We start from the raw sequence: 55767 nt of genomic DNA on the forward strand, positions 1-55767 counted from the left end.
ACTGAAGAAATTTTACCTTCCCACCTTCAGACTCAGACATAGTAATCGAGTCAGAGTGAAGTGTCAGTGCGAGGCTTTTTGGATATGGCTCTATATATAGAACTTTATCGATGCCGCTAGCAACTATATGCCTCGCGCAGCTGTGGCAAGGAAACGTAGTAGTGTATAATGAAGATCCAACTATTCCACCATTCCCTTGGCGAGCAACGGAGATAATAGCTTCCATTTCTGCATGTACGGCACGGGAAAATTCAATCAATGATTGAACTCCGCTTCTTTTTATATTTTCCTTTACATTTTCAGTATTTACTGACGAACCTAACCCTTTTGATATTTGCTCTATTATACCTATCTTATGCTTGTCGTTCCAGCATATTTTGTTTTTCCATTTGAAGCATCGGTGATCGCCCGAGCTATCATCAGAGTTATACGTTCCCCCACCAAACCTAGGGACGTCATTCGCCCCTCTGCCGATGACTTCCCCCGTAGCAGATATGATGACGGCCCCGACTTGACGTGACAAGCACGCGGACCCTAGCGCGGCACCTGCCGCCCCATGCATCGCAACTTCATCCTTGCTTGGCGTCTCAACAGATATACCGAAAATCAACCGCAGAAATCTATCTATTGAAGTAGATAGCTTTTCTTCATTCGGCTGATCATTTCGGATGAATACATCCGCACCGGACATTGTCTTTCGAACGGACTGGCCATGCTCCAATCCCTCATCAAAGTCCGCGCTCTTAATTTTCTCTACATAGGAACTACTTCCTAATGAGCTCTCAACTCTTTCGATACGAATCTTTTCAGGAGCAAACACACCCATAAGCCAAAAAGAGTCGCCATAAACCTCCCTTAAAAGTTCGACCTCCTCTGGGTGCTTCAAGGAGTCAACAATGGTACAGAGTCTACGATCGCGAGGAGTGTCATCACCCTCGCGACTCTTGTAAATTCTATCTACAGCGATGGATGAAAGGACGTGATTTCCGAATTTCTCTCGGAGTTGATTCCCTATTGCCTGCAGCTTTTCCACCCGACCGGGATCACCAGCATCGACAGTAGCAGTCCCAGAATAGGTTTGCATAATTTTACTAAGTTTTATATAATCGACTTCATAGCCATAATCTTCATTCAGTTTTTTACTAAGAATACTTGCAGTAGTCGTTGCACCCGACCCAACAGGTGCGACCATTCCAATTACTAGTTCTGCTGTTTTCCTCTCTGCCAGATTGAAAAATCGTTCTTCGCCCGCGTCCGAACTAGGAGCAGAACTAGGACGACGGCTGTAGAATTTTAGCTTCTCCGTAGCCGACGCCATTCCGCACTCCTTAGCTGTATGTCGCGAGCTTCCTTCAATTTGAAGACGTACGCAAGTCCTCGCCACCACGTATCACAGTCGGTTCAGGATGTGATATGAATGGGCTTAGGACCACGAGGTGGCAGCCTTCGCATTCACTCAATAATAAACGTTGTGCGACGGTAGAATCTCTTCTGCTCTTACCGATCCTATCACGCACTTTTTCGCTAAGGACCCAGGCTCTCGCGGTGGAAGGTGGAGGCGGTCGAGATATTTTACCGACATGACAGCGCTCAAGGAGACGCAATTTGATTATACCGGGCTTTCGAACTTCATAAAGCTTTGAATTTTTAATTGTTTGTATTTTTCAAGCGCTTAAGTAAGGAAATAACAGACTAAAATTCTTTATTTCTATGAATAATAAAGTATTTTATACTTAAACATCGTTGAAATATTATGACGCAGAGCCTATAGAATTTTTCCTACACGCCTTTCCTTGCCTGTGAATAGCTCTGCGTTCAAATGTAAACTAGCACTACCAGTTATACCCATCCCATTCCCCCCGCCGCTCTCGCCGATCCATCCGTCGATGATCTCGCTGGCGCTCCAGACGGCGCGCTTCACGCGGCGACAGGTGGCGGCGGTCGCGGTCGCGGCGGATGTCGCGGCGTTGGAGGTCGCGTGAGTTGGTGATGCCGCGGGCGGCGTTGGCGCGGGTCTGCATCTCGATCCGGTCGTTCAGCCGCTGCTCGGCGGCGTTGCGCGGCGCGGAGGGCAGCACCAGCGTCTGCGCGGCGGCCGGGAGCGAGGTGAGGGCCAGGAGGCCCGCCAGGGCGGGGATCAGGAAGCGCTTCATCGAATGGGGTCTCCGTTCACGGGGAAGGAAGGGAAGCCGGACGGCGGTGGGGCACCGAGCGGCTGGAGCCGGGCCGCGCGGCGCGTCTGGCGGGCGCGGGTGGTTTGCCCAGCCGCTCCGGGCGTGGGCCGTGGCAGTCCCCGGCGTCTCATGGGCCGGCCGGGGCGGGGAAACGGCGAAGGCGCGGACGCCATCGCCCGCGCCTTCGGTTCGCTCGAGGTGCCCGGCGGCTCGCGCCGGGCGCTCGGTCCTAGCGGTAGGTGCCGTAGCGCTCGCCGCGATGCTCGATCCGGCGCTCCATGCGGCGGTGGTCGCGCATGCGCTCAAGGCGGCGAGCCTCGCGCGGCGTCAGGTGGCGGCGGCCGTCGCGGCGATACTGGCGGCGCTCGCGCTCGATGCGGCGGGCCTCACGCGGCGAGATGTGGCGACGACCGTCGTCCCGGCTGATGCGCACGTCGCCGTCGCGGGTGATGCGCACGCTCTGCGCGGCGGCCGGCAGCGCGGTGGCGAGGAGCACGCCGGCAACGGCGAGGATCAGGGACTTCTTCATGCGGGGTTCCTCCTGGAATGCAGGACCGCAGTAAGCTCTTCGTGACCTGAATGGTTCCTGAACCACACCGTTCGCGTCACTTATGGTTTCGAAGGCCCGTCGTCGGTTTCCATGAGGCGTCGGCGCCATGCCGGGCGGCGGCGCGGGAGGTCGGCATGCGCCGGCGGTCTCGGGTGGTCCCCTCGCCGCTCGCGAGCCCGTCCGGTGAACGGGTGTTGGGTCGGCGGGTCCGCTTCCCGCTCTGAAACCACGGCTGCCGCGTCGCCCGCCTCTGCCGTTGCGGCGCCGGCGATCGACGATCGCACCCGGCCGGCTCGACCCGGCCCAGCCCCGTCCGGCGGCTTGCAGCCGACGCGGTGCGCTGAGGGATAGGCCTGCGGGACGCGCCCGTCGAGAGGCCGGTGGCGCGGTGGCCAGGCTCAGCGCGGCGGGGTGTTGAGGTCCGAGGTCGCGCGCTCGCGCCAGGTGTCGCCGGGCGTGATCGGCTTGTTGATCTCCGCGCAGCCGGCAAGCGTCAGGAGGGTGAGGACGAGGGCGATCGGCTTCATGCGGGGCGGCATCCGGGAGAGGAGGAATCGGACCGCCCGGCTGCGCCCGCTCGGCGGCGATTTGGTGGCGCCGCGCCGGCTTTCTCGCCCGCCGCCCTGCCCGCTCGACCGACCGCGCGCCCGACGCCGGCAAGGCTTCAGCCCTCGACGAGCACCTCGAACCCGCCGAAGACCATGCGCTTGCCGTCGAACACCATGTCCTCGCCGGGCTGCATGCGCGGGTCGGCCATGATCTTCGCCATGCCGGCGTCGCGCACCGCCTTCGAGGGCCATTCGATCCACGAGAACACCACGGTCTCGCCGGGCTGGAGCTTCACCGCCATCGGGAAGTCCGTCAGCTTGCCGTCGGGCACGTCGTCGCCCCAGCCCTCCACCATGCGCGTGGCGCCATGCTCGCGAAACAGCGGCGCCATCCGCTCGGCGAGAGCGCGGTAGTCCGCCTTTCGATCGGTGGGCACCGGCACCAGAAATCCGTCGACATAAGCCATGATCGTCTCTCCCTTCGCCGGTTCTCAGCTCTTCGCCCAGGCCGCCTGCGCGGCCTCGACATCCATCCACATCACCTCGAACACGTGGCCGTCGAGATCCTCGAAGGAGCGGCCATACATGAAGCCGTGGTCCTGCACCGGCGAGGGATCGGGCGCGCCGCCCGCCGCGACGGCGACCTGCGTGATCGCGTCCACCGCCTCGCGGCTCTCGCGCGACAGGCAGATCAGCATGCCCGTGGCGGCCCTGGCGTCGGCGATCGGCTTCGTCGTGAACTGGCGGAACTTCGCGTGCGTCAGCAGCATCACGAAGATCGTCTCGGAGAACACCATGCAGGCGGCGGTGTCGTCGGTGAACTGCGGGTTCACGGTCGCGCCGATCGCCTCGTAGAAGCGGATGGCGCGCGGCAGATCCGTCACCGGCAGGTTGATGAAGACGAGCTGTGGCATAGGGTCCTCCCGATCGTTCCCGTTGGACGAGGATGCCGCGTTGAGTTATCTTTTGCAACCATGAGGTCAGAAAAAATAACCAAAGAGCGGCGATCCTACGACGATGCCTGCGCCGCCGCCCATGCGCTGGATCTCGTGGGCGACCGCTGGGCGCTGCTGGTGATCCGCGAGCTGATGCTCGGCCCCCGCCGCTTCGCGGACCTGCGCGCCGGCCTGCCGGGCATCAGCGCCAACGTGCTGACGCAGCGGCTGGAGGAGCTGGAGCGGCACGCCATCCTGCGCCGCCACCGCCTGCCCCCGCCCGCGGCCGCGCAGGTCTACGCCCTCACCGAATGGGGGCTGGAGGCCGAACCGATCTTCCAGGCGCTCGGCCGCTGGGCCGCGCGCTCGCCGACCCACGACCCGACGCTCGCCTTCTCCGCCGCCTCGCTCGTCCTTTCGCTGCGCACCATGCTCGATCCCGCGAGAGCCGGCGGGCTTGACGCCTGGATCGGCCTCGACCTCGGCTCGGAGGCGATGCGCGGCCATCTGGCGGGCGGCATGCTGCAGTTCGAGCGCGGCGATCCCCGCCGGGCGGACGCGACCTTCATCGGCGCGCCGCCCGCCGTCGCCGCCGCGATCTACGGCGGCCAGCCGCTCGCGGCGCTGGAGGCCGCCGGCGCGCTGCGCCTCGCCGGCGACCGCGCGCTGGCGGCGCGCTTCGTCACCCTCTTCCCGCTGCCGCCCAAGGCCCCCTCGCCCCCGGAGACCGAACCCGCATGACCGCCGGCTTCCTCGACCGCACCCGCGCCGCCCGTCTGATGGAGGCCGCCGGGCTCGACGCCCTCTTGCTCTGCCGGCCCGACAGCCTGCGCCATGCCACCGGCGCCTTTCCCGGCGTCGCCACGCTGTTCGGGCGCGCGGGCGCCGCCTTCGCGCTGGTGCCGGCCGATCTGGCCGCGCCGATGGCCGCCGTCGTGGGCGATCTCGAGGCCGAGGGCTTTCGCACCGCGAGCGGTCTCGCCGACGTGCGGACCCATCCGATCTGGGTGGAGACGGCGCGCGCCATGTTCGACGAGACCGGCCGCCTCGACGCGCGGCGCACCTCGCTCGGGGATCGGGCGTCCGGCTTCGCCCGGCCCGAGACCTTCGACCCCGCGCTGGCACTGGCCGCGCTCCGCGATCTTCTCACCGAACGCGGCCTGTCGGGCGGGCGGCTCGGCCTCGAACTCGGCTTCGTCTCGGCAGCGGACCTCCGGCGCTTCGAGGCCGCGCTGCCGGGCGTCACCTTCGTGGATGCGACCGAGATCGCCGCGCGGCTTCGCATGGTGAAGCATCCGACCGAAATCGCCCATCTGCGCGAGGCCGCCGAACTCACCGTCGCCGGCCTCGCACGGCTCAGGAGCGAGCTGCGCGAAGGGCTGAGCGCGCCGGAGATCGCCGCGATCTGGCGAGGCGAGGTGGTGGCCGAGGCGCGGCGGCGCGATCTCCGGGAGCCGCTGTCGAGCTGGGCCTATGTCTCGGTCGGGCCGGACGGGTTCGCGCCCGGTGGCCCGGCGCGCCTCGGCGACATCGTCAAGATCGACGTCGGCGCCGTGGTCGCCGGCTACAGCGCCGACATGGCGCGCACGGCCGTGATCGGCCCAATGAGCGCCGCGCAGGCGCAGGTGCACGAGGCACTGCTCGGCGCGTTCGAGGCCGGTCTCGCGGCCCTCCGGCCCGGGCGTCCGCTGTGTGAGGCCCATCATGCCGCGACAAAGGCCATGCAGGCCGCCGGTTTCGAGGGCTTCTCGCGCGGCCATTTCGGTCACGGACTCGGCGCGGGCGTCTTCTCCGAGGAATGGCCGTTCATCTCCGCCGATTGCGAGGTCGAGGCGGAGCCCGGCATGATGCTGGCCTTCGAGACGCCCTATTACGTGCGCGGCCTCGGCGGCTTCATCATCGAGGATCAGTTCCTCGTGACGCCGGACGGTCTCGAATGCCTGTCGCCGTTGCCGCGCGGGCTCTGGGTGATCCCGCCCGGCTGAGCGCGGCGCCCTGTCCTTCTCCCGCCGCGCCGCGCTAGTCTCGTCATCTCGGTATGAGAGAAGGAGCCGGTGCGATGAGCCCTGAGCACGAGGAACCCCTCTGGAAGCACGATGGCGTGCGCGTCGTGCCCGGCGACCGGCTGGATCCCAACACGGCGCAGACGCCGGGCATGTTCCGGCAGGCGGCGATCGACCACGCCCGTGTCGGCGCCCAGAAGCTCTGGGCGGGCACGGTGCGGATCGAACCCGACGCCAAGACCGGCGTCCACCATCACGGCGCGCTCGAAAGCGTCATCTACGTGGTAAGCGGCCACGCGCGGATGCGCTGGGGCGAGCGGCTGGAATTCGTGGCGGAGGCGAGGGCCGGCGACTTCATCTTCATCCCGCCCTACGTGCCGCATCAGGAGATCAACGCCGACCCCGACCGGCCGCTGGAATGCGTGCTCGTGCGCTCCGACAACGAGGCGGTGGTGGTCGGTATCACCGACGTCGAGCCGGTCGAGAAGCCGGAGGCCGTGCACTGGGTGGATCCGATCCATCGCCACCCCTGAGCGCCCGGCGACGAGGGTCGTCACGGAATCGCTTGGGCGAGGCAACGCCCTGCGGCTTGCGGCGTTGGTCCGGCTTGGCATGCCCCGTCATCGAGGGGACCGTTCGAGGAGAGACACCATGGCGAATGTCGGCGAGATCGCGAAGCGGCACGGATTCAGCGAGGCGGCGGGCCAGGCCCTGGCGGACGCCCTGCGCTCGGGCGGCGGGCGGCAGGCGCAGTTCAACCATCCCGAGCTCGGCGGCATGGGGCAGTGGTCGCAGGGCGGCATGCTGATGATCGGCGAGATGAACAACGACGAGCTGAAAGGGCGCGTCGCGGCGCTTGCCCGCGACCTCGCCGAAGCCGGCGCCTCCGACGGCGGGAGTGCCAGGAATGCGCCTTCGAGCTCGAAGCAGGCCGCGAACGACGATCATGCGGGGGCATCCGGCGACTGGTGGCCGGGCGATCTCGGGCGTCCGGGTTCGAGCGGCTCGCAGAACGGCGTGCGCTACGCCGTCTTCCCCGACACGCACCGCCTCGCGATCGAGCGCGACGGGAAGATCACCGTGCACGACACCGGCGACCATCGGATCGGCGGCGTCTCGCAGCAGCAGGGCTCGTCATCGACGCTGCGCTTCACCAGCCAGTCCGGCGAAGTCGATCTCGCGGACCTTCCGAAGGTCTGATCTCGGCGGCGGAGCTCGATCGCGGGGGTGGCCGGTCAAGGCGTTCGATCGAGAAGGACGTCTTCGCGTCCCCTCTTGGAGCGAATCGAGAAAGCCGCCATACTCGCGAGCCCTCGTGGGAGCGAAGGTCACGGGCCTTTGGACCGCCGGCGTCTTCGGCTGCGGCCGGGAGGCGGCGACGCGGGTTTAAGGCTTTCGGCATGTTGCACCATCTAGGCGAGCGACTGGCAGATAGAGGCGGAGCCGCGGGTCCGCGCATCCTCATCTACAGCCACGACACGTTCGGGCTCGGCCATCTCCGGCGCTGCCGCGCCATCGCCAATCGTCTGGTGAAGGCGCGCAGCGACGTCTCGGTCGTCATCATCTCGGGTTCGCCGATCATCGGCTCCTTCGAGTTCGGCGACGGGGTGGACTACGTGCGCGTGCCCGGCGTGGTGAAGCTGCCGGACGGCAACTATACGACCTCCTCCCTCTCGCTCGATCTCGAGGAGACCGTGGCGATGCGCGAGGCCATCATCATGGCGACCGCGCGCACGCTGAAGCCCGACCTCCTCATCGTCGACAAGGAGCCCACGGGCTTTCGCGACGAGCTGCTGCCGGCGCTGGCGCTTCTGAAGGAGATGGGCACGCGCATCGTGCTCGGCGTGCGCGACGTCCTCGACGAGGCCGCGACGATCGTGCCGGAATGGGAGCGCAAGGGCGCGGTGGAAGCACTGAAGCGCTACTACGACCATGTCTGGGTCTACGGCCTGCCGGAGGTGCACGAGCCGCTGGCGGCCTTCCATCTGCCGGCCGAGATCGAGGACCGCATCCTCTACACCGGGTATCTGCGCCGCGAATTGCCGCCCAAGCCCCAGTCGACGCGCTATCCACGGCTGACGCGCGAGCCCTTCGTGCTGGTGACGACGGGCGGCGGGGGCGACGGCGAGGAGCTGATCGACTGGGTGCTCTCGGCCTACGAGGCCGACCCCTCGATCCCCGTCGGAGCCCTGCTCGTCTTCGGCCCCTTCGTGCACCGCGATCGGCGCGACAATTTCGTGGAGCGGATGGCCAGGCTGCCGAAGGTCGACGCCATCACCTTCGATGCCAAGATCGAGCACCTGATGAGCCGCTCCGAGGGCATCGTTGCGATGGGCGGCTACAACACGTTCTGCGAGATCCTCTCGCTCGACAAGCGCGCGCTCATCGTGCCCCGCCGCACGCCGCGGCTGGAGCAGGCGATCCGGGCCGAGCGCGCGGCGACGCTCGGCCTCGTCTCGACGCTCGACGGCGCCAATCTCGAGCCCGGCGCCCGCCGCGACCCGCAGGAGATGGCCGACGCCATCCGCAACCTGTCGCGGCGTCCGCTTCCCTCGCTCGCCTTCCCGCCGCGCCTCCTCGACGGGCTGGAAACGATCGAGACGGTGACGCGCGGCTGGTTCGAGGCGGTGCCGGTGCCGGCCGAGCGCTCGCCCGCGTGAACCCGCCCGCATCGGTCCGTTACGAAGGTCGCCAAGCCCCCGTCGCGATGGTGGTGAAGGGCTATCCACGCCTGTCGGAAACCTTCATCGCGCAGGAGATCCTGGCGCTCGAACGGGCGGGCCTGCCGATCGAGATCTGGTCGCTGCGCCGGCCAACGGACGGCGCGGTGCACGATCTGCACCGGCGCATCCGCGCCGAGATCCACTACCTGCCGGAATATCTCTATCAAGCGCCGATCCGCGTGCTGAAGGGACTGGCCTCTGCGATCCGGCAGCCCGGCTTCGCGGCGTTCCGCGCCCAGGCGTGGCGCGACCTGCGGCGAGACTTCAGCGCCAGCCGCGGCCGGCGCATCGGGCAGGCGCTGGTGCTGGCGCGCGAGCTCGATCCCGCGGTGCGGCACCTGCACGCCCATTTCCTGCACACGCCAGCCTCGGTCACGCGCTACGCAGCGCTGCTGCGCGGCGACGCCTTCACCTTCTCGGCCCATGCCAAGGACATCTGGACGACGCCGGACTGGGAGAAGCGCGAGAAGATCGCGGCCAGTCGCTGGGGCGTCACCTGCACGCGGACCGGGCTGGGCGAGTTGCGGCGTCTCTCGCCGGAGGCCGGGCCGGCCCGCGTCGATCTCGTCTATCACGGGCTCGACCTCGCCCGCTTCCCCCCAAGCCCCGAGCGTTTGGCCGCGCGGGACGGACGCGACGCCGGCGATCCCGTGCGCCTCGTCTCGGTCGGCCGAATGGTCGCAAAGAAGGGCTTCGACGACCTCCTCGCCGCCTTCGCCCGCCTGCCGGCCGATCTTCACTGGCACTGGACGCATGTCGGCGGCGGCGAGCTGAAGGCTGCGCTGCGCGCGCAGGCCGAGACGCTCGGCCTCATGGACCGCATCACGTGGCGGGGTGCCCTGCCGCAGGGAGAGGTGATCGAGGCACTGCGCGACGCCGACCTCTTCGTGCTGCCCTGCAAGGAGGGCGACGGCGGCGACCGCGACGGGCTGCCGAACGTCCTGATGGAGGCGGCGACGCAGGCCCTCGCCATCCTCTCGACGCGCTATGCCGGCGTGCCGGAGTTCATCGACGACGGACGCGAGGGCGTGCTCGTGCCGCCGGCCGATCCGGCGGCGCTCGCCGAAGCGCTCGCGACACTCGCCCGCGATCCCGCGCGGCGCCTGTCGCTCGGGCGCGCAGCGGAGGCGAAGGTGCGGGCGTCCTTCTCGTTCGAGGCGGGCATCCGCGATCTCGCGGACCGCTTCGACAGGGTGGCGCGCGAGACCGTGCTCAGGCCTTGACGACGCGGGTCATATCCGCGCCCGCCCTCGCGAAGACGTTGCGCGTGTCGATCGCCAGCCGGGCGTGCAGGGCCAGCGCGCGGTAGTCCACGGCGTCGTGATCGGTGGCGACGAGCACCGCGTCGTAGCCGGCGACGCGTTCGGGCTCCAGCGCCGCCGAGCGCCGGCCGGCCAGCGTCGGGTGCTCCCGCGTCTTCGGGATCACCGCCACGTGCGGGTCGTGGAAGTCGGCGCGCGCGCCCCGCCCCTCCAGAAGCTCGATCAGGCGGAACGAGGCGCTCTCGCGGGTGTCCTCGACGTTCTTCTTGTAGGCGATGCCGACGACGAGGATGCGCGCGCCGTTGAGCCCGCGACGGAAGCGCAGGTCGAGCGCCTCGGCGAGCCGGTCCACCACGTGGCGCGGCATCGCCGTGTTGATCTCGCCGGCGAGCTCGATGAAGCGCGTGGCGATGTCGAACTCGCGCGCCTTCCACGTCAGGTAGAAGGGGTCGATCGGGATGCAGTGCCCGCCGAGACCGGGGCCGGGATAGAAGGGCATGAAGCCGAAGGGCTTGGTCTTGGCGGCCTCGATCACCTCCCAGACGTCGATCCCCATCGCCTCGTAGATCACCTTCAGCTCGTTCACGAGGGCGATGTTGACGGAGCGGAAGATGTTTTCGGTGAGCTTCACGGCCTCGGCCACCGAGGGGCTGGCGACGGGCACGGTGCGCGCCATCGCCGCGCCGTAGAGGGCGTCGGCCAGCGCGAGCGCCGCCTCGCCGTCGCCGCCGACGATCTTCGGGATGTCGCGCGTGCCGAAATCGGCGTTGCCGGGGTCCTCGCGCTCTGGAGAGAAGGCGAGGAAGACGTCGCGTCCTGAAAGGAGGCCGGTCGCCTCGAGGATCGGCTTCACCACCTCCAGCGTCGTGCCGGGCCAGGTCGTGGATTCCAGCACCACGAGTTGCCCGGGCCGCAGCGCCGCGGCGATGACGCGCGTGGAGGCGACGACGTAGGAAAGATCGGGCTCGCGCTGGCGGGTCAGCGGCGTCGGCACGCAGACGAGGACGGCGTCGGCCTCGCCGAGCCGCGCAAAATCGGCGGTCGCCTCGAAGCGCCCGGCCGCCAGCGCCTCGCGGATCGGCTCGGCCGGGATGTGCTCGATGCCGCTCTCGCCGCGATTGAGCAACGCGACGCGGCGCTCGTCGATGTCGAAACCGAGGACGGGGAAGCCGGCGCGGCACATGGCGAGCGCCAACGGCAGACCGACATAGCCGAGCCCGATGATGCCGACGCGGGCACGCCGCTCCCCAATGGCGGCGAGAAGGGTCTCGATCGAGGGCGGCATCGGCGGATCCTTCGTCGGCAGGAAGCGGACGAGACCTAAGGCGCTTCGCCCGCCGGCGGAAGAGCGGAGGCCGGACCGAACAGGCGATCGGCGGCCGGCCGGTCCACGGCCGGGTGGGCGGCCAGCAGACGGACCAGCCGTTCCACGAAGCGCCAGAGCCGTTCGTCATGCACGAGATGATGGGTCAGGAGACCGATCGGCTCGCCGGACCCGAGGTCGCGCGTGAGCGTCTCGACCAGCGCGGCTTCGTCGGCCAGCCCGCCGCCGCCGCGCCAGTCGATGGGATCGCAATGCGTGTTGATGATCGCCAGCCCGTCGCGGTGCGAAGCGGCGCGCGGCTTGAAGGTCGAGAGACCCCGGAATCCGATCGCCGCGAGATGCGGTTCGAGCGCGTCGTCGACGCGGTTCCACGGCGGTACGAGAACGGCCAAGGCTTGGCGACCGAAGCGGTCCTGCTGATCAAGGAGGGCCTGGGCGAGATCGCGCGTCAGCGCGTCGATGGGGCGGTGGCCGAGTTCGCACTTCTTGGCGCCGGCCGGCGCCCGGTTTTCGTGGGCGAGGCCATGGACGAGGACGTGGACGCCCGGCTCGGCGGCGAGGCGTGTCGCCAGCGCATCGGTGGCGAGCCCTGGGCTCACGGCGAGCGCGAGCGGCATGCCGCTCGTGCGCGACAGCGCGATCAGCCGGTCGAGGGCCGGGGTCGGCTCGGCGGCGTCGTCGTCGCGCCACCAGAGCGTCGCGCGGCGTCCGGCGGCCTGGAGGTCGTCGAGGCACCGGGCCAGCGCGTCCCATGCCGCTTCCACGCGGCGACGCTCATGGGCCGCCTGCTCCACGGCCCGCACGGCGCGGGCTCCCCCGTCGAGGGAGGCCGACGCCACCGGGTGGGGCTTCGCCGCCTCGCGCGCGACGGCGTCGAGCAGCGCGGCGGGCGTGAGGTCGCGCTCGGGCAGCAGCGTCGCGCGTCGCGCCGCCGCCAGCCCTTCCGCGCGCAACCGCTGCTCCTGCTCGGCGCCCTGCTCGAAGGGCACGAGAACGGCCCGCGCGCCGGTGGCGGCGAGATCGAGCGCGGTGTTGTAGCCGGCCTGGCTGACGGAGACCTCGGCCGCCGCGAGCAGCCGGCGGAAGTCCGGCCGGGCCCGCTCGACGATGGCGTTCACTGCCCGCTCGCGAAGCATGTCGAAGGCGGACTCGGGCACGCCCTGCCCGACGAGGATGCGCCAATGGTGCGCCGACGTGTCGAGATCGGCGGCCCCCGCCGCGGCCTCGAACAAGGCCAGCCCGGCCGCGCTGCCGCCGCCGGAAACGACGATCTCGCCGCTCGATGTGGGGGCTGCGTCATCGGAGAGCGCGTCACCGCCGAGATAGCCGGTGTAGACGAGTTGGCGCTCCAGCGCCGTCCCCACGGGCCAGGACAGCGCCAGCGGCGCCGCGGCCTCGTCGCCGTGGACGAGCACGCCGTCGTAGAAGACGCGCAGGATCGCCTCGGCGTCGGCCGCCTTCTGCGGGCGCGAGGGCGGGTTCAGGATGTCGCGGATCGAGGCGAGGATCGCAGGGCGCGGCGTCCGCGCCGTGGCCGCGTCGAGGAGCGCCCGGAACTCGCCGCGCAGCGCCCGCCGGCCGAACGGATAGGTCTCGGTGATCACCACGTCCGGCGCCGCATGCTCGAAGGCCGCGAGCAGACGTCGGATGCGCTCGGCGCGCAGCGCATCGTCGATGGGCGTGCCGGCCTCGCTCAGGAGCCGGGTGAAGTCGGTGCCCTCGCAATGGACGGGGGGAAGCTGCACGAATTCGAGCCCGGCGGTGTCGACGAGGTCCGCCGGACGCCCGCCCGACACCAGCGTCACGCGGTGGCCGGCTCGCGCCAGCGCCCGGCCGAGCGCGGCGGAGCGCGTCAGGTGCCCGACGCCGAGGAGATGAGTGACGGTGATCAGGACCGACAGGCTCATGCCACCCACCTCGTCAGCGCCGGCCGCAACTGCGCGGCGGCGGCCTCCACCGTATGACGCGTGAGAACCCGTCGCCGCGCACCGATCCCCAGGCGTCGTCGCAGATCGTGGTCGCGCTGGAGCCTTGCCAGCGCCGCCGCGAAGGCCCGGGCATTGCCGGGCGCGACCAGCAGACCGCCGACCCGGTCGGCCACCACTGCTGGCACCCCGCCGAAGGCGCCGGCGACCGCGGGGCAGCCTTGGAGGGCGGCTTCGAGAAACGCCATGCCGAACGCCTCGTTGACGGCGGGCCAGGCGAGCACGTCCGCCCGCGCATAGAGATCCGCCAGGGTGCCGCGATCCTCGACGAGACCGTGGAAGCGGATGCGAGCGCCATGGGGCCGCAGCAGCGCTTCCACCTCGCCGCGAGCCGCACCGTCGCCGACCACGTCGAGCGACCAGTCGCCTTCGAGCGCCGCCAGCGCCGCGGCAAGGAGGCGATAGGAGGCCAGCTTGTCGCCCTGGCGCATCATCGCGACGGCGAGCATGCGGAACTGAGGTGTCCGCCCGTCGCGCACGTTCGGGGCCGGCCAGTCGGCGGCGTCGAGAAACGGCGCGAGAGGCAGGATGTCGGGCGCGCCCAGCTGGTCGAGCCCCGCCCGGTCCGCCGGGTTGAGGAGAACGTGCAGGTCGGCCCGCCGAAGCGCCGTCTCGCAGGCTTCGTGCCAGCGGCTCCACGGGCCGGCCGCGCGCTTGGCGGCGTGCGAACCCTCGGCCACGACATAGGGAATGCCGAGCGCCGCCGCGACGGGCGGGCCGAGGAAGTCCGGCGCCTTGTAGTAGACATGGTAGGTGAACCACAGGCGCGGCCGTTCAGCTTCGCCGCATTGCCGGAAGGTCACGATGAGGCGCTCGATCTCGTCTCGCGCCTGCCCAGCCAGCGCTGCCTGCAGCGGCGGCACGCCCACGCGATCGAACGACGAGAAGCGCGAGGCCAGCGACGCGGCGAACCCGGCACCGGCGAGCGCGCGCATCATCAGCCGCGCCATCTCGCGATCGCCGGAGGGAACGGGATCGTCGGGCGCCTTCAGCGGCGCGTAGAAGGCGACCGGCACAGCCATCTCCAGCGTTCGACCCTCCGCTCGCCCATCCTTGCGGCATCACCCGCGCCTCGCTCCGGAAGGCCGATGGTCGCCTCCGCGCGTACGCCCTCCATGGCCCTCGCGCAAGATCAGGGTCGCGCGGGGCCGCGATGGCCCCTCGCCCGCTGTGCAGGCCGCGGCGGCGCTGGTAAGGAAGGTCGGCGAGGAGTACCCAGCCGGCATCATGGCCACATCCCTCTACCGCTACGTCTGGAAACACACCCGCCGCCAGCAGATCTGGATGCTCGTGGTGGTGCTCCTGTCGATTCCGCCGCTCTTCTATTCGTTGAACATCCCGAAGCTCATCATCAACGGTCCGATCCAGGGCAGCGGCTTCGAGGCGGACGGCGCGACGCAGACCTATCTGCGCCTCGCGGTCCCGCTTTCCGACGGCTTGTTCGGAAGGTCGGAATGGGAGCTGTTCCATGGCATCGAGTTCGAGCGAATCGAGGCGCTGTTCGTGCTCTCGACGCTGTTCCTCGTGTTCGTCGTCATCAACGGCGCCTTCAAGTACTATCTCAACATCTATAAGGGGCGCCTCGGCGAGCGCATGCTGCGGCGCATGCGCTACGAGCTGGTGGACCGGCTCCTGCGCTTTCCCATGCGCCAGTTCCGGCGGCTGAGGCCCTCCGAGGTCGCCTCGATGGTGAAGGACGAGCTGGAGCCGATCGGCGGCTTCATCGGCGACGCCTTCGTGCAGCCGCTCTACCTGATGAGCCAGATCCTCACGGCGATGGTGTTCATCTTCGTGCAGAGCATGACGCTCGGGCTCGTCGCCTTCGGCGCGACGATCGTCCAGGTCGTGCTGATCCCGCGCATGCGGCGGCGCCTGCTGGTGCTCGGCCGCCAGCGCCAGCTCGCGGCGCGGCGCCTCGCCGGCAGCGTCGGCGAGATCATCGAGAGCATGCCCTCGATCCGCACCAACGACGCCTCGAACTACGTGCGGGCGAAGATCTCCCACGATCTCGGCGGCATCTTCCTCATCCGCTTCGACATCTACCAGTGGAAATTCCTGGTCAAGTTCCTCAACAACTTCTTGAGCCAGGCGACCCCGTTCATCTTCTACATGTTCGGCGGCTACTACGCGGTGACGGGCCATCTCGACATCGGAGAGCTGGTGGCGGTGATCGCGGCCTATCGTGAGCTGCCCTCGCCGCTCAAGGACCTCATCGACTGGGATCTGATGCGGCTCGACGTGAACGTGAAATACGATCAGGTCGCCGAGCAGTTCGACGTCGGCGACCTCGCCGACGAGAGCCGGCAGGCGCCGCTCGCGGCCGCCGTCCCGCCGCTCATTGGCGCCTTCGCGGCGCGGGGGCTGACGATCACCGACGAATCCGGGCTGAAGCTGGTCGACGACGTCAGCCTCGACCTGCCGCTCCGCCAAGCCGTCGCCGCGACGGGCCCGGTGGGCGACGGAGCGGAGCGCATCGCCGAGGCGCTGGCCTCGCTGCAGGTGCCGAGCTCGGGCGAGATCGCGCTGGCCGGCCATCCGCTGGCCTCCTACCCCGAGGCGGTGACGGGGCGGCGCCTCGCCTATGTGGACGCGGCGACCTTCTATCCGCAATCGACCCTGCGCGAGGCGCTGCTCTATCCGCTGATGCATCATCCGCAGGGCGGTACGACGGTGCGCGACGGCAAGAGCGAGCAGCTCGCGCGCATGGAGACGCTGGCCTCGGGCAACATCGCGCTCGACCCGCGCGACGACTGGGTGGATGCGGCGGCCATCGGCGGCACGACCCCGGCCGACCGGACGCGGGCGATCTCGGACGTGCTGCGGATCGTGCGCCTCGACCGCGACATCGCCCGGTTCGGCCTGCGCCAGCGCGCGCCCGCCGGGCTGACGGAGGACGTCGCCGGCCCGGTGCTCGCCGCGCGCCGCGCGTTTCGCGAGCGGCTGGTGCGCTCGGGAACGGCCGGAGACGTCGAGCCCTTCGATCCCGGGCGCTATCTCGCCAACGCCTCGATCATCGAGAACGTCGTCTTCGGAGCCTCCTATGCCGACGAGATCTCGGCGACGCGCCTGCTCGTGCGCGGCGACGCGCGGCGCGTGCTCGAACAGACCGGGCTCGGCGACGACCTCGCCGTGATCGGCCGATCGATCGCCGAGACGCTCGTCGAACTCTTCGGCGACATGGGCGAATCCAGCCCGCTGCTGCGCCGGCTCGACATCGTGCGCCCCGACGAGATCGACGATTTTCGCCAGCTGCTGGCGCGCTCGGGCTCGCGCGACGGCGAGCAGATGCGCGAGGACCGCAGCCGGCTGATCCGCCTGGCGCTGAACTACGTCGAGCCGCGCTACCGCCTCGGCCTGATCGACGACACGCTGCGGGCGCGCATCGTGGAGGCGCGCCGCCTCTTCCACGACCAGGCCTCGCGCGACGTGACCGAGGGCATCGTCTTCTACGACATCGAGCGCTTCAACCCGGCCGCCAACATCCAGGACAACGTGATCTTCGGGCGCCTCGCCCAGACCACCGCGAGCGCGGCCGACGCCATCGAGGACCATCTGACCGCGGCGATCGAGGACGCCGGTCTCGCGGGCATCGTGCAGGACCTCGCGCTCGACTTCGACATCGGCGCCGGCGCCAAGCGGCTGACGCTCGGCCAGCAGCAGAAACTCAGTCTTGCCCGGTCCATCCTCAAGGCGCCGGACTACCTGATCGCCAACCGCTGCCTCTCGGCGCTCGACGTGGAGACGCAGCGCGCCGTGATGGCCGCCACGCTGGAGCGGGGGCGCGATCCCTTGCGACCGTTCGGCAGTTTCTGGGTGCTCAGTTTCGAGCAGCATGCCGAACTGTTCGATCGGATCGTGCGTTTCGAACGCGGAGACGTCGCCGCGGACCATCTTGTTGCGCCGGCCGAACAACCGATATGATGCTGTTACGGAGATGGGCGATGACGGCGTCGATACACGGCATCGATCTTCGGGGAAGGCGGCTTCTGCCATGAGTCAACTGAGCCATGAAGTGGAACTGCTTCGACGCATCCCCTTATTCCAGGGGATCGAGCCGAAGAAGCTGAAGCTCATCGCCTTCAATTCCGATCTCGCGATGTTCGCTCCCGGCGACACGATCTTCCGCCAGGGCGACGTCGGCGACAGCGCCTATCTCATTCTCGCGGGCGAGGTGGCGGTTCTGGCGTCGTCGCCCATCGGCGAGATCGAGCTCGCGCGCCTCGGACCGAACGAGATCGTCGGCGAGATCGGCATTCTCTGCGACATGCCGCGCACCGCCACGGTGCGGTCGATGACCGCGCTGAAGACCCTTCGCATCTCGAAGGACTGCCTCGCCGAGATGCTCGACGCCTTTCCCGCCATGGCGCGCTCGATGCTGCGCGAGATGGCGCTTCGGCTCAGCCGCACCAATGCCGAGCTCGTGCTGTCGCGCTCGGGGAGCCATTCCCCTGTCTGACACGCCCGCCTTGCAGGACCGCGAATTGCAGCTCGTCGTGTGGGGAGCGCGCGGGTCGATCCCCAGCGCGCCGGACGATCCGTCGATCTTCGGGGCGCGCACCTCCTGCGTCGAGATCCGGGCCGGCGGGCGTCGGCTGGTCTTCGACGCGGGCTCGGGCATCGTCGAATTCGGCCTATCGCTTCTGGCCGACCCCGGCCGCGAGATCGACCTGTTTCTGTCGCATGCCCATTACGACCACATGATGGGCCTGCCCTACTTCGCGCCGCTCTACCATCCCGACTTCGCCGTGCGGCTTCATGCCGGGCACATGCTCGACGGCACCGACTGCGAATCGCTCGTCACCGCGTACATGAGCCCGCCGTTCCACCCGGTGACGCCGAAGGTCTTCCGCGCGGCGGTGGACTATCGCACCTTCACGCCGGGCGACGATCTTTCGCCCGCGCCTGGGCTCGGCGTCGCCACGCACCGGCTCAACCATCCCAACGGCGCCGTGGCCTACCGCGTCTCGTGGAACGGGCGCTCCATCGTCTACGCCACCGACACCGAGCACGAGCCGGGGGAGCCCGATCTCGCGCTGCGCCGATTCGTGGCGGGCGCCGACATTCTCGTCTACGACACGACCTTCACCGATGCGGAGATGGCGACCTTCCGCGGCTATGGGCATTCGTCGGTGGAAGAGGGCGTGCGGATCTGCCGGGATGTCGGGATCGCGCGCCTCGTGCTGTTCCACCATTCCCACAAGCGCACCGACGCGCAGCTGCTCGCGATCGAGGCGGGCGCGCAACGCCTATTTGCCGGCGCCGTCGCCGCCCGGCCGGGCCTCAGCCTCGTGGCGGGAGCCCCGCTCCCGTCGCAATCGAGGCTCAGGGAGCCCGCGTCGGCAGCGACGGAGTAGCAGGGTTTGAGCATTTCCACGGCCAAGATCCTCGAGATCGGCGACTGGCTTCTCGAAGAAGCGCTGAGCGACCAGAGCATCGAGGCGACGCTCGAGGCGCTGGTTCTGCGGCTGCGCAAGGTCGGCCTGCCCGTCGACCGGTGCCGCCTGTCCTGGCCGACGCTGCATCCGCTCTTCGAGGCCGAGACCGTTCTCTGGAACGCCGAGGACGGCATTTCCTCGATGCGCTTCGACCATCAGGATCGCGACAGCGACGACTGGCGGCAGAGCCCGGTGAAGTGGATGCTCGACCACGACACGACCTTCCTGCGGGCTCCGCTGGAGCGTCACCACGGGCCGCAGCGGTTTCCGCTGTTCGAGCAGTTGCGGGGCGAAGGCTACCGCGATCTCATCGCGCTGCGCACGCCGATGTTCTCCGACGTCTCGCTGCTGCGCCGGCCCGAGCAGGATTTCGGGCTCTACGTGACTTGGGCGACGAAGGCGCCCGGCGGATTCCACGACACGGTGGTCGACACCCTGCGCAGCCTGCAGCGCTACATGGCGCTCCTGTGCAAGCTGATGATCTATCCGCGCCTGATCTCCAACGTCGCGGAGACCTATCTCGGCCCGACCATCGCGCGCGAGGTGCTGGGTGGGCGCATCCGGCTGGGCAGCGGCAGCCACGTGCGCGCGCTCGTCTGGTATTCGGACCTGCGCGACTCGACGCGGCTCGCCGAGGAGCTGGAGGAGGAGCGCTACCTGACGCTCCTCAACGACTATTTCGACTGCACCGGGCGCGCCGTGGTGGAGGCCGGCGGCGAGATCCTCGCCTTCATCGGCGACGCCGTGATGGCGATCTTCCCGATGGCGGCCTCGTCGGACGCGGCGGCGGAAGGCGTGGTGGCGCGCCGTGCCGTGGCCGCGGCGCGCGCGGCCATCGACTGCGGCGATGCGGTGAACCTGCGACGTTCGCTCAACGGCGATCCCGGCATCGAGTTCGGCATCGGCATGTGCGTGGGCGAGGTGCGGCTCGGCAATATCGGCATTCCCCAGCGCCTGTCCTTCTCGGTGGTCGGCCCGAGCGCCAACGAAGTGGAGCGCATCGAGCGCATGACCAAGGAGCTCGGCGTGCCCGTGCTCGCGACGCAGGAGGTCATCGCACACGCAGCCGGCGACTGGACGCGGCTCGGCTCCTATCCGCTGCGCGGCATGCGCGAGCCCGTCGCGCTCTACGGGCTGACGGGCATGGAGCGCGCCGCCACCGCTGCCTGACGCCTCAGGTGGCGGCGAGCGGATCGAGCGCGTCGCGAAGGCCGTCGCCGAGGAACGAGAAGGCGAGCACGGTGAGCATCACCGGCAGCATCGGCAGCAGCAGCCAGGGGTAGAGCGCCACGGCCTCGATGTTCTGCGCCTCCGACAGCATGACGCCCCAGCTGGTGATGGGCGCGCGCAGGCCGAGGCCGAGGAACGAGAGCGCCGTCTCGGCGAGGATCATCGTCGGGATGGCCAGCGAGGCCGAGACGATGATGTGGCTCATGAAGTTCGGCAGGAGGTGGCGCGAGATGATGCGCGCGTCGCTCGCTCCCATCATCTCGGCGGCCCGGCAGAAATCCTCCTCGCGAAGGCTGAGGAGCTTGGAGCGCACGGCGCGCGCCAGGCCCGGCCATTCGAGGAGAGCGAGGATCGCGGTGATGCAGAAATAGACGAGGATCGGGCTCATCGTCACCGGGAGCGCCGCCGAGAGCGCCAGCCAGAGCGGCAGCTGCGGCAGCGAGCGGAGCACCTCGGTCACCCGCTGCAGCCAGTAGTCGGCCCAGCCGCCGCGATAGCCGGCGATGCCGCCGAGCATGAGGCCGAGAATCAGCGAGAGCGTGACCCCGACGAGGCCGACGGTGAGCGAGATGCGGGCGCCGTGGACGAGCCGCGAGAAAATGTCCCGTCCCAGCCGGTCCGTGCCGAGGAAATAGGCCGTGCCCCCGTCCGGCGGGCAGACGAGATGGAAGTCGGCTTCCACCAGCCCCCAGAACCGATAGGGTTCGCCGCGACAGAAGAAGCGCAGCGGCATCGGCTTCGAGCGGTCGGGCTCGTAGGTCCGCTCCAGCGTATCCATGTCGAGCCGGCCGGTGAACGGATAGACGAAGGGGCCGACGAAACTGCCCTCGTGGAGGAGATGCACGCGCTGCGGCGGCATGAAGATGTGCTGCGTGTCGCGCGTCGCGACGCCCTTCGGCGCCACGATCTCGGCGAAGACGACGCAGAGATAGGCGAGCGCCAGGAAGCCGAGCGCCACGACGGCGAGCCGATGCCGGCGGAACCTCCACCAGAAGAGGCGGCGCTGGGAAGCGTCGAGATATGCGGTGGAAACCGACGACAGCTCGGCCGTCGTGCGGCCGGGATCGAAGGGCTTGGACGAGACCCAGTGTTCGCTCGCTCCGCTCATCGCCGCTTGCCTCCCGCCAGGCGCACGCGTGGATCGACCAGCGCCAGGACGATGTCGGAGACGAGCATGCCGAGCACCGTGAGCACCGCCAGGAACATGAGGAACGAGCCCGCCAGATACATATCCTGGCTGCGTAGCGAGGAGAGCAGCATCGGCCCGGTGGTCGGCAGCGACATGATGACCGAAATGATGACGGAGCCCGACACGACCTGCGGCAGCAGGTCGCCGATGTCGGACACGAACGGGTTGAGCGCCGAACGCAGCGCGTATTTGCGGATGATGCGCCCCTCCGGCAGGCCGCGCGCGCGCGCCGCCACGACATAGGGCTTGCGCAATTCGTCGAGGAGATTGGCGCGCAGTCGCTGGATCATCGCCGCCGTGCCCGACAGGCCGATGACGACGACGGGCACGATCAGATGGGCGAGCAGCGACGTCGCCTTGGCGAGAGACCAGCCCTCGCCGATATAGGCGGGGTCCATCAGCCCGCCGATCGAGACGCCGAAGACGGCGTTGGAGAGGTAGAGGAGGATCAGCGCCAGAAGGAAGTTCGGCGTCGCGAGGCCGAGATAGCCGAGCAGCGTCAGGCCATGGTCGGCCGCACTGTGCTGGCGGGCGGCGACGTAAAGTCCGACGGGGAAGGCCACGAGGTAGATGAAGAACACCGTCGCGAAATTGAGGAGGAGCGTGAAGAACAGCCGGTCGCCGACCACCTCCGAAACGGGCCGCTGATACTCGAACGAATAGCCGAAATCCCCTGTCGCGAACCCGGTGACCCAGTCGACATACTGGGCAGGCAGCGAGCGGTCGAGCCCGTACATCTCGCGCAGGAACGCCACCTTCTCCTCGACGTTCGTCTCGCCCTCGGCCTGAAGCTCCTCGATGTAGCTGGTGAGATAGTCGCCGGGCGGCAGCTGGATGATGGTGAAGACGAGGACGCTGATGACGGCCAGCGTCGAGAGCATGGTGAGGAGCCGGACGGCGAGGTAGCGCAGCATGTCGGTCAGTTCGGCTCCACGAGGGCCTGCCGGTCTTCCTCGAAGAAGAACGTGTCGGGCCGGTACATGCCGAACAGCGCGCCGGGCTCCCAGTTGTAGACGCCCTCGCGTGGCAGGTTGCGCAGGCGTCGCGAGGCGACGACGATCTGGTCGACGCCCGCCACGAGGCCGATGCGGGGCGTCTCGTCGGCGTTGATCGTGAGCATCCGCCCCCAGATCGCCGTGCGCTCGCCCTCGTCCAGCGTGGCGCGCCAGCGGCGGTTGAGGTCGAGGAGTTCTCGGGCGAAGGGCAGCGTCGGCTCGGCGCCGAGCTTGCCGCCGCTCTCCACATGCAGGCCCCAGGCCGGCCAGGAGGCCTGCGCGGAATCGGTCGGCGCCAGCTCGGCAGGGCTGTCGGCGGGGCGCGCGATGCCATTTTCGAGGCCGGGCGCCACCGACATCAGCGTCGAGCCGGCGGCGAGGCGCGAGCCGAGCGTGTCCTTCTCCACCGTCTTCAGCACGAGGCCGATGCCGACGCGGCGCCAGTCCTCGGCGACGAGCTGCAGCACGTCCACCTGCTCGCCCTCCTCGCCGCCGACCTCCACCACGATGTTGGCGGCGCGCCCGTCCGGCAGCAGGCGGATGCCGCCGGAATCGCGCTTCTGCAGGCCGAGCCCGTCGAGCAGCGCGCCGGCGGCGGCGGGATCGTAGGTCGCCCAGCGCTGCGCGAGCTCTGGCGTCCAGAGCGGCGAGGCCGGCAGCACCGTGTCGTTGGTCGGCCGCGCGAGCCCGTAGTAGATGGCCTGGTTGATGTCCTCGCGGTTGATCGCCATCGACAGGGCGCGTCGGAAGTCGGCGGTCTGGAACAGCGCGCGCCACACCTCGTCGCGGGCGTTGAGGTCGGGATAGAGCACCACCCGGTTGCCGCGCCCGCTCTTCCAGCGCAGCACGTCGTAGTTCCAGCGGTCCGCCGCACGCTTCACGAAGGCGTAGTTGCCGAAGGTCATGTAGTTGGCCTGCAGATCGGCGGCGCCGGCACCCACCATCGCGGGAATGAGACCGGGGCTGGCGATCGCCATCGCCACCTCGTCGATATAGGGAAGCTGGCGGCCCGCCTCATCGACCCGGTGGAAATAGGGGTTGCGGCGGAAGACGAAGCGGTCGGCCGGCGGCGCGGTCGCGAGCACCCAGGGCTGGAGCGACGGCAGCTCGACGCTCGTGTTCTTGTAGGACTGGTCCATCTTAAAGTGCAGCGCCACCCAGTTGCGCTGCCCTTCCGCTGCGACGCGCGCTTCGAGTGCGGCGGGGTCGGCGTATTTCTGGTGGAACTGCTTGAGGTAGTGGGCGGGACGAAAGATCTCGAGCGCCAGCGAACGGGCCATGGCCGGCAGGAAGAACGGGTTGGGCTTCGCCCATTCGTAGCGGATCGTCACCTCGTCGGGAAAGGTGACGGTCGGCCCCTCCCCGTCCACGAGAAGCTCGCGCGGCAGGCCGTTCTTGCCGAGCTTCGGATCGTTGACGACGTCTTCCCAATAGTAGCGGAAATCCTCGGCCGTGAAGGGCGCGCCGTCCGACCATTTGTGGCCGCGGCGGAGATGAATGGTGAAGATGCGGCCGTCCTCGACGTCGACGGCGCGGGCGAGATCGGGCTCGATGCGCCCGCCCGGCGTGGTGCCGACGAGCCGGGCATATCCGAACACGACCATGCGGCGGGTGTCGCGCGCCTGCGCCTCGATCACCCGCAGCGAGCCGCCGTAGCGGCCGGGCACGCGGCCGGTGGCGGGCATGTTCACCACCAGCGGCTCGGCCGGCAGGCGCTCGGCCATGGGCGCCAGCTTGCCGGCCGCGACGTCGGCCGCCAGCGCCGGCGGCTCGTCCACGGCAAAGGCGGCACCCGAGCCGGCGAGCGCGACGAGGAGAGCGACCATCGCCCGGACGCACCAGCGGACGGCAAAGTCTCGGGCGAAGCGGCGGATCGACGGCATCGGGCACTCCGGGGCACGGACTGGCGCTGAGGTGGCCTCGGCAAACATCTGTTTCTGCACGCCGTTCGCCCCTGACAAACGCTCGCACGCGCGGCCTGAACTGGCAACCGGAGCGAGGTGCGACGTCACGCCCGCAACTCGGACGCGGCGCTCGCGAAGGCACGAACGTGATGGCCGCCGCCGAGATCCAGGAGGTGCGGCTCGTGCCCTTCGGGCTGCGACGCCCGGTCGGACGCGGCCGAAAACGGCCAGCCCCAACTCGCGGGATCGCGCGAGCGGCCTGGCCCGAACAGCGAGAAGTCGATGGGCCGGTCGGGATCGGGCTCGGGCACCGAGGCGATGAGCTTCTTCGTGTAGGGATGCACCGGCGCGCGGAACAGCGTGTCGCGCGGCGCGACCTCCACCAGCCGCCCCGCCGCCATCACCGCGATGCGGTCGGCGAGATAGTCGACCACCGCGAGATTGTGGGAGACGAAGAGATAGGTCAGCCCCAACTCGCGCCGGAGATCGCGCAGGAGGTTGAGGATCTGCGCCTGCACCGACACGTCGAGCGCCGAGACCGGCTCGTCGAAGAGGATGAGGTCGGGCTCCAGCGCTAGCGCGCGCGCGATGCCGATGCGCTGGCGCTGGCCACCGGAGAAGCTGTGGGGAAAGCGCCCGAGATGGGCCTCCTGCAGCCCCACCAACGCCAGAAGATCGCGGATGCGGGCGCGGCGCGTCGCGGCATTGCCGATGCCGTGGATGACCAGCGGCTCGGCGAGGATCTGCTCCACGGTCATGCGCGGGTTGAGCGCGAGATAGGGGTTCTGGAACACGTATTGCACGCGCCGTCGCCAGCCGCGCAGCGCATCGCCCTCCAGCGCCATCACGTCCTGCCAGCCGTCCGGCCCCGCCATCTCGACGGTTCCGGCATCCGGCGTCTCGGAGCGCGCGAGGATGCGCGACAGCGTGGTCTTGCCGCAGCCGCTCTCGCCGACGAGGCCGAGGCACTCGCCGCGCCGGATGTCGAGATCGACGTCGGCCACCGCCGGCGCGGCATCCGCCGGCGCCGGCCCGAAGGAGAAGGCGCGGCGCTCCGCATAGGTCTTGCGAATGCCGCGAAGCCGCACGAGCGGCTCGCCCATGCCGTGCCCGCTCTTGTCGGCGCGCGCCGCCGCCCAGCGCGCCACCGTGTCGCCCACCTCGATCTCGCGCAGCGGCTTCAGGCGTTCGCCCGGCGCCATGTCGAGGCGGGGCACCGAGCCCATCAGCGCCTTGAGATAGGCGTGCCGCGGCCGGGCGAAGAGCTCGCGCGCCGGCCCGCGCTCCATCGTGTCGCCGTGGTGGACGACGATCATGTCGTCGGCCATGTTGGCGACGACGCCGAGATCATGCGCGATCAGAAGGATCGCCGTGCCGTCGCTCTCCTGCAGGTCACGCAGCAGCTTGAGGATTTCGGCCTGCACGGTGACGTCGAGCGCCGTGGTCGGCTCGTCGGCGATGATGAGCGCGGGACGGCAGATCATCGCGATTGCGATCATCGCGCGCTGGCAGAGGCCGCCCGAGAGCTGAAAGGAGTAAGCGTCGACGGCTTTTTCGGGCTTGGCGAAGCCGACGCGGCCGAGCATCTCGATGGCCTGCGCCCGCGCCGCCGGCCCGTCGGTGCCGCGATGGCGCCGCAGCACCTCGCCGATCTGGTCGCCCACCGTGTGGAGCGGCGAGAGCGCCGCGGTCGGCTCCTGGAAGATCATCGCGATCCGGTCGCCCCGGATCGCCTGAAACACCTCGCCCGTTCGCGGCAGCGCCGCCAGATCGACCGGCGCGCCGCCGCGATCGCGAAACAGGATGCGCCCACCCAGCTGAAACGCCACCGGCGGCAGCAGGCCGAGGATCGCCTGCGCCGTCACCGACTTGCCCGAGCCGGACTCGCCGATCACCGCGAGCGTGCGCCCCGGATGCACCTCGAAGGACAGTTCGTTCACGGCGCGGAAACGCCCTTCGAGCGTGCGGAACTCGACGGACAGGTCTTCGACGCTGAGAAGAGGCGGCATGGAGGCTTCCGGTCGGGCGCGGCGCGCGGCCCGCCGCGATCATGGCAGAGACGATGCCCGTCAGGGAAGCTTCAAGTCGAGAAGCAGTGTCTCGGCATAGAGATGATCCACATCTGCGACCGGAACGTCGGGCGTGCGCACCCAGCGCGGCAGCGCGATCTCCTCCCGTTCGCCCTCCATGAAGTTCGCCGGCAGGAACCGCGAATCGACGGCGAGGATTTCCGAGACGTCGCGGCAGAGCGTCTGCGCGAGCGCGCCGGCCTCGGCGGCGAGAAAGCCGCGGTCGGAGCAGAACAGCAGTTCGCGGTAGAGAATGTCGGCGCCCTTTCGCTTGGACTGGAACACGAAGAGCACCGGCGACGCCGGATCGCCGGCCGTTCTCATCTCGACGTTCAGCCTGCGGTGATCGCGCACGATCCGGCGCGAGCGCGCGTCCAGACGAGCCTCGTCCAGACGAGCCTCGTCCACCGGGCGAAGCGCCAGACCGGGGCGGCCGGCCTCCGCTCGAAAGATCCGACGCGTGGCGTCGAGCACGGTGAAGCCGAGCGCGCGGATGCGCCGGCCGGTGGCGCGGCGGGCCGTCATCGTGGCGTAGGTGACGCCAAGCTGCGCCATGCCGGCGCGCAGCAGCTCGTCGCCGATGCCGGTGCCGCGATAGTCGCGTTCGAGATACCAGGCGCCGAGATCGCAGAAGCGGCGCAGGCCGACGCTCGTCTCGCGGTCGGAATAGATGGTCGCCATGAACCCGACCACGGCGCCGGCATCCTCGACCAGCCAGCCGCGCTCCGCTTCCGGTGGCCGCCAGGGATAGTCGAGCACGCGGCGCCAGCGCTCGCGCGGGATCTTCGGGTTCATCAGGCGATGGAGGAGATCGGCCACCGGTTCGATGTCGGCATCGACCGCCGGGCGGACGCGGGCGCTCACGCGTCGTCTCCGGGCGGGATCAGCGACGCCACGTCGCACCAACGGACGGCGGGGTGAGCCGCAAGCTGCGGCACGAAGTGGTCGAGGAAGGCCCAGGTGTCCTCGTCGTGCGAGAGATGGTGGGTGAGGAGACCGAAGGGCCGGTCGATCCCGCCTTCGCGGCGCGCCGCCAGCGCCTCGCGCATCGTGCGCTCCAGCTTCTGCGCGCCGGCAAAGCGCGCGCCGCCCTTCCAGCGCAGCACGTCGAGATCGGCGTTGATCTCGTTCGGCACGCCGGGACCGAAGGCCGGCGGGCCGAAACCGGACAGCGCACGATAGCCCTCGCCGGGCAACCGCTCCGCGACGGCTCGCTCGATCCGGTTCCAGGGGGGAACCATGACGGGGTGGAACCGCGCCGCGAACAGCGCCGCCAACCGCTCGCGGCCGAGGCGGAATTCGGCGAGAACCGCCTCGACCGGGCGATCGCCGCCGCACTCCACCGCTCGACCGCCCAGCCGTGCATGATTGGCGTGGCGCCAGCCATGCTGGAGCACCGCGGCGCGCGTACCTCGAAGGCGCCGCACCAGCGCCGGCGTCGCGGTGGCCGGCACGACGGCGAGCGCCACCGGCAGATCGTATCGCCCGGACAGCGCCAGCAGGCGGTCCAGCGCTGACGTCTCGTCGCACGCGTCGTCGTCGCGCCACCAGAGGTCGAGGGTGCGGCCGGCGTCCGCCCAGCGGTCGAGTTCCGCCCAAAGCCCTTCGGCGTCGTCGGGTTGGGTGGTCATGAAAGGGCGGGCGGATGGACGAGCATCGCCGGTCTTAACGCCGCGCCGGCCCGGCGGACAAGCTGGCGCGAGCGGGAAGCCGGTTCGACGTCGAGGAACTTGTCGTCCCGGTTTGTCGCGCACCAACCGTTTAGCCAGGCGAGCATTCTATTGCGGGCTTGTCTGGGTTCGATCGGAACGATGGGGATGGGCGAGTCTTCCTCCCTCAATCAATGGACAAGGAGATCCCCCGATGATCCGCAACACGCTTCGCAATGCGACTATCCTCGCCGGTATGGCGGGCGCGCTGGCGCTCGGTGTGCCCGCCGCTTCGGCCCAGACCGCGACGCCGGCCCCCGCCGCCGCCGCATCGCAGCCGATGGCTCAGCCGGCCCCGGAGATGAAGTCCGTGCTCGACGAGCTGACGGCGCTCGGCGCCAAGCCCATCGGCACGCTCTCGGTGAAGGAGACGCGCACCCAGCCGTCGCCCGCCGACGCCGTGATGGCGATCATGAAGGACCAGAACATCGAGCCGCCCGCCGCCGTGCAGGCGGTGAAGTCGCGCGACATTCAGATCCCCGGCGGCGCCGGCGAGATCGCGGCGCGTGTCTACACGCCGCAGGGGGAAGGCCCGTTCCCGCTCGTGGTCTACTACCATGGCGGCGGCTGGGTGATCGCCGATCTCGACACCTACGACGCCTCGCCCCGCGCACTCAGCGCCGGTGCCAAGGCCGTGGTGGTCTCCGTCGACTATCGCCATGCGCCCGAGCAGAAGTTCCCCGCCGCGCATGAGGACGCCTTCGCGGCCTACAAGTGGATCGTCGAGAACTCCGGCTCGCTCAACGCCGACGCGACGCGCATCGCGGTGGCCGGCGAGAGCGCAGGCGGCAACCTCGCCGCCAATGTCGCGATCATGGCGCGCGACGCCAAGATCACCCAGCCGATCCACCAGCTTCTCGTCTATCCCGTGGCCGGCAACGACATGAACACGCCGTCCTACATCGAGAACGCCGAGGCGCAGCCGCTCTCGAAGCAGGGCATGATGTGGTTCGTGGAAAACGTCTTCGCCTCGAAAGATCAGACCAGCGATCCGCGCCTCAACCTCGTCGGCCGCGACGACCTGCAGGGCCTGCCGGCCGCAACGGTGATCAACGCGCAGATCGATCCGCTGCGCTCGGAAGGCGAAGCCTTAGCGGCCAACCTGAAGTCGGCGGGCGTTGCCGTCGAACAGAAGACGTATTCCGGGGTGACCCACGAGTTCTTCGGCATGGGCACGGTGGTGCCGCAGGCGAAGGAAGCCATGGACATGGCAGGCCAGCGCCTCGCGGCAGCCTTCGCGGAAGCGGGTACGTCGGGCGAGAGCACCAGCTCGACCAAGCCGGCCAACTAAAGTTCGAAGAAGCCGAAGAGCGGCCCGATGTCGTCGGGCCGTTCCGATGAGAGGGCGATCCATCCGGATCGCCCTCTTTCTTGCTTCACATGCCGAGGCGGGTCAGCGAGGACAACGCGCGCGGGCGATAGCGCCCCTCCCCCCGGGCGCCGACGAGTTCGCCGTCGCGCACCATCACGGCACCGCCGAGAACGACGTCGGTCGGCCAGCCCTGCACCTCGATACCCTCGTAGGGGCTGTAGTCGGCGCCGTCGTGCAGGTCGGCATGGCGGATGGTGCGCCGGATCTTGGGATCCCAGATCGCGATGTCGGCGTCGAGTCCCACCGCGATCGAACCCTTCGACTCCAGCCCGTAGAGCCGCGCGTGGTTGGTCGACGAGAGCGCCACGAAGCGCCGAAGATCGATGCGCCCCGTCATCACCCCTTCCGAGAACAGGATCGGCAGGCGCGTCTCGACGCCGGGAATGCCGTTGGGGATGTGCCGGAAGCTGGTGCGGCCCTTGGCGTTGCGTTTGCCGGCCGGGTCGTCGTAGCGGAACGGACAATGATCGGACGAGAAGAGGTCGAAGGTGCCGTTCTCCAGTCCGCGCCAGCAGGCGTCCTGCGAGGCCGCGTCGCGCGGCGGCGGCGAGCAGACGAACTTGGCGCCCTCCCAGTCCATGCCGTCGAGATCGTCGGCGGTCAGCATCAGGTATTGCGGGCAGGTCTCGCCCACCACCTTGCGCCCACGGGCGCGCGCCGCGCGGATCTCGTCGATCGCCGGCCCGTTCGAGACGTGGACGATGACGACCGGCACGTCCACGATCTCGGCGAGCGACAGGGCGCGATGCGTCGCCTCGCGCTCCACGGCGATCGGGCGGGTGGTGGCGTGGGCACGCGGCGCGACGTCGCCCTGCGCCTCGTGGCGGCCGATGAGATAACGGATCGCGTCCTCGTTCTCGCAATGCACCATCACCAGCGCGCCGGTGCGCCGCGCGGTGTCCATCGTGGCGAGGATCTCGGCATCGTTCAGCCGCAGCCCCTCGTAGGTCATGAAGACCTTGAACGAGGTGTAGCCGTCGGCGACCAGCGCCGGCAGTTCCTGGCCGAGCACCGCCTCGGTGGGATCGGAGACGATGAGGTGGAAGGAGATGTCGGTGTAGCAGTTGCCCTCGGCGAGCGCATGGTAGCCCTTCAGGGCTTCCCGCAATGTCTGCCCCTTCGCCTGCAGGCAGAAGGGCAGCACGCAGGTGTTGCCGCCGAAGAGGGCCGAGCGCGTGCCGCTCTCGAACCCGTCGGTCATGACGATGCCGTCGCCGGAGGGCTGGGCCAGATGCACGTGGCTGTCGATGCCGCCGGGCAGCACGTATTTGCCGAGCGCGTCCACCCGCTCGCGTCCGCCCTCCAGTCCCCGGCCGATCTGCGCGATCTGTCCGTCGCGAATGCCGATGTCGGCGACGAAGACGTCGGAGGCGGTCGCGACCGTGCCGCTGTGGATGACGAGGTCGAACTCGGCGACAGCGCTCACAGCGCCGGTTCCAGCGCGCGGATGAGGCGATCGACCTCGTCCGCCGTGTTGTAGTGGATCATCGAGACGCGCACGACGCCGTCGGTCGCCGTCAGACCGTGCTCCTCGACGATGCGCTTGGCGTAGAAGTCGCCGAACCGGATGCCGACCTTCGCGGCATCCACGGTCTCGACGACGCGCTTGGAGCTCTCGTCGCCGACCGTGAAGCTGATCGTGGAGACGCGATCCTCGATCGCGCTCGACGCACGGCCGACGAGACGGACGGAATTGCGACTGCCGAGAAAGTCGAGAAGCCGCGCGCTGATGGCCCGCTCCTGCTCGGCGATGGCGGCGAAGCCCGCCTCGATCGCCGGACGCCCGTCGCTCGCTCCATTGCCCCCTTTGGCGGCACGGCCGAGCTCCTCGACGTAGTCGACGGCGCCGATCGAGCCCCACGCGCATTCGTAGTTGATGTTGCCGGGCTCCAGCTTGTGTGGCACGCGGCTCTTGTCGAAGAAGTAATGGTAGATGTTGTCGAGTTCCAGCAGCTTGTCGCGCTTGCCGAACATCACCGCGTGGTGCGGCCCAAACACCTTGTAGACGCTGAAGACGTAGTAGTCGGCATCCAGCGCCGCCATGTCGAGCGCCCGGTGCGGCGCGTAGGCGACGCCGTCGACGCAGAGTTCCGCGCCCCCGGCATGGGCGATGTCGGCGATGGCGCGGATCGGGTTGATCGTGCCGAGAATGTTGGAGGCGTGCGTGACGCAGACGAGCTTCGTGCGCTCGTTCATCAGCCCCTTGAGGTCGGCGAGGTCGAGCTCGAACGTCTCGGGGCCGCAGCGCCACCAGCGAATGACGACGCCGCGGGCCTCGTGCTTCAGCCACGGGCCGATATTGGCCTCGTGGTCGGTGTTGGTGAGGATGATCTCGTCGCCGGGTTGCAGCCGCCCCGTCATCGCCTCCGACAGGAATCGGAGGAGGATCGTGGTCGAGGCGCCCATGACGATCTCGCCGGGATCGCAGTTCATGAAGCGCGCGAAGGCCTCGCGCGACTCGGCAACGCGGCGCATCGACACCTGGCTCGGCTCGTAGCTGGCGCCCGTCTGCACGTTGGTCGTGAGCAGGTAGTCGGACACCCGGTCGGCGACGCGTCGCAGAACCTGGCTGCCGCCGGCATTGTCCATGAAGGCCCAGGGGCCGTCGAGCGCCGGAAACTGCGCGCGGACGAAGTCGAGATCGAGGGTCATGATGCGTGAGCCTTGTCCGGCGCGTCCACCCGCGCCGCCTTGCGGATGTCTAGTGATTGAGAACGGCGTCGAGAAAGGCGCGCGCGCGCTCGTTGCGGGTCGAGGTGAAGAAGACGTCCGGGGTCGAGACCTCCCGGATCTCCCCCTCCTCCATGAAGACGATGCGGTCGGCGACCTGACGGGCGAAGCCCATCTCGTGGGTGACGAGCACCAGCGTGACGCCGGAATGGGCGAGCCCCTTGATGACGTCGAGCACCTCGCCGACCATCTCGGGGTCGAGCGCCGAGGTCGGCTCGTCGAAGAGCAGGATGCGCGGCTCCATCGCCAGCGCACGGGCGATGCCGACGCGCTGCTGCTGGCCGCCGGAAAGCTGCGTCGGGAACTTCGCGGCCTGCGCGCCGATGCCGACGCGATCGAGCAGCGCCTGCGCCCGGCGGCGGCTGTCCTCCCACGGCAGCTTCTTCACGCGCACCGGACCGAGCGCGACGTTGTCGAGCACCGAGAGGTTCGGAAACAGGTTGAAGGCCTGGAAGACCATGCCGGTCTGCTGGCGGACCTTCAAGAGGTTGCGTCCGCGCTCGACGCGCACGCCGCCGACGAAGACGTCGCCGGTGTCGTACGCCTCCAGAAGGTTGATGCAGCGGATGAACGTCGACTTGCCGGAGCCCGAGGGGCCGAGCAGCACCACGACCTCGCCGGCGGCGACATCGAGATCGACCGAGCGCAGCGCCTCGAACGTGCCGTAGCGCTTGCCGACGCCGCGCATGCGGATGATCGGCTCGGATGCGGGCTCGGAGGTCATCAGCGGGCCTCCCGCGCGGAATAGCGCTTCTCGAAGCGGGCGACGAGGCGCACCAGCGGCAACAGGAGAATGAGATAGAGGAGCGCCGCGCCGATCAGCGGCGTCGGGTTGGCGGCGAGCGCCTGGGCCTGCGTCGCCTGCTTCAGGAGATCGGGCAGCGCCACCACGGAGGCGAGCGCGGTGTCCTTCATCACGTTGATCGAGTTGTTGGTGAGCGGCGGAATGACGATGCGCACGGCCTGCGGCAGCACCACGTCGCGCATCACGTCGAAGGCGTTGAGGCCGATCGACTGCGCCGCCTCGAACTGGCCGCGCGCGATGGCCTCGATGCCGGCCCGGTAGATCTCGGCCGTGTAGGCCGAGGAGACCGTGGTGAGCGCCAGACAGGCGGAGGCGAAGGGCGAGAGGCGGATGCCGATGAAGGGAAAGGCGTAGTAGACGATGACCAGCCAGACCAGCACCGGCAGGGCCCGGAAGACGTCGATATAGGCGATGGCGATCCAGCGCAGCGCCCGCGGCGCATAGAGCCGGACCAGCGCCAGCGCGAGGCCGCCGACGAGGCCGAGCACGATCGACAGTCCGCCGAGCAGCACCGTGCGCCAGAGGCCCTGCAGAAGCTGGGGCATCGAGCGCCACAGCACGTCGAGGTTGAAGAAGGTGTTGACGAGGTTCATGCGCGGTCCTGCAGGCGGATCGAGGCGCGGGAGCCGGAGCCCCCGCGCGAGCCGGCGAAGCGGCGAAAGGGATCAGGGCTTCGGCGCGTCGGCGACCGTGACGGTCGAGGTGGAGGCGTCCGGCGCCGTGCCGAACCACTTCTCGTGCAGATTGGCGAGGAAACCGTCCTGCTTCAGGGCGGTGAGCGCCGTGGTCGCCTGCGCGACGAGCGGCGAGTCCTTGGCGAACATCACCGAATACTGCTCACCGGTCTTGATGCGCTCGACCACCGCGTAGTCCGGCTTGTCCTTGATGTAGTAGGCGACGGCGGGGATGTCGGAGATGTAGCCGTCGATGCGCCCGGCCGCGAGGTCGAGCATGGCCGGAGACAGGCCTTCGAAACGGCGGATCTCGGAGAGGCCGAGTTCCTTCTCGTGCTCGGTGGCGTAGATGTCGCCGGTGGAGCCGGTGTCGACGCCGACGACCTTGCCCTTGAGGCCCGAGAGCCCTTCGATGCCCGAGGCCTTCAGTACCGAGAGCGACTGGTCGCTGTCGTAGTAGGGTTGCGCGAAGGACACCGATTCCAGACGCTTCTTGGTGATGGTGATCGAGGAGATCGCCGCGTCGATGCGGCCCGACTGCACGGCCGAGAACAGGCCGTTGAAGGGAATGTTCTCGATCGCGACGTCGTCGTAGCCCATGCGCTTGGCGACTTCCTTCACGAGCTCGACCTCGAAGCCGACGACCTCGGAATTGGCGTCCTGGAACTCCCAGGGCACGTTGCCGACATTGGCGCCGACGGTGAGGCTCTTGGCCTCTACGGGTACGGCGAAGGCGAGCGCCGCCATGGCGAGCGCGGCGAGCGGAAGGCGGATCATGTCGGCTCCTGGGTGACCGAGGGAAAGAGGCCTGCAAGGCGGACCTGCCCGTTTCGAAAGCAGGATAGCCTAGGAATTGCGCACTCGAACTGCATGCATTTCTAGGGTCAACGTGTATGATGCGAACAGAGTGTTGTGAAGGGGAAATCGTATGGACACCGTGGGCAAACAAAACGAAAGCGATCCCACAACGATCGTGCGCGACTATCTGGAAGCTTCGATGGTGCCCGATCCCGACCGGGCGGCGACCTTCATGGCGCAGGGTTGCACCATCACCTTCACGGGCGGGCGCGAGTTCGATCATCCGAGCGGCCCGACGAGCATCAACGCCACGCGCTACCGCTGGGTGAAGAAGCGGATGGAACGCTTCGACGTGGCGCCTGCCGCCGACCGGACGGTCGTCTATTCCATCGGGACGCTCTACGGCGAATGGCCGGACGGCACGCCCTTCGCGGGCAATCGCTACGTCGATCGGTTCGAGGTCGTCGAAGGGGCGATCACCAAGATGGACGTCTGGAACGACAGCGCCGAATGGATCCTCGACCCCGCGCTTCGACGCTGACGCACGGGCCGCCGAACGCCGCGGTGTTCGGCCGACCGCGAATCGCTCAGCGCGGTGCCGCGCCCACTCGTTTTCGCTGCGGCGTCGCCGCCTCGACGTAAGGGGCGAGAATGTCCATCAGGTCGCCGCGGGGTTCGGGCGCCTGCAGCAGAGCGCGCCGGGCGACCCGGTCGAGGTGATCCGCCATCATCGCCCGCGCCGCCTCGGCGTCGCCGCGCTCCAGCGCCGAGATCAGCTCGCGATGCTCGGAAATGGCGCACTCGGCCGAGTGCGGCCGCCCAAAGGTCGAAAGCGACAGGCAGGAGCGATAGGCGATCTCGCGGACGTAACGGACGAGCGTCGGCTTGGCCGTCATCTCGGCCAGCATGACGTGAAACTCGGTGGCGAGGCGGATGGCGGTCGCGGGGTTGGCGCCCTCCTCCTCCTCTTCCTGGCGCACGATGTCGCGCAGCCCGTCGAGCTGCCCGGGCGTCAGACGTCCGGCCAGCGTGCGAACGACCAGACCTTCCAGCTCGATGCGAATGTCGAACTCGTCGCGCGCCTCCTCGAGCGAAGGGGTCGCCACCACGGCGATCCGGTTGCGCCGCAGTTCCACCAGCCCCTCGCCTGCCAGTTGCCCGAGCGCGTGACGGGCGATGGTACGGCTCACCCCGAAACGCTCGCCGAGGGCGTCCTCCGGCAGCTTGTCGCCGGGCGACAGGGCGCGCTCCAGAATGGCGCGCCGGATCGCACGGCAGATCATGGAAACGCGGTCGTTCTCCTTGTCGCCCGCCGCCTCGTCCGAACGCCGCGTCATCCTGCCCGTCTCCGTCCTCGATCGCCGTGATCTACGACGAGGGTCGGCCGAGAGCAATGGCACGAGGTGGAACGCGAGGCGCCGTCCTCAATGCCGGGCGGTATGCGATATCGCGCAGAGATTGCATGCAGTTCGCTCAGACCGAAGACAGATTCCTGGCTTCTTCGCGGGCGACGCGGTCGCCGCGTCGCTGCGGCGGCTTCTCGTCGAGATGCAGGTAATTGTCGGTGAAGCCGCTGAACGCCTTGAGGCGCTCGACGTCGCGCACGACGATCTGCTTACCCTCCAGCGCGATCATGCCCTGGTTGCGCAGGTTGCGGATCATGCGGTTGACGCTCACCACGGTGAGCCCGAGCGTGTCGGCGAGTTCGGTCTGCGTCACCGGCAACAGGAAGCGGTTCTCGGAATCGACGAGCCCGACGCTGCGAAGGCGGGTCATCAACTCGCAGAACAGATGCGCGATCCGCTCTTCCGCCGAGCGGCGCCCGACATTGACCAGCCATTCGCGCAGGATCGACTGATCCACCAGCGTCGACCACCAGAGCGCCTTGGCGATGGCCGGCCGCTCGCAAAGGATCGCGATGTCGTCGCTGTCGAGTTGGGCCACCGTGCAGGGCGTCAGGGTGGAAATGGCGTGATCCATCTCGCGCAGGATGAAGACGTGCAGATCGCAGAAGTCGCCGGGCACGAGGTAGGCGACGATCTGGCGATCCCCGTCCTCGAGGATCTTCTGGCGGCTGGCGAAGCCCGAGACGATCAGATGGACATATTGCGGATCCTGCCCTTCGGAGGCGATCTCGCGCTTGGCAGGCATCTGTACGGTTCGTCGCGTGTGATGTTTGAGAAGCGCCCGTTCGTCGTCGGAGAAGCTGACGAACCGTTCGAGCTTGCGAAGGAACAAACTGTCTTCGCTCATGGAATGCGGCCTCCAGGACGAGGTAGGGTGGACCGGCATCGGCCCGCGCCCTCCTCATAGGTCGCATGCGGTTTCATTCCAACAAGGGCAAGCGCCAAATATCGTTAGCCCTCTCAGGCCCGGGCGCCTTCCCGCCCCTGCCGCATCTGCGCACCGTCCGGCAGGGACAGTGCCTTGCCGTCAGTCGGCGTTCCGTTCGGGTCGCGCACCGGGGCTCGGACTCGCGTCATCGTCGCCAGCGTCGGCGGGCTTTGCCTTCTCCGCTCCCGTATGCCCGATCTGGGGTTCGCCGCCGGTGTCGTCGCCGAGCACCGCCAGAGCGGTTGCGAGCGTTTCGTCGTCGAGACGGGTCTTGCGATCCGGTGTCATCGGTCTTCTCCTCCATATCCGCTCTAGGAAAAGTCCGTGCGGCCGCGCGAGTTCCCGCCGCGGGGCCGGGGCGATCAGAACAGCGAGAGGAGACCGCTGCCCGACGAGGAGCCCGTAAACAGCGAGAGGATCGACGACGACGAGGCGTCGGCGTTGTTGAGGTCGTACATGGCGGCGAAGCGGCCGATGAACTTGTCGAGCTTCTTCGGGTCGGCGAAGTCCTTGAAGTCGATGCGGCTGTCGAGGATCTTCGCCTGCGCGGCGACGTCCATGTTGGACATGCCGGCCGGCAGCGCGAAGGCCGTCTGCACCACCTGATAGAGCGCCTTGTCGGCCAGGATGCCGTAGGCGGTTGTGACGTTGGGTGCGTTGCGCAGGAAGTAGAGCGCCAGGCGCGTGCCCTCGCTCGTTTCGCCGGCCTGCTCTTCCAAGGACTGCAGCAGGTAGAGATTGTCGGTGGTGCGCTTGGCCGCGTTCGACTGAAGGCCCGAGCCGGCATCCGCCACGCTGCCGTCGGTCTCGAAGTTGAAGGCCGCGGCGAACTTGGCGACCGCGGGATCGGCGCTGGCGTTGGCGAAGCTCTTGGGGTCCGACAGGTCGCTCGTCAGGATCTTGCGCAGATCGGCCTTCGAGAGGTTCTTGTTCTCGACGCCGTAGGCCTTCAGCGCATACTGGACCGCCTTCGTCTCCGCCAGGAACCCGTCGATCGAATAGATCCCGTTGATCGTTTCGAGATAGGCCTTGGTGTCGGCGCTCGCCAGGCTCTTGGTGGCGGCCGACTGGTTGGTTCCGAAGGTGGCGCTGTAGAGCGTGGCCATCTTGGTCTGGCTGTCGGTCGACTGGATCACCCGCTGGCCCTGCACCGCGCCGTCGGACCCGAAGTTGAAGGCGGCGGCCAGTTTCGAGTAGCGCTCGTCCTTCAGGCGCGAGACGTAGCTGGCGGGGTCCGAGGGATCGCTCGTCAGGGCAGCGCGGATCTTCGACAGGCTCTCGGTCTTGGGATCGAGGTCGAACGCCTTGAGCACGAAGTCTAGCGTCGTGCGCTTCGTGTTCGCGACGCCGGTCACGGGATCGTAGGTCAATCCAGTCAGCGGGTTCTTGTCGTTCAGAAGGAGATCGCTGACCGTCTTCACCTTCGCGATCGTGGCCGAGAACGCCGCCGTCGCGTTGCTGTCCTGCTTCGTCTGAATCGCCTTATAATTCTTCAGGTAGCCAGAAAAGAACTGCTCGTACGCTTTCGGCGGAAGCGGCACGTTGTAGGTCTGATCGACGTTGTTGGCGTTTTTCTCGACCGACGTGGCCGCGGACCCATCGGCGTTGAACTTGAACATGCCGTTCAGAGCTTGAAGCTGCGCGCGGATGGTCGCCTGCGCGGGAAGAAAATTGCCGTTGTTGTCGTAGACCGCAACCCGGTTGGCCGCGGCCGTCGGCGAAACCAGAATGTCGTGGATGAAGTCGCTCGTATAGGTCGTGGTCATCCCGACCGCTGCCTGAAGCATCGTCACCAGCCGCGGGTCGTCGGTCAGCTGCGTGGCCGTGGGCGGCGGAGTCCGGGCAAGCGCGGTCTTGAAGTAGTCGACGTTCGCCTGCGCGGCCTGCGGGCTCGTCGCGTTGCCCGTGGCTTCGTTGTAGGCGTAGACGACGTTGCTGAGCCGATCGCTTCGCTGCGCAGCGGTCGCCGTGGCCATGCCGTCGAGATAGCCGCGCAACACCGCGGGCGGACCGGTCAGATTGGTCTGCGGTGTCGTGAGGAGGGATTTGACGTACGAGGACTCGATCAAGGCCGGATCCGTGAAACCGGCCGCACGCAGTGCCACGTTCAGAACGCCGCGGTCGCCGACGATGGCGTCGATCGCCCCAGCTTCCGAGGTGGCCGACGCGAGGATCGACGTGATCTCCGTCTCGAAATAGCCGGTCTGTCTCGCGGCATCGGGCGCCGAGCGGCTGACGCGCTCGGTATAGGCCTCGACGATGCGCTCGGTCTGCGACGCGCTCTGGGCGGCGGGCTTGGTGTCGGCGGCCGAGAAGTTGAAGGCGGCGGCGAACTCGCGGTAGCGCTTGTCGACGAGCTTGTTGGCGAAGCTCGCGCTGTCGCTGAGGTCGCTCTCGAGAACCTTGCGCATCAGCCCCTTGGAGCCGATCTGGTCGGAGAGGCCGTAGGCCGTCATCGCGTAGGTGTAGAGCTTGTAGTCGGCGAGGAAGTCGTCGACGCTCGTCACCTTGTCGATGTTGGCGGCGTAGTAGTCGGCGTTCTTGGCCACGAGCGGCTGCGCAGCGACACGATCCAGCGTCTGCGGCAGGTTCTTGGCGTAGAGCTTGTAGTTCAGAAGGGTCGAAACCACGATTGCCGTCTCCGATCGATCGAGGACCCCCTTCGCGAGGCCACGCAACGCGCCAAGATCTAAACGAACATCCTTTCCCGATCCTGAATCGGGATGCCGTTCGGCAGGCGCCATCGGCGCCTGCCGTCCGCCTGTCATTCGGGAACGGTGATCTTCTTCACGTCCGCCGTCTTGTAGATCTCGCCGCCGAGCTGGTTCTTGGGCATGAAGTCGAACTGGTCGACCATCACATCCTCGACGACCTTCTGCCCGTAGCGCTTGTTCACGGACTCCTTGATGGAGCCGAGAAGCGCCTGCAGATCGTAGCGCTCGGGATTGCGGAAGTCGAAGCCCGACACCGAGTAGACGGCGCGGAACGCCTCGTCGAGAATGATCGGATCGGGCGGCACGGCGAGCTTGGCCGCCGTCTCCCCGTCGATCGTGTAGACGAAGCGGGCGAGGACGTAGCCCTGGATGGCGTTCTCGGCGATCAGCGGCACGGCGATGCCGTCGGTCTTGCGGTAGTCGAGACCTTCGAAATAGTCGGCCTCCTTGGGCGCCGCGGTGGTCTCCGACGAGCGCATTGTGGCGACGGCGTAGCTCGTGCCGAGGGCGACGACGCAGACCCAGATGCCGATGCCCAGGATCTTGATCATCGGACGGGACGGGCCCCCTGGTGCGTGGCGGCGTAGGTGCCGTCCGACTCCGCGTCGGCGATGGCCTGGGTGATCAGGCTCGCGACCTCGGCGGTGGCTTCCATGTGAAGCTCGATCGTGCGTCGGTTGTCGGCGAGCCGCTCACGTAGGCCCGTCAGCCGGTCGCGCAGGCCTTCGCTCGCCTCTATCCCCTGGAAGCCGCGCGAAATGCGAGAGAGCTCCATCAGGCTCTGGTTCTTTCGGTTGCTGATGTCGCCGAGCCCGACATGCTGTCCCGATTGAAGCGCCAGCGTCTCGCCCGCCAGAACGGCTTCGAGACGATTGATGGCCTGAGTGAGTACAGCTTCCAAGATCCTGCCCTTTGATCGTCCGGCCGCAGCCGTTCCTGGTGTCGTGGTGACGGGAGGGGCCGCGGGCGCCCCCTCCCCCTGATGTTGCGAGATCAGCGGCCCGAGGGACCGGACGTCTTCGCCGCGTCGGCCTCGCCGCCCTTGCCGGCCTTGCCGAGCATGTCGGCGATACCGATGCCGCCCGAAGCCGACATCTCATCGGCCATCCGCTCGGCGAGCATGGATTTCCAGATCTTGCCGGCGCTGCCCGTTCCGAAGAACGACGCCTCTTCGGTCGGCATCATGTTCTCGATGAAGGACCGGAGCACGAAGCTCTCGAACTGCTGCAGCGGCTTGAGCTCGCCGCTCTTGGAATGCTGGTAGACGGTGCGCCCGCTGTCGCTCGGCTCCGCCGCGCCGGGCGACGCGGCGCCGGTGCGCGCGGCGCTTTCCAGCGTGGCCGCGAAGCTCGGCTGCGAAGCGGAGGGGCCTGCGGACGTGCCGACGGGCGACGCGGCAGGCGCGGCGCGCTCGCCGGCAATGGTCGCGGTGACGGCGGAAACGGTCATCGGTGGATCCCGGCGAAGGAGGGTTCGGCGGCGGCGCGAAGGGCGCACCGGTCTGTTGCGTCCGGTCTAGCAAACGCCACTTATTTGAAGCTTGCGGCCTGTGCGACGAGATGCTCGTCCAGCGCTTCGAGAAGGCCGACGCGTTCGGCCGCCGAGCGGTCGGCGCGGGCGGCCGTCTCGGTCGCGCGCTCGATCCGCTTCTCGATGCGGCGGATCTCGGTCAGCGCGCCGCGCGCCGCCGCCTGCCGCTCCTGCGTCTCGCGCAGCGCCAGATCGTTGCGACGCAGCGCGGACACCTTGGCGTCGAGGAACAGCCCCTGCATCAGCGACTGGCGCCCGAGCGTGTCGAGAAGCTCGATCTCGGTGGCGCGCAGCGCCTCCTCCTCGCGCACCATCTCGGCGAGCTTCCACTCCGCCAGCTTGCGCTTCTGCTGCTGCACCGCGAGCACGCGCCCGAGGCGATCGGAGCGGCTGCCGCCCCTCATCCGAACAGCACCCAGGAGCGGAAGCCCTCGACGAAGAGCGTCAGGAAGTCGCCGACCGAGACGCCGAGCAGCACCAGCCCGCCCGCCAGCACGAAGGGCAGCGAGATGAAGTAGACGGGAATGGCCGGCGTCATCTTGTTGGCGAGGCCGATCGCGAAGTTGACGACCACGGCATAGACGACGAAGGGGCTGGCGATCCGCAGGCAGAGCTGGAACGTCTCGTCGAGATTGTCGACGAGCGAGGCCAGCCCCGAGCGGATGGAGAATCCGAGTTCCACGGGGATCGCGCGATACGACGAGATGAGCGCCGTGACGATCTCGGCGTGGAGGTTCAGCGAGAAGATCATCACCGTCGCCGTCAGGGTGATGAGCGTGACGAGCGCGGGGTCGGCCTCGTGCCCCTCGATGGGAACGCCGAGCGTCTGGCCCATGCCGATCGCGTTGGCGACGATCGAGCCGGAAAACTGGAGGCCGATCATGAAGACGCGGCCGAGCAGCCCGATCAGCATGCCGTTGAGGATCTCGCCGAACATCATGGCGATGCGCATGTCGTCGGCGGCCTGCGCGACGAGCGGCGTGATCTGCGGCAGCAGCCGGGGCGACACCGCCACCGCCACCGCGAAGGCGACGAAGAGGCGGATATGGGCGGGGATGCGCACGCTGGAATAGCCGGGCAGCAGCATCAGGCACGAGCCGATGCGGCAGAAGACGAGAAACACCGACAGGATGGTGATCTCGGTCTCGGCCGTCACGAGATCGTGCCCAGCGCGCGGATGTCGACGCCGCGCGCGATCTCGAGATGCGACAGCACCGGCAGGTTCACGAAGATCCGCTCGATCATCATGCGCACGTAGGGGCGCGCGTCGGGCGAGGCGACGAGCACGAAGTTCTCGCCCTGGTCGGTCTTCTCGCGGATGACCTTCGAGGCTTCCGTCGCGAACTGCTCGACGAGGCGCGGATCGATGTCGAACTCGGTGACGTCGCCCTTGGCGTCGCGCTTGAGCGCCTGGTGGAAGGCCAGATCCCAGCGATTGCCGAGGCGCAGCACGCCGAGCTGGCCGTTGTGCAGGAGATCGCCGCAGATCTGCTGCGCCATGCGGGTGCGCACATGCTCCACGATCCGCTCGGAGCGGCGAACATGCGGCGCGATCTCGGCGATGGCCTCGAGGATGAGCGTCAGGTTGCGGATCGAGACGCGCTCGGCGAGCAGCAGCTTGAGCACCGCCTGGAGACCCGAATAGGACATGTGGGCGGGCACGATCTCGTCGATCAGGCGCTTGTATTCGGGCTCGAGGCGATCGAGCAGCGCACGCATGTCCTTGTAGGAGAGGAGATGGGCAAGGTTGTTGCGCATCACCTCGGAGAGATGCGTCAGCACGATCGACAGCGTGTCGACGGGCTCGAAGCCGGCGCGGCGGGCCGCCGAGGCGAAGGTGTCGGAGATCCACGCGGCCTTCAGGCCGAAGGCCGGCTCCTTCGTCAGGTCGTGCGGAATGTCGGGCGCCGGGCTCTCGCCGAGCACGATGAGGAGATCGCCGAGCCGTAGCGGCTGGGTGGCGACCGTGGTGCCGTGCACCTTGATCGCATAGGACCGGGAATCGGTCGTGAGATCGTCGGAGAGCTTGATCTCGGGAATGACGAAGCCGTAGCGCGAGGCGAAGCGCCGACGCATCTTCTGGACGCGGCTGGCGAGCTCGTCGCGCGAGAACGACAGATGCGCGGCCACCTGCTTGCCGAGCACCAGCTCGACCTCGATGATGCGCAGGCTCTCCTTCACCGACTGCCGCTCCGCCTCGACCGAGCGCTCCTCCTCCTCGCGCTGGGCGGTGTAGTCGCGCTGGCGCTCCACGGCGCGGCGGCGGGGAATGAGGATACCGAGCGCCGCAAGGCCGGCGGCGACGATCGCGAAGGGCAGGAAGGGCAGGCCCGGCAGCAGCGCCAGGAGACCGATCAGCGCGGCGGCGACCATCAGCGCGCGCGGATAGTGCCCGAGCTGCGTCATGATGGCCTTTTCGGCCGCGCCCCGGGTTCCGCCCTTCGAGACGAGAAGGCCGGCGGCGAGCGAGACGACGAGCGCCGGGATCTGGGTCACCAGACCGTCGCCGACCGACAGCTTCACGAAGACGTCGGCGGCGTGGGAGGGATCCATGCCATGGCGCGTGACGCCGATGATGATGCCGCCGAAGATGTTGACCGCGGTGATGATGAGGCCGGCGATCGCGTCGCCGCGCACGAACTTGGAGGCACCGTCCATCGAGCCGAAGAAGGACGATTCCTCTTCGAGTTCCCGGCGGCGCGTCTGCGCCTGCTTCTCGTCGATGAGACCGGCCGAGAGATCGGCGTCGATCGCCATCTGCTTGCCGGGGATGGCGTCGAGGGTGAAGCGCGCACCGACCTCGGCGATACGCGTCGCGCCCTTGGTGATGACGAGGAAGTTGACGGTGATCAGGATGATGAAGACGACGATGCCGATGACGAAGTCGCCGCCCATCACGAACTGCGAGAACCCGCCGATCACGTAGCCGGCGGCGTTGTGGCCCTCGTCCCCGTGGGAGAGGATGACGCGGGTCGTCGCGATGTTCAGCGACAGGCGCAGCATCGTGGCGAGCAGCAGCACGGTCGGGAAGGCCGAGAAGTCGAGCGGCTTCTCGATCCACAGCGAGACCATGAGGATGAGGATCGACAGGGCGATCGAGATCACCAGCCCGGCGTCGATGAGAAACGCGGGAATGGGAACGAAGAGCACCGCCAGCATCGCCACGATGGCGATGGCGAAGCCGATGTCGCGCGAGGACGACTTGGGCAGCGGGGGCGCGAGTTTCAGCGTGTCGACCGACATGCGGCGGGCTCCTCAGAAAGCTGCGAACGGGGCCAGACGCGGACGGCCCATTCGTTAACGCTTTATTGCCCACCGGACTGGTGCCGGGCTGATTGTCGTCCGCTCACCCCGTAGCGAGCCGATGCCGCAACGACAAAGGCGCCCCGACCGGCCTTGCCGGTAGGGCGCCCTGCGATGGCGGCGAAACGGAGGAGCGCTCAGTAGCCGTGCTCGATCCGGGAGTAGCTTTCCTGCGTGAAGGCGTAGACCTGCGCCCCGGTGAAGGAGGCCGTGAGGGCGATGATCACGAAGATCGCGAGGATCTTCGGCACGAAGGTGAGCGTCACCTCCTGGATCTGCGTCAGCGCCTGGAACAGCGCGATGAGGATGCCCACCAGCATGGCGCCGCCGACGGCGGGCCCGCAGGCGAGAACCACCGTCCAGATCGCGGACTGGACGATGTCGATGGCGTCGGCTTCGTTCATCGCTATTCGACCCGCACGCCCGAGGCGAGCGTCACGGTCTTGCCGGAGGCGAGCGTCGCGACGGTGCCGTCGGTGGTCACCTGAACCGACTTCACGACGCCGCTGACCGTCTGGTCGCCGGAGGTGACGGTGCGCCCGATCAGGCTGTTGGCCTGCGTCAGCGAGCTCAGCGTCGTCATCGCCTCGAGCTTCTGGTTCAGCTTGATCGACTGCTCGACATTCGAGAACGAGGCGAGCTGGCTCATCTGCTGCGTCGGGTCGGTCGGGTTGAGCGGATCCTGGTTCTTCATCTGCGCGACGAGAAGCTGCAGGAAGGCGTTGTAGTCGAGGCCGGTCTTGATGCCGGCGGTGTCGGCCTTGGCGACGGCGGCGGCGGCGGTGCCGCTGACGGGGGAAACGGCGGCGGCCATGATCAGCGCGCTCCTGCTGCGATCTGGACCCGCGCGGGGGCCTCGATCGGGGGAATGGGGCTAACAGTGCCGGCCAGGATCTCGTCCTCGAGCGGAATGAGAATGCGCAGGCGCTTCAGCGCGTCGAAATAGCGATCGCGCGCCACGAGATCGGCGACGTCCTGCAGGCCCGAGCGGACGGCGAAGGACGAGAAGGCGGCCAGGAGGGCGGGATAGCTGCGCTCGAAGCTGGCTCGAGAGTCGGCGGCGGTGGCCGGGTCGATCAGCATGAGCTGGACCACGAAGTAGAGCTGGCGGATCGGCGTGTTGGCGTCCGCTGCCTGCATCACGTGGCTTTCGAGCAGAAAGGTCACGTCGTTCATGAATTCCAGATGCGTCTTGCGGTCGACCCGCATGACCGCGCCGTTGACGAAGATGCGTTCACCGGCGCGCAGCGTGATGCGAAGCGTCGACATCGATCAGGACTCCAGTCCGTCGCGGATCATCTGCGTGATCTCGATCATCGGCTGGAAGCTCTCGACGCGGCCGAGCCGGATGGATTCGGCCTCGCGCATGACCCAGAGACCGATGGAGATAAGGCTGGCACGCAGCTCTTCCGGCAGGGCGTTCTCCGCGCTCGCGAGGTCCTCCACGAGGATCGACCAGAGATTGCGCGTCACGTAGATGGCCTCGATCGCCTCGCGCGAGCGCGGACCGGCGGTCTCGGCCCGTTCGAGCGAGGCGATCATGTTGTCGAAGGCTTCGCGCTCGCGCTCGCGCGCGGTCGAGGAGCTTTCCTGTGCGACCTCTGCGTAGGAGAACTGGTACATTCTCATTCCTCGGTACGTGGGAGCGTCATGTCCCAGATCAGAACGGTTTCGGTCGGCGGGAAGCCGTAAGTGCCGGCAGCGGCCGTCAGTGCCGGCAGCGGCCGTCAGAGATAGTTGAGGATCGAGAGACTCTGCATTCGCCCGGTGATGGCGTAGGTCTTGTCGAGCTGGGTCTGCAGATCCTTGACGAGGAGCAGCGCCTCGGTCTCGTCGACGCCTTCGAGGCGCATGTAGGCGGCCTGGACGATGTCCTTCTGCTTCGTCAGGGTCGTGTCGGCCGCCTCGATGCGGGCGAGGCGCGTTCCGACGTCGGCGTTGATCCGGGTGATGCCGTCGTTGCCGGCGACGAGCTTGGCCTGCGCGGCCTTCATCACCGTGGCGCGGGCGCCGTCTCCCATCGATTCCACGCCGAGCGCCGTGATCATCGCGTAGCCCGCCGCCATGTCGCGGAAGGCCTTGTCGTTGGCGCTCACCGTGGTGGTGATCGTCTCGGTCTTGGAGATCCGCGCCTCGCCGATCTCGTCGGAGGCGTTCGACCAGTTCTGGTCCCAGGTCGAGACGGTGGCGGGCGAGACGGGCGTGGTGGAGAAGGAGTCGCTGAACTTGTAGCTCTTGCCGTCGCTCGCGGGGTAGCCGGTCTCCGACAGGTAGGCGCCCATCTGCGCCTCCGTGACGTTGGCGCGCGTCACCGCGGTTCCGGTGGTCGCGCTGGCCGCGGCGAGGAAGGCGTTGAAAGCGGTGGTGACGGCGGCCGAACCGTCCTCCATCGGCTTCACGTCGGTCTGCGTGCCCGAGAAGTAGTACTGGCCGCCGGTGTTGTTGTTCACCGAACCAATGAGCTGCTGCATGTTCTGCTTGGCGGATGCGACGACCGTCGGCGTTCCCGTGGCGGTCGCGGTGCCGGTGATCAGCTGGCTCTGGAAGGCGACCGCGGTCTTCGACACGGCGTCGAGCGTGCCGGTGACGAGCTTCAGACGCCCGCTCACCAGCTTGTTGGACGCCAGCGTGCGGTCGATCGTCGTCTCGTCGGCGCGATAGGAGATGGCGGTGCCGGTGAGCCGGCCGAGCGTCAGCCCGACGTCGGCGTGGCGGCCGGTGAGGCCCTCTTGGGTGGAGTCCTTGATCTGGCCCTGGATCCGCAGGATCGAGGACCGCGCGAAGGTGCTGAGCGACAGGCTGGAAATGCTCATGGACGTTCGGTCCTCGTCACACGGATTGCAGGAGGGCCGCCATCATCTGATCCACCGTGGAGATCAGCTTGGACGAGGCCTGGAAGGAGCGTTGCAGATCGAGCAGCATGGTCAGCTCGGTCTCGAGATTGATGCCCGTCTCGTTGGAGAGGGTCTCCTTCGTCTTGTCGACGAGGGTCTGCTTGTAGGTAGTCTCCGACGACTTGGCGCTGCGCTGCGACTGGAGCCAGCTCATGGAATTGCTGGCGAAGTCGGCGAGAGTTCCCGTCGAGGTCAGGCTGTCCGTCGTCTGGGTCGACTTGGTTTCCAGCTTGCCGATGAGATCGTTGATGCGGCCGGTGAAGCCCGCCGCGCCCGTGGTGTTGGACTTGTAACCGTTGACGTTGGTCGCGATGGCGTCGTCGTCGTTGATGCCGCCGTCGCGCAGGAGGAACGGGTTCTTGACCGCCGCCGCCGAGACCGAGAGGCGACCCGCGAGGCCGGGAGACTTGTCGACGAGACCGTTGACGCCGTTCGGCGCCGTGAACAGACCCGTCTTCGGCGTGTCGCCGCCCGGCGGCGTCACGACGAGCTTCTCCTCGAAGGCGCCGATCAGACCCTCGGCCGTCTTGTCGAGCTGCGACTGGAAGTCGACGGCGGTTTTGTCGCGCAGTTCCACGAGGCCGGCGATGCGGCCGTCGCGAACCGGCATGTAGGCGTTCGGCCCCGTCACCACGGTGCCGTCGATCTTCATCGCATTGCCGGCGACGCCGGCGGTCAGCGGCGAGGTCGCGGTGTACTCCACCGGCCGGGCGATCTTGTCGAAGAGGGTCACGCCGCTGTCGGTGTGGAGGACGAGATCGTTGTCGCCGCGGATCTGGGCGCTGACGCCGACATAGATCGAGAGTTCCGCGACCGCGTGGTCGCGCTGGTCGACGAAGTCGGTGACGTCGATGTTGCCGCGGGTGCCGGCGGTCACCTTCTCGTTGAGATCCTCGATCCGGGCGAGGATCTTGTTCATGTCCTCGGCAGCGAGGACGAGGTTGTCGTCGGCGTCACGACGAATCACGCCGACCGTCGTGGTCAGATCGTTCAGCGAATTCGCGAGGTTCTGCGCCGAGCTGACGGCGGCCGAGGCGAAGTTGACGTTGTTCGGCGAGACCGCCAAGTCCTTCAGCGCGTTCGTCATCTTGTTGACGAGCGCGGCGGGCGAGCCATTGCCGGCCGTGTCGCCGATCGTCTCGTTCAGGCGGTCGAGGCCGTTCAGCACCGCCGAGGAGGTGTTGAGCGCGGAAGTCGACTCCAGCATGTTGCGGAAGAGAACCGAGTTCTGCGACTGCGCGACCGAGCGCACCTCGACGCGGCCGTCGGGTCCCGTCACCACGTTGGCGTATTTTCGCGTGGCGCCCGGGTCGTTGACGTTGGCGACGTTGCGCGAGACGAGCGCGGTCTGCGTCTGCGTCGCGATCAGGGACGACTTGGCGGTGTTCAGGGCAGACGAAAGGGTCATGGGTCGCAGCGTCCGCATCGGGAGGTCGGGATGGCCCGTCGGCCCCGCGGGCGGGGCCGACGTTTGTCTGGCGAGGGCCAAGCCCCGCCTGCGGGGCTGACGTCGGTGTTGGGGAAGGTCGGCGCGTAGAACGGGGCCGCACGTCGTGCGACGACGGCCCCTGCCCGGTCAGCGCTTCAGGTTGACGAGGACGTCGAGGATTTCCGAGCCGGTCTGGAAGACCTTCGAGTTGGCGGTGTAGCCGCGCTGGGACTCGATCATCGTGGTGAGTTCGGAGGCGAGATCGACGGTCGATTCCTCGAGCGCACCGTGCACCAGCGTGCCGAGGCCGCTCTGGCCGGCGACGCCGACGAGGATGGTGCCCGAGGCGACGCCCGCCGAGTAGACGTTGCCCGACAGCGACTTGAGATTGTCGGGGCTTTCCACCATGGCGAGCGGGATCTTGAAGAGCGGCACGTCCTCGCCGGATGCGAAGGTCGCCGAGACGATGCCGTCGTCGGAGATCTTGATCTTGTCGACGTTGCCTGGCGGGTTGCCGTTCACCTTGGCCGAAAGGGTCTGGTAGGCGGTAGAGACCGACGAGCTTCCGGTCAGGTCCAACTTCATGGACTGACCATTCGGAATGGGAATCGTCAACGAAGTCGGCCCCACCAGCTTACCGCTGGCGTCAAATGACACGTCGACCGCGGTCATGAGCTGTCCGCCAGTTGCGTAGGGGAATGGCGCGGTGGCACCGGTTGCTGCCTTGGAGCGATCGAAGACGGCATATTGCCAAGTCGCATTCGTTCCGGGAACGACTGGAGGACCCGCTTGGGCGGCCGTGCCATCGGCAGTCTTGGTCATGTAGATGTCGAGAATGACCTCCTTGCCCGCGTTGTCGTAGACGACCAGTGACTCCTTGGAGGTCGGTCTCGCAGTCGCGCCGTTGGCACCTGGAAGCGTTCCCTCCACCGAGGTGGGAGGCGTCGCAGGCGTACCTGTCGCGGTCTTCAAGGCTGCCTTGTCGAGGTTCACGCGCAGCGTGCCGCTGTCGGTTGGCTTCAGCCGCAACTCGGAGGAGTTGAGGTTCACGTTCTGAAGGCCGGCAAAGCCGTTGGCGACGCCTTGAATGTCGTCCATCGGCAAGGGATAGCCCTTGAGAATGTAACCGGCGGCATTGACCAAGTCGCCATTTCCGTTCTTCACGAAAGCCCCGGCGCGGGTGAGGAAGTTGCCTCCGTCGCCGTCGCCGACCACGAAGAAGCCCTTGCCGTTCACGGCGAGGTCGACGGCCTGGCTGTTGTTGGCATTGCTGGTGTAGCCGAGGCCGCCCTGCTGGCTGACCAGCGTGCGGGTCTGCGACTCGACGACGCCCGAATTGTACTGACCGGGGCTGGAGTCCAGCACCATGGTCGAGAACTCGGTGGTCGACTTCTTGTAGCCGGTGGTGTTGGAATTGGCGATGTTGTCGGACACCGCGCCCAGGCGGTTCGCCTGTGCGTTCATGCCCGACACGCTGGTGCGCATCAATCCGCCGATGCTCATGTCCCGACCTCGTTCTCTTGGGTTCAAGGCAAACTACGCGATGAAGCTTGTCCGGGGCTGCCACGCTCTATTATTTAAAGAATAGGCTGTTAACCTTTACTTAACCAATACAAGAAACCCTCGGGCACGGAGTGCGCCGAGGGTTTGATGAAGTCTCAATACTGGAGGGGGCAGATGGGCGGGATCAGACCCCGATGCCGTAGCCGAGGTAGCGCTTCGAGGAGACCGGATCGTAGCCGAGGCGCATCTTCAGCTTCTTGCGCAGCTTCGAGATGTGGCTTTCGATGACGTTCTCTTCGACGTTCTCGTCGAAGATGCCGTAGATCGCCGAGAACAGCTGCTGCTTGGAAACGCGGCGGCCCTTGTTGGCGACCAGATATTCGAGGATGCGGCGCTCGCGGCGCGGCAGCACCATCGGCTCGCCGCCGACTTCCGCGTCGCGGCCGTCGGAGAAGACGCAGATCTCGTCGCTAGACGTGCGGTTGCGGTCGATCGCCACGTCGCGGCGGCGGATGGCGCCGACCCGGGCGAGGATTTCCTTCACGTGCACCGGCTTGGCGACGACGTCGTCGATGCCGGCGGCGAAGAGATCGAGGGTGGAATTCAGCGCCTTGGCTTCGGCCAGCGCGATCAGCGGGGCGACCGAGCGCGAGCGAACGAGGCGGGTGAACTGGGCGCGCTCGGGAAAGTCGCCCAGCAGGAAGGCTTCGACCGAGGAGATGTCGACGTCCGACGCGGTCTCGACCCAGTCGCGGAACTCGTCGACGCCGAAGCCCGCGGAGGAGACACCTTCCGTCGAGAACAGGGACTTGTAACCGTTGGTCACGAGCTCTCTATTGTCCACAACTACGATCATCTTGGCCCCGCCGCGTCTCTTGCGTTTCGTTAGGGAAAAGATAACCAAACCCGCCGAATCGGCCTATCCTGAAAAATCATTAGAGGGTTAACGCAACCTTTTCACGACCTGCTCTAAAGCTTGCGTTTTCAACAGGTTGAAAGGTCTTGTTAAGGACGATTAAAATTGTTCCGACGTCCAGTGTCCGATCTACCGATACCGGCTGGTGCGAAACTGATGAGGCTGCAACCAAAAGCTGCAGCCTCGCTTAGTATCAGGTTTCGGAAGTGATGGTGGCCTGAGCCGGCGAATGTCGGCGATCTCGGTCGAGAGACGATCCGGCTTTCGCCGGACAGGCTCTAGAGATAGGTCGAACCGGCGCGCTGGGGTGCGGGCGCGGCATCGCGGCGCGGCGTCTCGGGGGCCGGCGCGGACCGGCGCTCGGGCGACTGGCGCGAGCCCTCGCCGGTGCCCGCGTCTCCGCCGCGCGACTGGCCGCCGGAGCTCGGCGAGCGGGAGTCCGAGCCGCCGCCGGAGGAGGTGCCGGCGTCGCTGCTGCGCGCCGCCGAGGCGACGGCATCGCGCGTCACCACGGTGATGGCGGCGTCGTCGACCGAGAACCCGGCATGCTCCAGCACCGCGCGAAGGGTGCCGCGATCGTCGGCCAGAAGCACCGCCGTGTCGGCCTGGCTGGCCGAGAGTTCGAGCGTCAGCTTGCCCTCGTTGAGGCGCATGGAGACCTCCAGCGTGCCGAGATGCTCGGGCTGGAGCTGGATCGTCAGCGTCTTCAGGGCTGCGCCGCCCGCCCGCATGCGAACATGCGCCTCGCCGGGCTGCGGTGCCGGAGCGCCGGAGCTCGGCACGGAGGTGCCGAGCGCTTCCAGAATGCGTCCGGCCACCTGACCGGCGAGATTGGCCTGCCCGCCGGCGAGGCTCGCGCCCGGGCCGGTGAGGCTCGACGCATCCGCCGTCCGCACGTCCGCACGCAGGTCGAGATCGGCAAGCGCCGTCTGCGCGGCATTCGATCCGTCGCGGCTGGACTGACCGGACCCGCCGGACCCGCTTCGCTCGCCCGCTCCCTGCCCGAGCTGCGCCAAGGCCTCGTCGAAACTCAACCGCGGGGCCTCGGCCCGGCCCTCGGTGGCCGACGCGGACGAGGCGGCGTCCTTCGCCGCCGCGGCCTCCCGTCCGGAGGACCGGGCGGGGGCCGACAGCAGCGCCGCCAGCTCGTTGCCCGGCGTGGACGCAGCCGCGACCGCGAGGCCGCCCGGGGCCGACTCGGCGGCGAGCCCGGTCGCATCGGCCTTTCCGGCCGTGGTGACGAGAACCATGCCGTCCTGGTGCGGCTCGAAATGGGTTTCCATGCGCAGCACGTCGAGACGCAGAGCCTTGACCTTTTCCGACGCGGCGTCGGCCGGCACGGAGACGGCCGCGTCCGCATCCGGCGTCGCCACCGGCTTTTCCGTAGACGGCTCCTGCGGCGTCGCCGCGCCGGCCGGCGCGCTCGCCTGCGCGGGAAGCGTTGCCGCCAGACCGATCAGGCCGAGCAGCGACTGAAGCGCGCGGATGTCGGCCGCAGCGGCGTCGGGCTGCGCCGTCGCCGTCCCGTCGGCGACGGGATCGGTCTCGCCGGCGCTGGCGGTGTCGTCCACAGCCGTGTCATCGGCGGCGGCGACATCCTTGGGCGAGGCGTCGGCAGCGGCGGCACGAGGTCCCGCGCCCTGCCCATCGGCCTTGGCGGGACGGGCCGCGGCGCCGCGAACGGCCTTGTCGAAGGCCTCGCCCTGCGTGTTGCGGGCGGACTCGTCGCGGCCGGACGACCGCGAGCCGACGGGATCCTTCTCGACGGCGACGGGAGCAAGTTCGATTTTCATGGCTTGGACGCGATGAGATCCTGGGAAGCCTGCGCCAGGGCCTGCTCCGCGCGGGAGAGGACGGACGGGGCTTCGGGCGTGGACGGGGCGGCGACCGGGTCGGCCGCGGCGACGAGCGGATGGGCGTCGATCGAGTCGAGCACGCCGAAGGCGGCGTCGAGCAGCTTGGCGTCCTCGGGATGGAGCTGCGCGGCGTCGATCGCTTCGAGTTCGCTTCGCGCGCCCGCCGGGTCGGTGGTTCCGAGCCGCGAGGCCACCTCGTAGAGCCGGCCGCGAACCCGGTCGGCCTCGGCGACGCCTTCGAGGCTCAAACCCTTTTGAGCGGCGTCGTTGGCGAACTTCAAGTTGCCTTCGACGAGCGAGCGTCGCGACGCCGACAGGAAGAGCCGGGCCTGCCGCGGATCGGGAAGGCCCGCCAGAACGTCGGCCATCGCCGCCATCGCAGCGCCCGGATCGGTCTTGGCGCGCCCGACATAGATCGCGGCGAACCGCGCCTCGAAATTCCCCGCATAGGACGAGTCGGCGTAGCGGTCGAAATATTGCCGAGCCAGCCGATCAGCGAACGTCCGTTCGCCCTGCGCCTCGACGAGCGTCGCCTCGAGCCGCAGCGCCGCCTCCTCGATCAGGGTTCCCGGCGCCAGCAGCCGTGCCCGGTCGAGATGGGGCAGCGCGTCGGCGGGATGATCGATCTGCAGGATCTGGCCGAGCACCAGGCTGAGCTGCGCCGCGAGCACCGGCTCGAGGCTCGCGAGATCGACTTCGAGAAGCCGCTTGGCCGCGGTTTCGAGATCGTTGCGCACATAGGCACTGGCCCCCTGGACGAGAGCGGTCTGCGTTTCGTCGAGAAGGCTCTCGCCCGCCAGCCGGTCGATGACCTCGGACGAGCCGCCGCTCAGCGTGAACAGGATGACCGCCCGCACGTTGCGCGGATCCTTCCAGACCACCGGATCGGCTTCGAGGAAGGTGGGGCCGAAGCGCCTCAGCAGCAGGGCCTGCACGCGGATCGCCCGGTCGTTGCCGCGCGCCACCTGATCCTGCAGGAACTGCACCGATCGCATCACGTCGAACGGCATCGGCGTGCGGCTGGTCTTCCAGCTGGGGTCGAAGGGCGCGGTCGCCAAGGCGGCCCCCGTCGCCGCCGCTTGGCCGTGCGCGGCACCGGTCGCCGGCGCCTCGCCTTCGGCCGCGCCCGGCGCTGCCGCCGCACCGTGGTCCGCGCTCGACGCCGCCGTCTCGGCTTCGGCCGCTTCGGCAAGCGCCGGCACGGGCAGCGCGAGCGCCTGCCCGAGCATCAGCACCCCGAGCGTCCATCCGGCCGCCCGTCTCACGCCTTGGGCTCTTTCAGCAGGATCTCGATCCGCCGGTTGCTGGCGGCCTCGGGATCGCGGACGTTGCTCGGCTGGCGGTCCGCGACGCCCTCGATGGCCTCGACGCGGCGATCGTCGAGCCCGCCTCTCATCAGCATGTAGTAGGCCATGTGCGCACGCGAGGTTGAGAGCCGCCAGTTGTCGGTCTCGCCGCTGCCGCCCGCGAAGGGCCGGGCGTCGGTGTGACCACGGATGACGATCGTACCCGGACGATCCTTAACGATGGCCGCGATCTTCTCCATGAGACGGATCGCGTCGGCGGTCGGCTTGGCGGAGCCGATCTGGAACATGCCGGTGTCCAGCGTGTCGGCGAGCGAGATCGTCACCGTTCCCGTGCCGGGGTCGCCGGCCGTGACCTTCACGTCCGCGACGTCGGCGGCGGGATCGTTGGCGCGGATCTCGCTCTGCAGCTTGGCGGCGTCGGCCGCCTGCTCGCTCGCCGGCTTCACGTCGGACGTCGCAGCCGAGGCCGGCAGGGCGATTGCAGGCGTCGCCACCGTGGCGAAGCTGTCGGCCACGGGCGGCGCGCCGGCGGGCGCGTCGGCCGCGGCCAGCATGTTGGGCTGCAGCTGCCAGGAGGTGGGGTCGAAGGGGTCGCGATAGGCGTCGCCGCCGTTGAGGCCCGGCAGGCCGGTTCCGTTCGGCTTGCCCTTGGCCATGCCGTTCTGCACCGCCGGGCCGGCATCGGCCACGATCTCGGCGAGCACCGCGTAGGGGTCGCGGAACAGCGCCTGGTCCTCGCCGCCTTCGGCGGTGCCGCCCACGGGCTTGCCGCCGGGCTGCCCGGGCTGCGATTCCGGACCGGTCGACTTCTCGGCCGGCGAAGCCTGCGCGGACGGCGCCGAATCGGTTTCCGTCAGCCCTTCCGACGGCGGCTTGTCGCTGTTGAGCTCGATCGGGTTGAAATATTGCGCGATCTGCTTCTTCGTCGCGTCGTCCGACACCGAGGTCAGCCACATCACGAGGAAGAACGCCATCATCGCCGTCATGAAGTCGGCGAAGGCGATCTTCCAGGCGCCGCCATGATGGCCCTCGTCGAGCTCGCCCGAGCGGCGGACGATGATGATCTGCTGCTCGTGCAGTCTGTCGGTGGTGCTCACGAAAGAGCCTCCTCCACCGCCTTGAGCCAGGCGGCGAGACGCGTCTCGATCACCGTCTGGTTGGCGTCGATGCGCACGTCGGTGTGGCTCTCGTCGGCGTCGAACGAGACGTGGCGGGCGTGGTCGCCGAGCTTGGTCTCGAGCGCGTCGAGGAGATCGCGCGGGCCCGAGGCCGCGATCTTCACGGTCTGCCCGTCGAAGGCGATCGTCTTCACCGCGCCGGCGAGGTCGTCCACCGTCTGGCGCTTGCGGGCGTCGAGCACCAGCGGGCGCAGCAGGCCGTTCAGCGTCGTCTTCAGCGCGTCCTCGAACACCGCCATCTGCAGGATCACGAGATCGGCCAGACGGTCGCCCTCGGCGTCCACCCAGAGCCGGCGCGTCTCGGCGAGCGCCGCGCTCTGCTGGACGGCGAGCTCCTGGCGCAGCTCGTCGAGGCGGGCCTGCGTGACGCGTTCGAGATCCTGGCGCAC

Annotated in this window: 54 protein-coding genes (2 of these 54 running past the window's edge); 12 read left to right on the forward strand and 42 right to left on the reverse strand. The window is 68.1% G+C overall.

Features of this window, described 5'->3' with window-relative positions; all coding sequences use genetic code 11:
* From GGR04_RS00840 to GGR04_RS00860, 6 genes are all read right to left on the reverse strand, one after another.
* On the reverse strand, positions 1–1318 hold the 5' portion of the coding sequence (locus GGR04_RS00840; RefSeq protein WP_183196909.1) for an anti-phage dCTP deaminase. It extends 278 nt beyond the left edge of the window; only the first 1318 of its 1596 coding nucleotides appear in the window; its start codon is at positions 1316–1318; the stop codon falls past the left edge of the window.
* Positions 1319–1832: 514 nt separating this feature from the next.
* A complete protein-coding gene (locus GGR04_RS00845; RefSeq protein ID WP_183196910.1) occupies positions 1833–2153 on the reverse strand; it encodes a hypothetical protein in 321 nt (106 codons plus the stop codon).
* Between the two features lie 250 nt (positions 2154–2403).
* Positions 2404–2703, reverse strand: coding sequence for a hypothetical protein (locus GGR04_RS00850; RefSeq protein WP_183196912.1), 300 nt, complete (start codon positions 2701–2703; stop codon positions 2404–2406).
* 419 nt (positions 2704–3122) lie between these two features.
* The gene (locus tag GGR04_RS24210) at positions 3123–3251 is read right to left on the reverse strand and encodes a hypothetical protein (protein ID WP_281383016.1); all 129 of its coding nucleotides are present in this window, start codon (positions 3249–3251) and stop codon (positions 3123–3125) included.
* Positions 3252–3388: 137 nt separating this feature from the next.
* Positions 3389–3739: a DUF1428 domain-containing protein gene (locus GGR04_RS00855; RefSeq protein ID WP_183196914.1), complete on the reverse strand. Its 351-nt coding sequence runs from the start codon at positions 3737–3739 to the stop codon at positions 3389–3391.
* A gap of 24 nt (positions 3740–3763) precedes the next feature.
* The gene (locus GGR04_RS00860; RefSeq protein ID WP_183196916.1) at positions 3764–4186 is read right to left on the reverse strand and encodes a VOC family protein; all 423 of its coding nucleotides are present in this window, start codon (positions 4184–4186) and stop codon (positions 3764–3766) included.
* Between the two features lie 60 nt (positions 4187–4246).
* Between GGR04_RS00860 and GGR04_RS00865 the strand changes: the two genes are divergently transcribed.
* The 6 genes from GGR04_RS00865 (at position 4247) to GGR04_RS00890 (ending at position 10156) form a co-directional block, all read left to right on the forward strand.
* Positions 4247–4948: a winged helix-turn-helix transcriptional regulator gene (locus GGR04_RS00865; RefSeq protein WP_183196918.1), complete on the forward strand. Its 702-nt coding sequence runs from the start codon at positions 4247–4249 to the stop codon at positions 4946–4948.
* Complete coding sequence (locus GGR04_RS00870) at positions 4945–6192, forward strand: M24 family metallopeptidase (RefSeq protein WP_183196921.1); 1248 nt, start codon at positions 4945–4947, stop codon at positions 6190–6192. Before GGR04_RS00865 ends, GGR04_RS00870 begins: the two co-directional genes overlap by 4 nt.
* A gap of 74 nt (positions 6193–6266) precedes the next feature.
* On the forward strand, positions 6267–6743 hold the full coding sequence (locus GGR04_RS00875) for a cupin domain-containing protein (RefSeq protein ID WP_246392591.1): 477 nt from the start codon (positions 6267–6269) through the stop codon (positions 6741–6743).
* Positions 6744–6861: 118 nt separating this feature from the next.
* On the forward strand, positions 6862–7410 hold the full coding sequence (locus GGR04_RS00880) for an SHOCT domain-containing protein (protein ID WP_183196925.1): 549 nt from the start codon (positions 6862–6864) through the stop codon (positions 7408–7410).
* A gap of 200 nt (positions 7411–7610) precedes the next feature.
* Positions 7611–8870, forward strand: a complete 1260-nt coding sequence (locus GGR04_RS00885; protein ID WP_183196926.1) for a glycosyltransferase family protein — start codon at positions 7611–7613, stop codon at positions 8868–8870.
* A 47-nt stretch (positions 8871–8917) separates the two neighbouring features.
* Positions 8918–10156 (forward strand): glycosyltransferase, encoded by a 1239-nt coding sequence (locus GGR04_RS00890; RefSeq protein WP_183198959.1) that lies wholly within the window; start codon positions 8918–8920, stop codon positions 10154–10156.
* Here the strand turns inward: GGR04_RS00890 and GGR04_RS00895 are convergent.
* Genes GGR04_RS00895 through GGR04_RS00905 form a run of 3 tightly spaced genes read right to left on the reverse strand, consistent with a single transcriptional unit; the run spans position 10146 to position 14526 of the window.
* Positions 10146–11480, reverse strand: coding sequence for a nucleotide sugar dehydrogenase (locus GGR04_RS00895; protein ID WP_183196928.1), 1335 nt, complete (start codon positions 11478–11480; stop codon positions 10146–10148). The genes GGR04_RS00890 and GGR04_RS00895 overlap by 11 nt on opposite strands.
* Positions 11481–11515: 35 nt before the next feature.
* Positions 11516–13426: a glycosyltransferase gene (locus GGR04_RS00900; RefSeq protein WP_183196930.1), complete on the reverse strand. Its 1911-nt coding sequence runs from the start codon at positions 13424–13426 to the stop codon at positions 11516–11518.
* A complete protein-coding gene (locus GGR04_RS00905) occupies positions 13423–14526 on the reverse strand; it encodes a glycosyltransferase family 4 protein (RefSeq protein ID WP_183196932.1) in 1104 nt (367 codons plus the stop codon). The genes GGR04_RS00900 and GGR04_RS00905 overlap by 4 nt, the downstream gene beginning before the upstream one ends.
* 205 nt (positions 14527–14731) lie before the next feature.
* Here GGR04_RS00905 and GGR04_RS00910 point away from each other — a divergent pair, with 205 nt between their 5' ends.
* The 4 genes from GGR04_RS00910 (at position 14732) to GGR04_RS00925 (ending at position 20109) form a co-directional block, all read left to right on the forward strand.
* Complete coding sequence (locus tag GGR04_RS00910) at positions 14732–17425, forward strand: ABC transporter transmembrane domain-containing protein (protein ID WP_183196935.1); 2694 nt, start codon at positions 14732–14734, stop codon at positions 17423–17425.
* Between the two features lie 70 nt (positions 17426–17495).
* Positions 17496–17960: a cyclic nucleotide-binding domain-containing protein gene (locus GGR04_RS00915; protein ID WP_183196937.1), complete on the forward strand. Its 465-nt coding sequence runs from the start codon at positions 17496–17498 to the stop codon at positions 17958–17960.
* A 25-nt stretch (positions 17961–17985) separates the two neighbouring features.
* Positions 17986–18858 carry an MBL fold metallo-hydrolase gene (locus tag GGR04_RS00920; RefSeq protein ID WP_183196939.1) on the forward strand — a complete coding sequence of 291 codons (873 nt, stop codon included), beginning with the start codon at positions 17986–17988 and terminating at the stop codon, positions 18856–18858.
* A 6-nt stretch (positions 18859–18864) separates the two neighbouring features.
* Complete coding sequence (locus GGR04_RS00925) at positions 18865–20109, forward strand: adenylate/guanylate cyclase domain-containing protein (protein ID WP_183196941.1); 1245 nt, start codon at positions 18865–18867, stop codon at positions 20107–20109.
* A 4-nt stretch (positions 20110–20113) separates the two neighbouring features.
* Here the strand turns inward: GGR04_RS00925 and GGR04_RS00930 are convergent, their stop codons facing one another.
* The 6 genes from GGR04_RS00930 to GGR04_RS00955 form a co-directional block, all read right to left on the reverse strand.
* Positions 20114–21277 carry an ABC transporter permease gene (locus GGR04_RS00930; protein ID WP_183196943.1) on the reverse strand — a complete coding sequence of 388 codons (1164 nt, stop codon included), beginning with the start codon at positions 21275–21277 and terminating at the stop codon, positions 20114–20116.
* Positions 21274–22272 (reverse strand): ABC transporter permease, encoded by a 999-nt coding sequence (locus GGR04_RS00935; RefSeq protein ID WP_183196945.1) that lies wholly within the window; start codon positions 22270–22272, stop codon positions 21274–21276. Before GGR04_RS00935 ends, GGR04_RS00930 begins: the two co-directional genes overlap by 4 nt.
* Before the next feature lie 5 nt (positions 22273–22277).
* Positions 22278–24236 carry an ABC transporter substrate-binding protein gene (locus GGR04_RS00940; RefSeq protein WP_183196947.1) on the reverse strand — a complete coding sequence of 653 codons (1959 nt, stop codon included), beginning with the start codon at positions 24234–24236 and terminating at the stop codon, positions 22278–22280.
* Between the two features lie 125 nt (positions 24237–24361).
* Positions 24362–26266: a dipeptide ABC transporter ATP-binding protein gene (locus GGR04_RS00945; RefSeq protein ID WP_183196948.1), complete on the reverse strand. Its 1905-nt coding sequence runs from the start codon at positions 26264–26266 to the stop codon at positions 24362–24364.
* Positions 26267–26326: 60 nt separating this feature from the next.
* Complete coding sequence (locus tag GGR04_RS00950) at positions 26327–27190, reverse strand: GNAT family N-acetyltransferase (protein ID WP_183196950.1); 864 nt, start codon at positions 27188–27190, stop codon at positions 26327–26329.
* A complete protein-coding gene (locus tag GGR04_RS00955) occupies positions 27187–27957 on the reverse strand; it encodes a polysaccharide deacetylase family protein (protein WP_183196952.1) in 771 nt (256 codons plus the stop codon). Before GGR04_RS00955 ends, GGR04_RS00950 begins: the two co-directional genes overlap by 4 nt.
* 232 nt (positions 27958–28189) lie before the next feature.
* Between GGR04_RS00955 and GGR04_RS00960 the strand changes: the two genes are divergently transcribed.
* The gene (locus tag GGR04_RS00960; protein WP_183196953.1) at positions 28190–29326 is read left to right on the forward strand and encodes an alpha/beta hydrolase; all 1137 of its coding nucleotides are present in this window, start codon (positions 28190–28192) and stop codon (positions 29324–29326) included.
* An 85-nt stretch (positions 29327–29411) separates the two neighbouring features.
* On the opposite strand, the gene hydA is transcribed toward GGR04_RS00960, so the two are convergent.
* The 5 genes from hydA to GGR04_RS00985 form a co-directional block, all read right to left on the reverse strand.
* Positions 29412–30833 (reverse strand): dihydropyrimidinase, encoded by a 1422-nt coding sequence (gene hydA / locus GGR04_RS00965; protein WP_183196955.1) that lies wholly within the window; start codon positions 30831–30833, stop codon positions 29412–29414.
* Positions 30830–32059: a cysteine desulfurase-like protein gene (locus tag GGR04_RS00970; protein WP_183196963.1), complete on the reverse strand. Its 1230-nt coding sequence runs from the start codon at positions 32057–32059 to the stop codon at positions 30830–30832. Before GGR04_RS00970 ends, hydA begins: the two co-directional genes overlap by 4 nt.
* Positions 32060–32108: 49 nt before the next feature.
* On the reverse strand, positions 32109–32861 hold the full coding sequence (locus GGR04_RS00975) for an amino acid ABC transporter ATP-binding protein (RefSeq protein WP_183196965.1): 753 nt from the start codon (positions 32859–32861) through the stop codon (positions 32109–32111).
* On the reverse strand, positions 32861–33535 hold the full coding sequence (locus GGR04_RS00980; protein ID WP_183196967.1) for an amino acid ABC transporter permease: 675 nt from the start codon (positions 33533–33535) through the stop codon (positions 32861–32863). The genes GGR04_RS00975 and GGR04_RS00980 overlap by 1 nt, the downstream gene beginning before the upstream one ends.
* A 72-nt stretch (positions 33536–33607) precedes the next feature.
* Complete coding sequence (locus GGR04_RS00985) at positions 33608–34393, reverse strand: transporter substrate-binding domain-containing protein (protein WP_376769811.1); 786 nt, start codon at positions 34391–34393, stop codon at positions 33608–33610.
* 151 nt (positions 34394–34544) lie between these two features.
* Here GGR04_RS00985 and GGR04_RS00990 point away from each other — a divergent pair, with 151 nt between their 5' ends.
* The gene (locus GGR04_RS00990) at positions 34545–34955 is read left to right on the forward strand and encodes a nuclear transport factor 2-like protein (protein ID WP_183196969.1); all 411 of its coding nucleotides are present in this window, start codon (positions 34545–34547) and stop codon (positions 34953–34955) included.
* 46 nt (positions 34956–35001) lie between these two features.
* Here the strand turns inward: GGR04_RS00990 and GGR04_RS00995 are convergent, their stop codons facing one another.
* The 22 genes from GGR04_RS00995 to GGR04_RS01100 all read right to left on the reverse strand — a co-directional run.
* Positions 35002–35751, reverse strand: a complete 750-nt coding sequence (locus GGR04_RS00995; RefSeq protein ID WP_183196971.1) for a GntR family transcriptional regulator — start codon at positions 35749–35751, stop codon at positions 35002–35004.
* A 136-nt stretch (positions 35752–35887) separates the two neighbouring features.
* Positions 35888–36667, reverse strand: a complete 780-nt coding sequence (locus GGR04_RS01000; RefSeq protein ID WP_183196973.1) for a Crp/Fnr family transcriptional regulator — start codon at positions 36665–36667, stop codon at positions 35888–35890.
* A 180-nt stretch (positions 36668–36847) separates the two neighbouring features.
* Positions 36848–37036, reverse strand: coding sequence for a hypothetical protein (locus tag GGR04_RS01005; protein WP_183196975.1), 189 nt, complete (start codon positions 37034–37036; stop codon positions 36848–36850).
* 74 nt (positions 37037–37110) lie between these two features.
* Positions 37111–39378 carry a DUF1217 domain-containing protein gene (locus tag GGR04_RS01010; protein ID WP_183196977.1) on the reverse strand — a complete coding sequence of 756 codons (2268 nt, stop codon included), beginning with the start codon at positions 39376–39378 and terminating at the stop codon, positions 37111–37113.
* 134 nt (positions 39379–39512) lie between these two features.
* Positions 39513–40013: a hypothetical protein gene (locus GGR04_RS01015; RefSeq protein WP_183196979.1), complete on the reverse strand. Its 501-nt coding sequence runs from the start codon at positions 40011–40013 to the stop codon at positions 39513–39515.
* Positions 40010–40363 (reverse strand): hypothetical protein, encoded by a 354-nt coding sequence (locus GGR04_RS01020; protein WP_183196981.1) that lies wholly within the window; start codon positions 40361–40363, stop codon positions 40010–40012. Before GGR04_RS01020 ends, GGR04_RS01015 begins: the two co-directional genes overlap by 4 nt.
* 92 nt (positions 40364–40455) lie before the next feature.
* Positions 40456–40911, reverse strand: coding sequence for a rod-binding protein (locus tag GGR04_RS01025; protein WP_183196984.1), 456 nt, complete (start codon positions 40909–40911; stop codon positions 40456–40458).
* 80 nt (positions 40912–40991) lie between these two features.
* A complete protein-coding gene (locus GGR04_RS01030) occupies positions 40992–41396 on the reverse strand; it encodes a hypothetical protein (RefSeq protein WP_183196986.1) in 405 nt (134 codons plus the stop codon).
* Positions 41393–42148 (reverse strand): flagellar biosynthetic protein FliR, encoded by a 756-nt coding sequence (locus GGR04_RS01035; RefSeq protein ID WP_183196988.1) that lies wholly within the window; start codon positions 42146–42148, stop codon positions 41393–41395. The genes GGR04_RS01030 and GGR04_RS01035 overlap by 4 nt, the downstream gene beginning before the upstream one ends.
* Positions 42145–44235: a flagellar biosynthesis protein FlhA gene (flhA, locus tag GGR04_RS01040; protein WP_183196990.1), complete on the reverse strand. Its 2091-nt coding sequence runs from the start codon at positions 44233–44235 to the stop codon at positions 42145–42147. The genes GGR04_RS01035 and flhA overlap by 4 nt, the downstream gene beginning before the upstream one ends.
* A gap of 197 nt (positions 44236–44432) precedes the next feature.
* Positions 44433–44699, reverse strand: a complete 267-nt coding sequence (gene fliQ / locus GGR04_RS01045; RefSeq protein WP_183196992.1) for a flagellar biosynthesis protein FliQ — start codon at positions 44697–44699, stop codon at positions 44433–44435.
* 2 nt (positions 44700–44701) lie between these two features.
* A complete protein-coding gene (gene flgD, locus GGR04_RS01050; protein ID WP_183196994.1) occupies positions 44702–45109 on the reverse strand; it encodes a flagellar hook assembly protein FlgD in 408 nt (135 codons plus the stop codon).
* A gap of 2 nt (positions 45110–45111) precedes the next feature.
* A complete protein-coding gene (gene flbT, locus GGR04_RS01055; RefSeq protein ID WP_183196996.1) occupies positions 45112–45564 on the reverse strand; it encodes a flagellar biosynthesis repressor FlbT in 453 nt (150 codons plus the stop codon).
* Between the two features lie 3 nt (positions 45565–45567).
* Entirely contained in the window at positions 45568–45918 is a 351-nt protein-coding gene (gene flaF, locus GGR04_RS01060; protein WP_183196998.1) for a flagellar biosynthesis regulator FlaF, read from the reverse strand.
* A 104-nt stretch (positions 45919–46022) separates the two neighbouring features.
* Positions 46023–47108: a flagellar hook-associated family protein gene (locus GGR04_RS01065; RefSeq protein WP_183196999.1), complete on the reverse strand. Its 1086-nt coding sequence runs from the start codon at positions 47106–47108 to the stop codon at positions 46023–46025.
* A gap of 16 nt (positions 47109–47124) precedes the next feature.
* Positions 47125–48597, reverse strand: a complete 1473-nt coding sequence (gene flgK, locus GGR04_RS01070) for a flagellar hook-associated protein FlgK (protein ID WP_183197001.1) — start codon at positions 48595–48597, stop codon at positions 47125–47127.
* A gap of 168 nt (positions 48598–48765) precedes the next feature.
* The gene (locus tag GGR04_RS01075; protein WP_183197003.1) at positions 48766–50121 is read right to left on the reverse strand and encodes a flagellar hook protein FlgE; all 1356 of its coding nucleotides are present in this window, start codon (positions 50119–50121) and stop codon (positions 48766–48768) included.
* A 184-nt stretch (positions 50122–50305) separates the two neighbouring features.
* Positions 50306–50977, reverse strand: coding sequence for a response regulator transcription factor (locus GGR04_RS01080; protein ID WP_183197005.1), 672 nt, complete (start codon positions 50975–50977; stop codon positions 50306–50308).
* Positions 50978–51315: 338 nt separating this feature from the next.
* On the reverse strand, positions 51316–52830 hold the full coding sequence (locus GGR04_RS01085) for a flagellar hook-length control protein FliK (protein WP_183197007.1): 1515 nt from the start codon (positions 52828–52830) through the stop codon (positions 51316–51318).
* Complete coding sequence (locus GGR04_RS01090) at positions 52827–54158, reverse strand: MotC family chemotaxis protein (RefSeq protein ID WP_183197009.1); 1332 nt, start codon at positions 54156–54158, stop codon at positions 52827–52829. Before GGR04_RS01090 ends, GGR04_RS01085 begins: the two co-directional genes overlap by 4 nt.
* A complete protein-coding gene (locus GGR04_RS01095) occupies positions 54155–55297 on the reverse strand; it encodes a flagellar motor protein MotB (RefSeq protein ID WP_183197011.1) in 1143 nt (380 codons plus the stop codon). Before GGR04_RS01095 ends, GGR04_RS01090 begins: the two co-directional genes overlap by 4 nt.
* On the reverse strand, positions 55294–55767 hold the 3' portion of the coding sequence (locus GGR04_RS01100) for a hypothetical protein (protein ID WP_183197013.1). Its footprint extends 417 nt past the window's final position; 474 of the gene's 891 nt are visible here — the last part of the coding sequence; its start codon lies beyond the right edge, outside the window; its stop codon occupies positions 55294–55296. Before GGR04_RS01100 ends, GGR04_RS01095 begins: the two co-directional genes overlap by 4 nt.

The sequence above is a fragment of the Aureimonas pseudogalii genome (genome assembly GCF_014196835.1).
GTDB lineage: Bacteria > Pseudomonadota > Alphaproteobacteria > Rhizobiales > Rhizobiaceae > Aureimonas > Aureimonas pseudogalii.

What these genes read in the sequence shown, in the direction of transcription:
- GGR04_RS00915 (WP_183196937.1), top strand. Translation starts at nt 17,496, where the DNA reads ATGAGTCAACTGAGCCATGAAGTGGAACTGCTTCGACGCATCCCCTTA.
- GGR04_RS00990 (WP_183196969.1), top strand. Translation starts at nt 34,545, where the DNA reads ATGGACACCGTGGGCAAACAAAACGAAAGCGATCCCACAACGATCGTG.
- GGR04_RS01005 (WP_183196975.1), bottom strand. Translation starts at nt 37,036, where the DNA reads ATGACACCGGATCGCAAGACCCGTCTCGACGACGAAACGCTCGCAACC.
- GGR04_RS00895 (WP_183196928.1), bottom strand. Translation starts at nt 11,480, where the DNA reads ATGCCGCCCTCGATCGAGACCCTTCTCGCCGCCATTGGGGAGCGGCGT.
- flbT (WP_183196996.1), bottom strand. Translation starts at nt 45,564, where the DNA reads ATGTCGACGCTTCGCATCACGCTGCGCGCCGGTGAACGCATCTTCGTC.
- flgD (WP_183196994.1), bottom strand. Translation starts at nt 45,109, where the DNA reads ATGGCCGCCGCCGTTTCCCCCGTCAGCGGCACCGCCGCCGCCGCCGTC.
- GGR04_RS01080 (WP_183197005.1), bottom strand. Translation starts at nt 50,977, where the DNA reads ATGATCGTAGTTGTGGACAATAGAGAGCTCGTGACCAACGGTTACAAG.
- GGR04_RS00900 (WP_183196930.1), bottom strand. Translation starts at nt 13,426, where the DNA reads ATGAGCCTGTCGGTCCTGATCACCGTCACTCATCTCCTCGGCGTCGGG.
- GGR04_RS00905 (WP_183196932.1), bottom strand. Translation starts at nt 14,526, where the DNA reads ATGGCTGTGCCGGTCGCCTTCTACGCGCCGCTGAAGGCGCCCGACGAT.
- GGR04_RS00970 (WP_183196963.1), bottom strand. Translation starts at nt 32,059, where the DNA reads ATGACCCTCGATCTCGACTTCGTCCGCGCGCAGTTTCCGGCGCTCGAC.
- GGR04_RS00885 (WP_183196926.1), top strand. Translation starts at nt 7,611, where the DNA reads ATGTTGCACCATCTAGGCGAGCGACTGGCAGATAGAGGCGGAGCCGCG.
- GGR04_RS00845 (WP_183196910.1), bottom strand. Translation starts at nt 2,153, where the DNA reads ATGAAGCGCTTCCTGATCCCCGCCCTGGCGGGCCTCCTGGCCCTCACC.
- GGR04_RS24210 (WP_281383016.1), bottom strand. Translation starts at nt 3,251, where the DNA reads ATGAAGCCGATCGCCCTCGTCCTCACCCTCCTGACGCTTGCCGGCTGC.
- GGR04_RS00980 (WP_183196967.1), bottom strand. Translation starts at nt 33,535, where the DNA reads ATGAACCTCGTCAACACCTTCTTCAACCTCGACGTGCTGTGGCGCTCG.
- GGR04_RS00855 (WP_183196914.1), bottom strand. Translation starts at nt 3,739, where the DNA reads ATGGCTTATGTCGACGGATTTCTGGTGCCGGTGCCCACCGATCGAAAG.
- flaF (WP_183196998.1), bottom strand. Translation starts at nt 45,918, where the DNA reads ATGTACCAGTTCTCCTACGCAGAGGTCGCACAGGAAAGCTCCTCGACC.
- GGR04_RS01000 (WP_183196973.1), bottom strand. Translation starts at nt 36,667, where the DNA reads ATGAGCGAAGACAGTTTGTTCCTTCGCAAGCTCGAACGGTTCGTCAGC.
- flgK (WP_183197001.1), bottom strand. Translation starts at nt 48,597, where the DNA reads ATGACCCTTTCGTCTGCCCTGAACACCGCCAAGTCGTCCCTGATCGCG.
- GGR04_RS00935 (WP_183196945.1), bottom strand. Translation starts at nt 22,272, where the DNA reads ATGCTGCGCTACCTCGCCGTCCGGCTCCTCACCATGCTCTCGACGCTG.
- GGR04_RS00870 (WP_183196921.1), top strand. Translation starts at nt 4,945, where the DNA reads ATGACCGCCGGCTTCCTCGACCGCACCCGCGCCGCCCGTCTGATGGAG.
- GGR04_RS01065 (WP_183196999.1), bottom strand. Translation starts at nt 47,108, where the DNA reads ATGAGCATTTCCAGCCTGTCGCTCAGCACCTTCGCGCGGTCCTCGATC.
- GGR04_RS00850 (WP_183196912.1), bottom strand. Translation starts at nt 2,703, where the DNA reads ATGAAGAAGTCCCTGATCCTCGCCGTTGCCGGCGTGCTCCTCGCCACC.
- GGR04_RS01030 (WP_183196986.1), bottom strand. Translation starts at nt 41,396, where the DNA reads ATGAGGGGCGGCAGCCGCTCCGATCGCCTCGGGCGCGTGCTCGCGGTG.
- GGR04_RS00985 (WP_376769811.1), bottom strand. Translation starts at nt 34,393, where the DNA reads ATGATCCGCCTTCCGCTCGCCGCGCTCGCCATGGCGGCGCTCGCCTTC.
- GGR04_RS01085 (WP_183197007.1), bottom strand. Translation starts at nt 52,830, where the DNA reads ATGAAAATCGAACTTGCTCCCGTCGCCGTCGAGAAGGATCCCGTCGGC.
- GGR04_RS00875 (WP_246392591.1), top strand. Translation starts at nt 6,267, where the DNA reads ATGAGCCCTGAGCACGAGGAACCCCTCTGGAAGCACGATGGCGTGCGC.
- GGR04_RS00960 (WP_183196953.1), top strand. Translation starts at nt 28,190, where the DNA reads ATGATCCGCAACACGCTTCGCAATGCGACTATCCTCGCCGGTATGGCG.
- fliQ (WP_183196992.1), bottom strand. Translation starts at nt 44,699, where the DNA reads ATGAACGAAGCCGACGCCATCGACATCGTCCAGTCCGCGATCTGGACG.
- GGR04_RS00930 (WP_183196943.1), bottom strand. Translation starts at nt 21,277, where the DNA reads ATGAGCGGAGCGAGCGAACACTGGGTCTCGTCCAAGCCCTTCGATCCC.
- GGR04_RS00860 (WP_183196916.1), bottom strand. Translation starts at nt 4,186, where the DNA reads ATGCCACAGCTCGTCTTCATCAACCTGCCGGTGACGGATCTGCCGCGC.
- GGR04_RS00995 (WP_183196971.1), bottom strand. Translation starts at nt 35,751, where the DNA reads ATGACGCGGCGTTCGGACGAGGCGGCGGGCGACAAGGAGAACGACCGC.
- GGR04_RS00865 (WP_183196918.1), top strand. Translation starts at nt 4,247, where the DNA reads ATGAGGTCAGAAAAAATAACCAAAGAGCGGCGATCCTACGACGATGCC.
- GGR04_RS01015 (WP_183196979.1), bottom strand. Translation starts at nt 40,013, where the DNA reads ATGATCAAGATCCTGGGCATCGGCATCTGGGTCTGCGTCGTCGCCCTC.
- GGR04_RS00890 (WP_183198959.1), top strand. Translation starts at nt 8,918, where the DNA reads ATGGTGGTGAAGGGCTATCCACGCCTGTCGGAAACCTTCATCGCGCAG.
- GGR04_RS00955 (WP_183196952.1), bottom strand. Translation starts at nt 27,957, where the DNA reads ATGACCACCCAACCCGACGACGCCGAAGGGCTTTGGGCGGAACTCGAC.
- GGR04_RS00940 (WP_183196947.1), bottom strand. Translation starts at nt 24,236, where the DNA reads ATGCCGTCGATCCGCCGCTTCGCCCGAGACTTTGCCGTCCGCTGGTGC.
- GGR04_RS01025 (WP_183196984.1), bottom strand. Translation starts at nt 40,911, where the DNA reads ATGACCGTTTCCGCCGTCACCGCGACCATTGCCGGCGAGCGCGCCGCG.
- flhA (WP_183196990.1), bottom strand. Translation starts at nt 44,235, where the DNA reads ATGTCGGTCGACACGCTGAAACTCGCGCCCCCGCTGCCCAAGTCGTCC.
- GGR04_RS01075 (WP_183197003.1), bottom strand. Translation starts at nt 50,121, where the DNA reads ATGAGCATCGGCGGATTGATGCGCACCAGCGTGTCGGGCATGAACGCA.
- GGR04_RS00945 (WP_183196948.1), bottom strand. Translation starts at nt 26,266, where the DNA reads ATGCCGCCTCTTCTCAGCGTCGAAGACCTGTCCGTCGAGTTCCGCACG.
- GGR04_RS00880 (WP_183196925.1), top strand. Translation starts at nt 6,862, where the DNA reads ATGGCGAATGTCGGCGAGATCGCGAAGCGGCACGGATTCAGCGAGGCG.
- GGR04_RS00910 (WP_183196935.1), top strand. Translation starts at nt 14,732, where the DNA reads ATGGCCACATCCCTCTACCGCTACGTCTGGAAACACACCCGCCGCCAG.
- GGR04_RS00975 (WP_183196965.1), bottom strand. Translation starts at nt 32,861, where the DNA reads ATGACCTCCGAGCCCGCATCCGAGCCGATCATCCGCATGCGCGGCGTC.